The sequence below is a fragment of the Amycolatopsis sp. NPDC051373 genome (assembly GCF_040689465.1).
Lineage (GTDB): Bacteria > Actinomycetota > Actinomycetes > Mycobacteriales > Pseudonocardiaceae > Amycolatopsis.
In genome coordinates this window covers 232,358-286,882 of the sequence record NZ_JBFBAE010000002.1, presented here as the reverse complement: position 1 = coordinate 286,882, position 54,525 = coordinate 232,358, and the positions used below count along the sequence as shown (strand labels likewise).

Annotated in this window: 63 protein-coding genes and 4 pseudogenes (1 of these 67 running past the window's edge); 43 read left to right on the top strand and 24 right to left on the bottom strand. The window is 71.7% G+C overall.

Features of this window, described 5'->3' with window-relative positions; translation table 11 throughout:
* Positions 1-555 carry the 3' portion of an SDR family oxidoreductase gene (locus tag AB0383_RS04975; protein WP_366185237.1) on the top strand. 147 nt of this gene lie to the left of the window's left edge, so only the last 555 of its 702 coding nucleotides appear in the window; its start codon lies off the left edge, out of view; the stop codon is at positions 553-555.
* On the opposite strand, the gene AB0383_RS04970 is transcribed toward AB0383_RS04975, so the two are convergent.
* Positions 548-2,200 carry an ABC transporter substrate-binding protein gene (locus AB0383_RS04970; RefSeq protein ID WP_366185235.1) on the bottom strand — a complete coding sequence of 551 codons (1,653 nt, stop codon included), beginning with the start codon at positions 2,198-2,200 and terminating at the stop codon, positions 548-550. The genes AB0383_RS04975 and AB0383_RS04970 overlap by 8 nt on opposite strands.
* A 201-nt stretch (positions 2,201-2,401) precedes the next feature.
* Here AB0383_RS04970 and AB0383_RS04965 point away from each other — a divergent pair, with 201 nt between their 5' ends.
* Both AB0383_RS04965 and AB0383_RS04960 read left to right on the top strand, forming a co-directional pair.
* Positions 2,402-2,629 (top strand): hypothetical protein, encoded by a 228-nt coding sequence (locus AB0383_RS04965; RefSeq protein ID WP_364185966.1) that lies wholly within the window; start codon positions 2,402-2,404, stop codon positions 2,627-2,629.
* Positions 2,630-2,756: 127 nt separating this feature from the next.
* Positions 2,757-3,374 carry a methyltransferase domain-containing protein gene (locus AB0383_RS04960; RefSeq protein ID WP_364185965.1) on the top strand — a complete coding sequence of 206 codons (618 nt, stop codon included), beginning with the start codon at positions 2,757-2,759 and terminating at the stop codon, positions 3,372-3,374.
* A 55-nt stretch (positions 3,375-3,429) separates the two neighbouring features.
* On the opposite strand, the gene AB0383_RS04955 is transcribed toward AB0383_RS04960, so the two are convergent.
* Positions 3,430-4,854, bottom strand: coding sequence for a lamin tail domain-containing protein (locus tag AB0383_RS04955; protein ID WP_366185232.1), 1,425 nt, complete (start codon positions 4,852-4,854; stop codon positions 3,430-3,432).
* A gap of 149 nt (positions 4,855-5,003) precedes the next feature.
* Between AB0383_RS04955 and AB0383_RS04950 the strand changes: the two genes are divergently transcribed.
* Positions 5,004-5,399, top strand: coding sequence for a hypothetical protein (locus AB0383_RS04950; RefSeq protein WP_364185962.1), 396 nt, complete (start codon positions 5,004-5,006; stop codon positions 5,397-5,399).
* 98 nt (positions 5,400-5,497) lie between these two features.
* Here the strand turns inward: AB0383_RS04950 and AB0383_RS04945 are convergent, their stop codons facing one another.
* Positions 5,498-6,223: a hypothetical protein gene (locus AB0383_RS04945; RefSeq protein ID WP_366185230.1), complete on the bottom strand. Its 726-nt coding sequence runs from the start codon at positions 6,221-6,223 to the stop codon at positions 5,498-5,500.
* Between the two features lie 14 nt (positions 6,224-6,237).
* Here AB0383_RS04945 and AB0383_RS04940 point away from each other — a divergent pair, with 14 nt between their 5' ends.
* The 5 genes from AB0383_RS04940 to AB0383_RS04920 all read left to right on the top strand — a co-directional run bounded on the left by AB0383_RS04940 (position 6,238) and on the right by AB0383_RS04920 (position 8,897).
* Complete coding sequence (locus AB0383_RS04940) at positions 6,238-6,432, top strand: hypothetical protein (RefSeq protein WP_364185958.1); 195 nt, start codon at positions 6,238-6,240, stop codon at positions 6,430-6,432.
* A gap of 17 nt (positions 6,433-6,449) precedes the next feature.
* Entirely contained in the window at positions 6,450-6,659 is a 210-nt protein-coding gene (locus AB0383_RS04935; protein ID WP_366185227.1) for a hypothetical protein, read from the top strand.
* 247 nt (positions 6,660-6,906) lie between these two features.
* Complete coding sequence (locus AB0383_RS04930; RefSeq protein WP_366185225.1) at positions 6,907-7,437, top strand: hypothetical protein; 531 nt, start codon at positions 6,907-6,909, stop codon at positions 7,435-7,437.
* A 37-nt stretch (positions 7,438-7,474) separates the two neighbouring features.
* A complete protein-coding gene (locus AB0383_RS04925) occupies positions 7,475-7,954 on the top strand; it encodes a nitroreductase family deazaflavin-dependent oxidoreductase (protein ID WP_364185955.1) in 480 nt (159 codons plus the stop codon).
* 46 nt (positions 7,955-8,000) lie between these two features.
* Positions 8,001-8,897: a ferritin-like domain-containing protein gene (locus AB0383_RS04920; protein ID WP_364185954.1), complete on the top strand. Its 897-nt coding sequence runs from the start codon at positions 8,001-8,003 to the stop codon at positions 8,895-8,897.
* A 45-nt stretch (positions 8,898-8,942) separates the two neighbouring features.
* Here the strand turns inward: AB0383_RS04920 and AB0383_RS04915 are convergent, their stop codons facing one another.
* Entirely contained in the window at positions 8,943-10,271 is a 1,329-nt protein-coding gene (locus AB0383_RS04915; RefSeq protein ID WP_366185223.1) for an aspartate aminotransferase family protein, read from the bottom strand.
* Between the two features lie 97 nt (positions 10,272-10,368).
* Between AB0383_RS04915 and AB0383_RS04910 the strand changes: the two genes are divergently transcribed.
* Together AB0383_RS04910 and AB0383_RS04905 are read left to right on the top strand one after the other, a co-directional pair.
* Positions 10,369-11,286 carry a LysR substrate-binding domain-containing protein gene (locus AB0383_RS04910; RefSeq protein ID WP_354874709.1) on the top strand — a complete coding sequence of 306 codons (918 nt, stop codon included), beginning with the start codon at positions 10,369-10,371 and terminating at the stop codon, positions 11,284-11,286.
* Between the two features lie 41 nt (positions 11,287-11,327).
* Complete coding sequence (locus tag AB0383_RS04905) at positions 11,328-11,708, top strand: PASTA domain-containing protein (RefSeq protein ID WP_364185950.1); 381 nt, start codon at positions 11,328-11,330, stop codon at positions 11,706-11,708.
* Positions 11,709-11,792: 84 nt separating this feature from the next.
* Here AB0383_RS04905 and AB0383_RS04900 read toward each other — a convergent pair whose 3' ends face one another.
* From AB0383_RS04900 to AB0383_RS04880, 5 genes are all read right to left on the bottom strand, one after another.
* Complete coding sequence (locus AB0383_RS04900) at positions 11,793-11,960, bottom strand: hypothetical protein (RefSeq protein ID WP_364185948.1); 168 nt, start codon at positions 11,958-11,960, stop codon at positions 11,793-11,795.
* Between the two features lie 133 nt (positions 11,961-12,093).
* Complete coding sequence (locus tag AB0383_RS04895; RefSeq protein WP_366185220.1) at positions 12,094-12,540, bottom strand: SDR family oxidoreductase; 447 nt, start codon at positions 12,538-12,540, stop codon at positions 12,094-12,096.
* On the bottom strand, positions 12,507-12,863 hold the full coding sequence (locus AB0383_RS04890; protein WP_364185944.1) for an SDR family NAD(P)-dependent oxidoreductase: 357 nt from the start codon (positions 12,861-12,863) through the stop codon (positions 12,507-12,509). The genes AB0383_RS04895 and AB0383_RS04890 overlap by 34 nt, the downstream gene beginning before the upstream one ends.
* The gene (locus AB0383_RS04885; protein WP_364185943.1) at positions 12,860-13,045 is read right to left on the bottom strand and encodes a hypothetical protein; all 186 of its coding nucleotides are present in this window, start codon (positions 13,043-13,045) and stop codon (positions 12,860-12,862) included. Before AB0383_RS04885 ends, AB0383_RS04890 begins: the two co-directional genes overlap by 4 nt.
* Before the next feature lie 200 nt (positions 13,046-13,245).
* Positions 13,246-14,127, bottom strand: a complete 882-nt coding sequence (locus AB0383_RS04880; RefSeq protein WP_366185217.1) for a fumarylacetoacetate hydrolase family protein — start codon at positions 14,125-14,127, stop codon at positions 13,246-13,248.
* A gap of 93 nt (positions 14,128-14,220) precedes the next feature.
* On the opposite strand from AB0383_RS04880, the gene AB0383_RS04875 reads away from it, so the two are divergent.
* From AB0383_RS04875 to AB0383_RS04840, 8 genes are all read left to right on the top strand, one after another.
* Positions 14,221-15,576 carry an amidohydrolase family protein gene (locus AB0383_RS04875; protein WP_366185215.1) on the top strand — a complete coding sequence of 452 codons (1,356 nt, stop codon included), beginning with the start codon at positions 14,221-14,223 and terminating at the stop codon, positions 15,574-15,576.
* Between the two features lie 235 nt (positions 15,577-15,811).
* Positions 15,812-16,705: an FAD binding domain-containing protein gene (locus AB0383_RS04870; RefSeq protein ID WP_364185939.1), complete on the top strand. Its 894-nt coding sequence runs from the start codon at positions 15,812-15,814 to the stop codon at positions 16,703-16,705.
* Complete coding sequence (locus tag AB0383_RS04865) at positions 16,698-17,204, top strand: (2Fe-2S)-binding protein (protein ID WP_366185212.1); 507 nt, start codon at positions 16,698-16,700, stop codon at positions 17,202-17,204. Before AB0383_RS04870 ends, AB0383_RS04865 begins: the two co-directional genes overlap by 8 nt.
* Entirely contained in the window at positions 17,201-19,636 is a 2,436-nt protein-coding gene (locus AB0383_RS04860; RefSeq protein WP_366185210.1) for a xanthine dehydrogenase family protein molybdopterin-binding subunit, read from the top strand. The genes AB0383_RS04865 and AB0383_RS04860 overlap by 4 nt, the downstream gene beginning before the upstream one ends.
* Before the next feature lie 5 nt (positions 19,637-19,641).
* Positions 19,642-21,120 carry a CoA-acylating methylmalonate-semialdehyde dehydrogenase gene (locus tag AB0383_RS04855; RefSeq protein ID WP_366185528.1) on the top strand — a complete coding sequence of 493 codons (1,479 nt, stop codon included), beginning with the start codon at positions 19,642-19,644 and terminating at the stop codon, positions 21,118-21,120.
* Positions 21,121-21,129: 9 nt separating this feature from the next.
* Complete coding sequence (locus AB0383_RS04850; RefSeq protein WP_366185208.1) at positions 21,130-21,963, top strand: SRPBCC family protein; 834 nt, start codon at positions 21,130-21,132, stop codon at positions 21,961-21,963.
* 14 nt (positions 21,964-21,977) lie between these two features.
* Positions 21,978-22,754, top strand: coding sequence for an IclR family transcriptional regulator (locus AB0383_RS04845; RefSeq protein WP_366185206.1), 777 nt, complete (start codon positions 21,978-21,980; stop codon positions 22,752-22,754).
* A 156-nt stretch (positions 22,755-22,910) separates the two neighbouring features.
* Entirely contained in the window at positions 22,911-24,260 is a 1,350-nt protein-coding gene (locus tag AB0383_RS04840; protein ID WP_366185204.1) for a HEAT repeat domain-containing protein, read from the top strand.
* Between the two features lie 187 nt (positions 24,261-24,447).
* Here AB0383_RS04840 and AB0383_RS04835 read toward each other — a convergent pair whose 3' ends face one another.
* The 3 genes and pseudogenes from AB0383_RS04835 to AB0383_RS04825 all read right to left on the bottom strand — a co-directional run.
* A complete protein-coding gene (locus AB0383_RS04835) occupies positions 24,448-25,875 on the bottom strand; it encodes a UbiD family decarboxylase (protein ID WP_364185929.1) in 1,428 nt (475 codons plus the stop codon).
* A gap of 157 nt (positions 25,876-26,032) precedes the next feature.
* Positions 26,033-26,524, bottom strand: a pseudogene (locus AB0383_RS04830) (YeeE/YedE thiosulfate transporter family protein); the annotation flags it as partial.
* Positions 26,525-26,597: 73 nt separating this feature from the next.
* Positions 26,598-26,756, bottom strand: a pseudogene (locus AB0383_RS04825) (YeeE/YedE family protein); the annotation flags it as partial.
* Between AB0383_RS04825 and AB0383_RS04820 the strand changes: the two are divergent.
* Positions 26,716-26,847: a hypothetical protein gene (locus AB0383_RS04820; protein ID WP_366185537.1), complete on the top strand. Its 132-nt coding sequence runs from the start codon at positions 26,716-26,718 to the stop codon at positions 26,845-26,847. The pseudogene AB0383_RS04825 and the gene AB0383_RS04820 overlap by 41 nt on opposite strands.
* Before the next feature lie 165 nt (positions 26,848-27,012).
* Here the strand turns inward: AB0383_RS04820 and AB0383_RS04815 are convergent, their stop codons facing one another.
* The 4 genes from AB0383_RS04815 to AB0383_RS04800 all read right to left on the bottom strand — a co-directional run bounded on the left by AB0383_RS04815 (position 27,013) and on the right by AB0383_RS04800 (position 31,589).
* Complete coding sequence (locus AB0383_RS04815) at positions 27,013-28,755, bottom strand: thiamine pyrophosphate-dependent enzyme (RefSeq protein ID WP_364185927.1); 1,743 nt, start codon at positions 28,753-28,755, stop codon at positions 27,013-27,015.
* A 10-nt stretch (positions 28,756-28,765) separates the two neighbouring features.
* Positions 28,766-29,479 carry a flavodoxin family protein gene (locus AB0383_RS04810; protein ID WP_366185201.1) on the bottom strand — a complete coding sequence of 238 codons (714 nt, stop codon included), beginning with the start codon at positions 29,477-29,479 and terminating at the stop codon, positions 28,766-28,768.
* 504 nt (positions 29,480-29,983) lie between these two features.
* Entirely contained in the window at positions 29,984-30,250 is a 267-nt protein-coding gene (locus tag AB0383_RS04805; protein ID WP_364185922.1) for a hypothetical protein, read from the bottom strand.
* A 121-nt stretch (positions 30,251-30,371) separates the two neighbouring features.
* A complete protein-coding gene (locus tag AB0383_RS04800; RefSeq protein WP_364185920.1) occupies positions 30,372-31,589 on the bottom strand; it encodes a GAF domain-containing SpoIIE family protein phosphatase in 1,218 nt (405 codons plus the stop codon).
* Positions 31,590-31,689: 100 nt separating this feature from the next.
* Between AB0383_RS04800 and AB0383_RS04795 the strand changes: the two genes are divergently transcribed.
* From AB0383_RS04795 to AB0383_RS04760, 8 genes and pseudogenes are all read left to right on the top strand, one after another.
* Positions 31,690-32,142, top strand: coding sequence for an SRPBCC domain-containing protein (locus AB0383_RS04795; RefSeq protein ID WP_364185919.1), 453 nt, complete (start codon positions 31,690-31,692; stop codon positions 32,140-32,142).
* A complete protein-coding gene (locus AB0383_RS04790; protein ID WP_364185918.1) occupies positions 32,139-32,489 on the top strand; it encodes a helix-turn-helix domain-containing protein in 351 nt (116 codons plus the stop codon). Before AB0383_RS04795 ends, AB0383_RS04790 begins: the two co-directional genes overlap by 4 nt.
* On the top strand, positions 32,486-32,935 hold the full coding sequence (locus AB0383_RS04785) for an SRPBCC domain-containing protein (protein ID WP_364185916.1): 450 nt from the start codon (positions 32,486-32,488) through the stop codon (positions 32,933-32,935). Before AB0383_RS04790 ends, AB0383_RS04785 begins: the two co-directional genes overlap by 4 nt.
* Positions 32,936-33,151: 216 nt before the next feature.
* Entirely contained in the window at positions 33,152-33,292 is a 141-nt protein-coding gene (locus AB0383_RS04780; RefSeq protein ID WP_364185915.1) for a hypothetical protein, read from the top strand.
* Positions 33,289-33,721: pseudogene (locus AB0383_RS04775) on the top strand (carboxylesterase family protein). The gene AB0383_RS04780 and the pseudogene AB0383_RS04775 overlap by 4 nt, the downstream one beginning before the upstream one ends.
* A gap of 301 nt (positions 33,722-34,022) precedes the next feature.
* On the top strand, positions 34,023-34,448 hold the full coding sequence (locus AB0383_RS04770; RefSeq protein WP_366185196.1) for a hypothetical protein: 426 nt from the start codon (positions 34,023-34,025) through the stop codon (positions 34,446-34,448).
* A complete protein-coding gene (locus tag AB0383_RS04765) occupies positions 34,445-35,473 on the top strand; it encodes an MFS transporter (protein ID WP_366185194.1) in 1,029 nt (342 codons plus the stop codon). The genes AB0383_RS04770 and AB0383_RS04765 overlap by 4 nt, the downstream gene beginning before the upstream one ends.
* A gap of 141 nt (positions 35,474-35,614) precedes the next feature.
* A complete protein-coding gene (locus tag AB0383_RS04760) occupies positions 35,615-35,779 on the top strand; it encodes a hypothetical protein (RefSeq protein ID WP_366185192.1) in 165 nt (54 codons plus the stop codon).
* A 144-nt stretch (positions 35,780-35,923) separates the two neighbouring features.
* On the opposite strand, the gene AB0383_RS04755 is transcribed toward AB0383_RS04760, so the two are convergent.
* The 3 genes from AB0383_RS04755 to AB0383_RS04745 all read right to left on the bottom strand — a co-directional run bounded on the left by AB0383_RS04755 (position 35,924) and on the right by AB0383_RS04745 (position 37,245).
* On the bottom strand, positions 35,924-36,052 hold the full coding sequence (locus AB0383_RS04755) for a hypothetical protein (protein ID WP_364185912.1): 129 nt from the start codon (positions 36,050-36,052) through the stop codon (positions 35,924-35,926).
* Positions 36,046-36,348 carry a TetR/AcrR family transcriptional regulator gene (locus AB0383_RS04750; RefSeq protein ID WP_364185911.1) on the bottom strand — a complete coding sequence of 101 codons (303 nt, stop codon included), beginning with the start codon at positions 36,346-36,348 and terminating at the stop codon, positions 36,046-36,048. The genes AB0383_RS04755 and AB0383_RS04750 overlap by 7 nt, the downstream gene beginning before the upstream one ends.
* A gap of 141 nt (positions 36,349-36,489) precedes the next feature.
* Complete coding sequence (locus tag AB0383_RS04745; RefSeq protein ID WP_366185189.1) at positions 36,490-37,245, bottom strand: SDR family oxidoreductase; 756 nt, start codon at positions 37,243-37,245, stop codon at positions 36,490-36,492.
* A 79-nt stretch (positions 37,246-37,324) separates the two neighbouring features.
* On the opposite strand from AB0383_RS04745, the gene AB0383_RS04740 reads away from it, so the two are divergent.
* The 5 genes from AB0383_RS04740 to cynS all read left to right on the top strand — a co-directional run bounded on the left by AB0383_RS04740 (position 37,325) and on the right by cynS (position 39,983).
* The gene (locus tag AB0383_RS04740; RefSeq protein WP_366185187.1) at positions 37,325-38,242 is read left to right on the top strand and encodes a LysR substrate-binding domain-containing protein; all 918 of its coding nucleotides are present in this window, start codon (positions 37,325-37,327) and stop codon (positions 38,240-38,242) included.
* Positions 38,243-38,312: 70 nt separating this feature from the next.
* On the top strand, positions 38,313-38,534 hold the full coding sequence (locus tag AB0383_RS04735) for a hypothetical protein (protein WP_364185905.1): 222 nt from the start codon (positions 38,313-38,315) through the stop codon (positions 38,532-38,534).
* A 30-nt stretch (positions 38,535-38,564) separates the two neighbouring features.
* On the top strand, positions 38,565-39,263 hold the full coding sequence (locus tag AB0383_RS04730) for an alpha/beta fold hydrolase (RefSeq protein WP_364185903.1): 699 nt from the start codon (positions 38,565-38,567) through the stop codon (positions 39,261-39,263).
* Positions 39,232-39,417, top strand: a complete 186-nt coding sequence (locus AB0383_RS04725) for a hypothetical protein (protein ID WP_364185901.1) — start codon at positions 39,232-39,234, stop codon at positions 39,415-39,417. The genes AB0383_RS04730 and AB0383_RS04725 overlap by 32 nt, the downstream gene beginning before the upstream one ends.
* A 119-nt stretch (positions 39,418-39,536) precedes the next feature.
* Complete coding sequence (gene cynS / locus AB0383_RS04720) at positions 39,537-39,983, top strand: cyanase (protein WP_364185899.1); 447 nt, start codon at positions 39,537-39,539, stop codon at positions 39,981-39,983.
* A 66-nt stretch (positions 39,984-40,049) separates the two neighbouring features.
* Here cynS and AB0383_RS04715 read toward each other — a convergent pair whose 3' ends face one another.
* Positions 40,050-40,412, bottom strand: a complete 363-nt coding sequence (locus AB0383_RS04715; RefSeq protein WP_364185897.1) for a VOC family protein — start codon at positions 40,410-40,412, stop codon at positions 40,050-40,052.
* Between the two features lie 63 nt (positions 40,413-40,475).
* Positions 40,476-41,042 (bottom strand): dihydrofolate reductase family protein, encoded by a 567-nt coding sequence (locus tag AB0383_RS04710; RefSeq protein ID WP_364185895.1) that lies wholly within the window; start codon positions 41,040-41,042, stop codon positions 40,476-40,478.
* A gap of 130 nt (positions 41,043-41,172) precedes the next feature.
* On the opposite strand from AB0383_RS04710, the gene AB0383_RS04705 reads away from it, so the two are divergent.
* The gene (locus tag AB0383_RS04705) at positions 41,173-42,183 is read left to right on the top strand and encodes a sigma-70 family RNA polymerase sigma factor (protein WP_366185183.1); all 1,011 of its coding nucleotides are present in this window, start codon (positions 41,173-41,175) and stop codon (positions 42,181-42,183) included.
* 246 nt (positions 42,184-42,429) lie between these two features.
* A pseudogene (locus AB0383_RS04700) lies at positions 42,430-43,629 on the top strand (FAD-dependent oxidoreductase); the annotation flags it as partial.
* Positions 43,630-43,646: 17 nt separating this feature from the next.
* Here the strand turns inward: AB0383_RS04700 and AB0383_RS04695 are convergent.
* Positions 43,647-44,465, bottom strand: coding sequence for an ABC transporter substrate-binding protein (locus AB0383_RS04695; RefSeq protein ID WP_364185993.1), 819 nt, complete (start codon positions 44,463-44,465; stop codon positions 43,647-43,649).
* Positions 44,466-44,670: 205 nt separating this feature from the next.
* On the opposite strand from AB0383_RS04695, the gene AB0383_RS04690 reads away from it, so the two are divergent.
* Genes AB0383_RS04690 through AB0383_RS04675 form a run of 4 tightly spaced genes read left to right on the top strand, consistent with a single transcriptional unit; the run spans position 44,671 to position 49,373 of the window.
* Entirely contained in the window at positions 44,671-45,660 is a 990-nt protein-coding gene (locus AB0383_RS04690; protein WP_364185891.1) for an NAD(P)-dependent oxidoreductase, read from the top strand.
* Entirely contained in the window at positions 45,653-46,897 is a 1,245-nt protein-coding gene (locus AB0383_RS04685; RefSeq protein ID WP_364185889.1) for a M24 family metallopeptidase, read from the top strand. The genes AB0383_RS04690 and AB0383_RS04685 overlap by 8 nt, the downstream gene beginning before the upstream one ends.
* A gap of 9 nt (positions 46,898-46,906) precedes the next feature.
* Positions 46,907-48,340 carry an NAD-dependent succinate-semialdehyde dehydrogenase gene (locus AB0383_RS04680; RefSeq protein ID WP_364185887.1) on the top strand — a complete coding sequence of 478 codons (1,434 nt, stop codon included), beginning with the start codon at positions 46,907-46,909 and terminating at the stop codon, positions 48,338-48,340.
* A 25-nt stretch (positions 48,341-48,365) separates the two neighbouring features.
* The gene (locus AB0383_RS04675) at positions 48,366-49,373 is read left to right on the top strand and encodes a LacI family DNA-binding transcriptional regulator (protein ID WP_364185886.1); all 1,008 of its coding nucleotides are present in this window, start codon (positions 48,366-48,368) and stop codon (positions 49,371-49,373) included.
* 60 nt (positions 49,374-49,433) lie between these two features.
* On the opposite strand, the gene AB0383_RS04670 is transcribed toward AB0383_RS04675, so the two are convergent.
* A complete protein-coding gene (locus AB0383_RS04670) occupies positions 49,434-49,661 on the bottom strand; it encodes a hypothetical protein (RefSeq protein WP_364185884.1) in 228 nt (75 codons plus the stop codon).
* A 3-nt stretch (positions 49,662-49,664) separates the two neighbouring features.
* Between AB0383_RS04670 and AB0383_RS04665 the strand changes: the two genes are divergently transcribed.
* Positions 49,665-49,925, top strand: a complete 261-nt coding sequence (locus AB0383_RS04665; RefSeq protein WP_366185179.1) for a glycoside hydrolase domain-containing protein — start codon at positions 49,665-49,667, stop codon at positions 49,923-49,925.
* Between the two features lie 9 nt (positions 49,926-49,934).
* Here the strand turns inward: AB0383_RS04665 and AB0383_RS04660 are convergent, their stop codons facing one another.
* Complete coding sequence (locus AB0383_RS04660; protein ID WP_366185177.1) at positions 49,935-51,254, bottom strand: hypothetical protein; 1,320 nt, start codon at positions 51,252-51,254, stop codon at positions 49,935-49,937.
* A 251-nt stretch (positions 51,255-51,505) separates the two neighbouring features.
* Here AB0383_RS04660 and AB0383_RS04655 point away from each other — a divergent pair, with 251 nt between their 5' ends.
* The 3 genes from AB0383_RS04655 to AB0383_RS04645 all read left to right on the top strand — a co-directional run bounded on the left by AB0383_RS04655 (position 51,506) and on the right by AB0383_RS04645 (position 54,472).
* Complete coding sequence (locus AB0383_RS04655) at positions 51,506-51,826, top strand: hypothetical protein (protein ID WP_364185879.1); 321 nt, start codon at positions 51,506-51,508, stop codon at positions 51,824-51,826.
* Between the two features lie 315 nt (positions 51,827-52,141).
* Positions 52,142-53,119, top strand: coding sequence for a hypothetical protein (locus AB0383_RS04650; protein ID WP_364185877.1), 978 nt, complete (start codon positions 52,142-52,144; stop codon positions 53,117-53,119).
* A 441-nt stretch (positions 53,120-53,560) separates the two neighbouring features.
* Positions 53,561-54,472 carry a universal stress protein gene (locus tag AB0383_RS04645; RefSeq protein WP_364185875.1) on the top strand — a complete coding sequence of 304 codons (912 nt, stop codon included), beginning with the start codon at positions 53,561-53,563 and terminating at the stop codon, positions 54,470-54,472.
* Positions 54,473-54,525: the final 53 nt, after the last annotated feature.

Here is a 54,525-nt window from a genome sequence, read left to right as displayed (position 1 = left end):
CGGCTGCAGGAGTCGCACGGCGGGTTCGACGCGCTCGTGCACGCGGCGGGGCTGTATCCGGCCGCGCCCGTGTCGAACGGCGACGAGGAGCTGTTCGACCGGGTACTGACGGTGAACGCGCGCTCGGCGTTCGCGGCGGGTGCCCAGTTCGTGCGGGGCTGCGTGGCCGCGGGCCGCCCCGGGGCGATGGTGTTCGTCAGCAGTGGCGCGGCGACGCGGGCGCGGCCGGGCACCGCCGTGTACGCCGCGTCGAAGGCCGCTTTGGACGCGCTGGTGCGGGCTTTCGCGCTGGAACACGGGCGCGACGGCATCCGCTGCAACGCCGTCGCGCCCGGGTTCATCGACGTCGGCTCGCGGGTGAATCCCGTGCCGCGCTCCTACGTCGAGGGCGTCGAGGCGGCCAGTGTGAGCGGGCGGCTGGGCCGTCCCGGCGAGATCGCGGCGGCCGTCGCGTGGCTGCTGGGCGAGGACGCGTCGTGGGTCAACGGGCGTTCGGTGCCCGTGGACGGCGGGGACGGCATCGGGTCGGTGACCGCTCCTTCGTGGCTCAGCTGAGCCACGAAGGAGCCAGGCGGCGGTGGGTGCCGCCTTCGATGCGGTAGACGAGGTGGGGGTGGCCGCGGGTCGGGTCGCCGGTGTCGTCGGGGTAGCTGAGGCCGCGCTGGCCGCGGCCGAGGAACTGGTGCGCGCCGGTGACGCCGAACGACGCCACCGACCGCAGCTGCCGCCGCACCGCGGCGAAGTCCCACGGCCGGCTGACCTGGCTCCACACCTGGGCCAGCACGTTGACCATGTCGAAGTGCACCGCCGCGGCGCCCAGGCCGGGTTCGCCGCCGTAGGCCGCGCGGTAGCGCTGTTCGAAAGCGTGGCAGGCGGGGCTGTCGACGTTGCCGATGACCGTCGACCACAGCAGCCCGTCGGACAGCGAGCGGAACCGGTCTGTGAAGCCGGGGGAGGCGGGCGACCAGGCGACGTGGACCAGCGTGCGGTCCCGCAGGGGTTCGGCGGCGGTGAGGAACGCACGCAGCGTCGGCTCCGGGAAGCTCGACAACGAGACGGCGTCGGCTTTCGCGTGTGCCAGCTGTCGCACGACCGCGCTGAAATCGCGGGTGTGGTCGGGCACCGGCTCGGCGAACACCAGCTCCCAGCCTGCCGCGGCCGCGTGGCGCTCGACCTGCTCCGGGATCGACACGTCGAACGTGCTTTCACGCGGCAGCACGGCCAGCCGGCGGCGCCGCCCGTGGCCGAGGTGGGGGAGCGTGCGCAGAAGCCCTGGCACGTATGCGGATTCGGTGGAGCAGACCTGGAACACGGCGCCGAGGCCGCGCGGATCGGCGTGCACGTCGTCGGACAACGCGGGCCCGGTCATGCTGTGCAACACGGGAGCCCCGGCCGCGGCGGCCGTCGCGATGGCTTTGCGCGCGTAGCTCAGCGGAAAGTTGCCGAACACGACGGCGTCCACGCCGCGCGCCGTCAGCTCCTCGACGGCGTCCAGCAGGCCTTCCGGCGTCGCCCCGAGCGCGACGTGCTCCACCTGCCGCCCCGCGATGCCGCCCCGCGCGTTCAATTCGGTGACGGCCAGCTTGTCGCCGCGGCGCATCGCCACGACCTCGGGTCCGGCGCCCGCCGCGTAGACCGCGCCGATGAGCGCGGGGCGGGGTTTGGTGGTGCGTGGTCTTGCCGGGAGGCTTGTTCGCAGGAGGGACAGCAGCGTCGCCGGCAGCACCAGCTCCACCGCGGGCAACGGTGCCGCGTACGCGTCGTGCTCGGCCAGCAGCGTCGCCACGGTGACGCGGGAGTTCGTGCCGGTCTTGGTGAAGATGTGCTCGAGGTGCGTCGCCACGGTCCGCCGTGCGCACTGGAGCGCCTTGGCGATCTCCTGGTTCGCCAGCCCACCGGCGACGCCCGTGGCCACCTGCAGTTCGCGCACGGTCAGCCCGAACGGCGCGGTGGTATCGACCACGTCCAGCCGCGCCAGCCGCTCGTCGCCGTCGGTGACGTCCACGGTCACCCGGCGCACCACGTTGTCCGCGACGTCGAGGTACTGGACCACCTGCCCGCGCAACGAGCGCACGGCCCGCTCGGCCACGGTGACCAGGTCGCGCCGCCTCCGGAAGAACGCCTGGTCACTGCCCGTTCCGGTCCCGGCCTCCGGCTGCAGCCACCGCCGCGCCGTGATTTCATGCTCCCGTGTCACCACCAGCCGTCTCCCTTCACCGGGCAGAGGAGGAGTATCGCAAACGTGGGACACTTCGGCGCTGCCGTTCGCGGAGGCTGAGTCGGATGCTTCCGGACGAATCGGACGTATGTGGTGGTGGCTGCCGTGAACGCCGGGACTTCGGCGCCGAGTCGTTCCCGTCACCGCTGGTGTGGGCTGCCCGAATCGGGCAGAGTCGGCGGTATGCGTAGATTCCTGACTGTCGGCTTGCTGGCCGGCTCGCTCGCCCTGGTGGCCCTCGCCGTCCCCGCCACCGCCTCCGCGGCCGTCCCGTCTGGTTGGTGCCTCGGCCCCGGCCCGTGCACGGTGACCACTGACGGCTGGTGCCTCGGCGACACCCCCTGCAACCGCGCCCACACCCCCGACGGCTGGTGCCTCACCCCGTCCGACGACATCTGCCGGCGCTATTGACCCGGACCGTGCAATCTTCGTGGCCACCCCGCTCGGTGCCGCCTGTCGATGGTCGACATCGTGCGGGTGACGCCGTACTGAGCCAATCTGCCGCGGCCATGGGCCTGCCCGTCGCGGACCTGAGCCGATGACCGACCCCGCCTGGCTCCGGGCCCAATGGGACAAGTACGCCCCGCGGTACGACCGCAGCATCGGCTTCCTCGAACGCGTCCAGTTCGGCGGCGGCCGCGAATGGGTTTGCGCGCAGGCACGCGGCGAGGTACTGGAGGTCGCCGTCGGCACCGGACTGAACCTCGGCCGCTACCCGCCCGACGCCCGCGTGACCGGTCTCGACCTCAGCCCCGCCATGCTGGAGCTGGCGAAGCGCCGTGCCGACGGCCTCGGCCGGCCCGTCACGCTGCGGCAGGGGAACGCCGAAGCACTCCCGTTCCCCGACGAGGGCTTCGACACTGTCGTCTGCACCCTCGGTCTCTGCGGCTTCCCGGACGACCGCGCGGCTATCGCCGAGATGCACCGCGTCCTGCGCCCCGGCGGCGTGCTGTTGCTGCTCGACCACATCGGCAGCCACCACCGCCCGCTGCGCTGGGCCCAGCGCCTCCTGGAACGCGTCACCCTCCGCCAGATCGGCGACCACCAGACCCGCCGTCCCCTGCCGCTCGTCGCCGAGGCCGGCTTCGAGATCACCCGGGCCGAGCGACTCAAACTCGGAACCGTGGAACGGCTCGCGGCCCGGAAGCCGGTCTGAACACGACGGTGATCCCGGCCAACCCACGGCCGGGACCACCGATCAAGCACAAACCTCAGCAGCTGATGCTGCCCTTGCGCAACGCGTGCCCGCCGTCATTGCTGTCGTCGGACCAGTACACCGGCTTCGCGCCGCCCGAGCACTCGCTCGCGGGGGCGACGGAGAAGCCCTCGTTGTTGTAGTTCGACATCCCGCTCGGGCGCTGGTACACCGCCGTCGTCGTGAAGGAGCCCGACGACACCTGGAACGTGCGGTGCTGCCCGTCGCACGTGTCGTCGCAGACCGCCCACAGGCGGGAGGCCTGCGGTTCCCACTGGAGCTCCATCACGCCGTCCATGCCGCTGCTGAAGGACGCCACGCGGGTGAACGCGCCGGAATCCTGTAGGACGTAGCCGTAGATCATGCCCGTGCCCTCGACGCCGACGAAGAAGACGCCGCCGGTGTGGGAGCCGTAGTGGCTGGGGGAGTAGGCCGCACCCGTGGAGGAGTCCTTGAAGCCCGCCGCGGTGAGCGAGGCGTCCGGCACCCAGGTGACGCCCTCGAAGCCCGAGTTGGAATCGACGGACGGCAGGTCCGACGTCAGGTTCCACTCCTTCGCCGCGTTCAGCGAGGTCGCCGAGCCGCTGACGTCGTAGCGCAGCACCGAAAGGCGGCTGGTGCCGGACTTGTCGTCGTCGCGCTCGGTGGCCACGAACACGCCGCCCGAAGAGCCCGAGCCGGTGACCGTGACGCCCTCGTCGTCGGGTGTCCCGGAGCCGTTCGGGAAGTGCAGCTTCTTGCCCGAGGACCAGCCGGACGCGGTGTCCGGCTTCCACCCGCCCGAGCCGTTGGACACCAAGCGCCACAGCTTCCCGGAGTTCTGGGCCGCCCACAGCACGCTGCCCTCTTGGTACAGACCGGAAAGGTCTTCGCCGAAGACGTTGGACGCGTCGGCCGTGGACACTGAACCGCTGCCGGGCCAGGCGACCGGCGACGTGCCCTGGCCCGAGCCGCCGCAGGCGTTCGGCCCGCTCAGCGTCAGCGCGGACGCCTGGCGGAACGAGCCCGTGCCGTCAGGGCAGCGCGACCACGACGGGTCGGAGTGGTCGTCCCAGCTGAAGCTGTCGACGAGCGTGCTGCCGTTCGCGAGGTACAGGCGTGCCTCGTCCTCGGAGCCGAGACCGAACTCGTCGTGCACGTCGAACGCGCGGAACGCGCCCGGCGCCAGCGTCGTGCCCGAGGCGATCTTGTACTTCGAGCCGTTGTCGTCGTCCTTGAGGATCCACCCCGAGACGTCGACGGTCGCGGTGCTCTTGTTGTAGAGCTCGATCGAGTCGTTGACGTCGCCGGTCGTCACCACCTCGTTGATCCGGACATCGTCGGCGGGCGCCGCACTGGCCGCGGGCGCGGTGAGCGCACCGAGGACCAGCACGGGGCCGGCGACGGCGAGGAGGGGACGACGGAGGCTGCGGTGCCACCGGCGAACGCGTGAATCGGTCACGGAATCCGTCCTGAGGTCGGGGAACAGGGCCACCCGACAGTTCCGACCCGGGCCGAACACGCGCCCTCCCGCGGATGATCACGGTGTGAACGCTGGACGAACGCGCGAACTCGGTGGCTCGTCGTTCCACGGTGTGGTTACCTCGGCGCGTGAACGTGCTCCGTCTGGTCCGCTCGGTACGCCCGGGTGAGGTATTCCCCACCGGTGGCATTCGGACGCGCCGCGAGTACCTCGACTTCGAGATCGACGGCGCCCGGCTCGGTGAGTCGCTGCGTTCTCTCGGCGACGACGTCATCGCGGTCGCGCCCGCCGATCTCGGCGCCGACGCGCTGCCCGACGGTCGCGTGCCGCTCTTCGTCTGCCCGGAATGCGGTGATCTCGGCTGCGGCGGCGTGACGGTGGTCCTCGAACGGACCGCCGACGAGGTCGTGTGGCGCGACTTCGGCTGGCAGACGGACTACGACCCCGAGGTGTTCCGCGAGCGCTACGCCGGGCTGGGGCCGTTTCGCTTCTCGCGTGCGCAGTACGACGCGGTGCTTTCCTGACGTTTCGGGGAAACGCCGAAGGGACCCCGGGGTTCCGGGATCCCTTGGTGACGCTGTTGTCTGTCGCTGTCTGTGCTTGTGGCGGTGTGCTCGCCGCGTCAGCCGGCGAGGCGGATCGAGGCGACCTGGCGGTCGAAGCCGATCTTCTCGAGGTCGGGCGCGTCGCCCGTGATCAGCATCGACTTGCCGGTGCAGCCGGCGCCGGTCCAGATCTTGTACGTGCCGTCGGCGTCGATGGAGCGGACGAGGTCGGGGTTGCGGACCTCGTTGCAGCCCTTGTCACTGGCGACCTGGGAGCCGTCGGGCTCGGAGAAGTTCTTGCCGCTGTCGAGGAGGGCGAAAGTGGAGGTGAGGTTGGCGTTGTCGGCGCCCCCGTTGTTCCCGCCGTTGCCGCCCCCGTTGTTGTTGCCGCCGTTGTCGTCGCCGGCCAGCTTCACCGACACGGTCTTGTTGTCGAAGCCGAGCTTCGCGAGGTTGCTCACGTTGCCGGTGACCGCGATCGACTTGCCGGTGCAGTTCGCGCCGCTCCAGAGCTTCAGCGTGCCGGTCGTGGTCAGCGACGAGGTGACCTTCGGGCGGGCCAGCGTCTGGCAGCCCTTGCCGGAGATGCCCTGGGAGGCGCCGTTGTCGGAGAACGCGGCGTCGTCGAAGAGGATCGCGCTGGTCGCGGTCAGCGCGGCAGCCGGCGCGGCCGCGGCGGCACGCAGGTTGTCGGCCCCCGCCGGCGCAGTCGTCGCGCTGTCGCTGCCCGCGCCGCACGCGGACAGCACCGCGGCACCCGCCGCGACGAAAGCGGCCAGGAACATCGCCTGCTTGCGGAACATGAGAACACTCCCCGTTGTCCTTGTCACCCGGTTCGTCCGGGCGACTCGACGAGGACACGGCTGCCGGATCCCGTGCGGTTCACCGGTTCCGCAAGTTTTTTCATTGGCCCGTCACCTTCCACGGCTCGCAGGCGATCCTGTCCGCCGAGGTGTCGCAGCGCCAGATCGCCGAACTCGCCGCCGCCCTCCGCCGCGGCCTCGCCGACTGATTCCTGAAAGGAAACCCATGACCCCGATCGAACTGTTCACCTCCTTCCTGTACCTCCGCGACGACGACACCCCGGCCACGCTCACCCCGGGTACCGCGGCGACCGTCCCGTGTGGACGGTGGCACCGCCTCGAACTCGACGCCCCCGGTGACCTCCTGTCGGTCACCGTCCCGCGCGGGACGCGGATCGAACCCCGCGCCGCACAGGCCCTTCCGAGCTGGGCATGAGCTGGTTCGTCGAAGTGTTCGACGATCACGGCGAGCTGCTTGCCTGGGACACCCTCCGGCCGCGGTCGAGCGCGAAGAGACTTTCAGTGCCTTTCCCCGCCTCGAGGACATCACCATCCCGGCGGCCGGAGGGCTCACCCTCGACCAGCTGAAGAAGGCCTGGCACTGTGCGGCTGAGCCGGTGCCGGCCGACCCCGATCGGTGGGACTCAAGGCGTTTTGCGCGGCCGGGGCCGTCGCCTGGCACGATGCCCGAGCAGCGCGAAGGGGAGGACATGATGTATCCGCAGTATCCCGGGCAGCAGTTTCCGGCCGGGCCGGCCCACCACACTCCGGCCCACCACACTCCGGCCCACCAAATTCCGGCCGACGGGACCGCGGTGGCAGCCGCGGTCCTGGCGATCGTCTGCGGCATCGCGGCGTTCATCGGGGCGATGTGCGGGATCATCGCCATCGTCCACGAGGAGATCGTTTCGGGCGGGGCGACCGTCGTGCTCAATCTGGGCGTGACGGGGGTCCTGCTGGCCGGCGCGGTCGGGGCCTTGCGGAGCCGGCCGGCTGCGAGGATGTGCTTGATCGTCGGCAGCGCGCTGGCCATCGTGGAGCTGTTCGCGGCGACGGTCCTGCCGGAGGTCGACGTGTACCTGCTGCGCATGGCCGGCCCGGACACCCTGCGGGCGTTCGCCTTGCGGGGACTGCCCTGGCTGGCCGTGGCGATCGGAATCCTCGTGCTCGCCGTCTCGCAGCGCCGCGGTGTGCGGCCGGTGCCACGATGGTGACCACGGCCGGCACCAGGTCGGCCGAGAGGAGCCGGCGATGCCCGTGACCGACCGCCCGCCGACGGGGCTGCTGAGGTGGTTCCTTCGCGCGCCGATCCCGTGGCACCGCCGGGGCTTCGGGAGGATCTTCGGGCACCGGCTGCTCTACCTCGTCCACCGCGGGCGCAAGTCGGGCGCGCCCCGCGAGGTGGTGGTCGAGGTGGTGCGGCACCGGCCGGACGTGCCGGAGCTGGTGGTGATCGCAGCGTGGGGCGGGGTGCCGCAGTGGTACCGCAACCTCCGCGCCGCGCCGGCGATCGAGGTGAGGTGCGGCGCCTACCTGTGGCGGCAGCCGCGCCGGCGCTTCCTCGACGGCGACGAGCTGGACGAGGTCCTGCGCGAGTACCGGCGCGCACATCCCCGGGCGTGGGCGAAGATCGGTCCCCGGCTGGGGTTTCCGGCCCACCCGGCGGATCCCTTGTGGACGGGGGCCGTGGAACGGGTGCACGGCGTGGCGTTCCTGCCGGCGTCACACTGAGGCCGCCGTCACGGCCTTCGACGCCGCGACAGGAACTCCCGACGAGGTGATCTTCGTTCGACCGGGAGAGGCGCGTGATTTCGAGAGTGTTGCCGTCCACGGTAAGTTTCACGGAACGGGCCGGCCGGTTCTTCACCCACATCTCGACGTCGCGTCGGCCGAGGCTGGCGCGCGGCTGATCGAGTTCGCGGGCGCGCAGCCGGTGCTGCGGGCCAACGGCCGGTCGCTGCTCGGCCAGACGCTCGACGACCAGCCCGAGTCGGCCGACGCGCCGCCGCAGGCCGAGGGGTACCGGACGATCGGGCAGTTCTACGCCGCCGTGCGGGCGGGGCTGAAAGAACTGCGCGAGGAGCTGGGGGAGGAGGCCGTGTTCTCCGGCGACCGGAAGCGCCAGATCGGCGAGATGCATCTCCGCAGCGGGGGCGGCAGCGTGATTACGGTGCACGGCCTGGGTTCCGCGCTGGCCGCGCTCTCGGAGATCGTGGAGCAGGGCGAAGGTGCCGCGCGCACGCAGGTGTGGGACGGCGACCGCGACGTCTTCCACCCTGAACGCGACGAGGTCGCCCACTTCTACCGCTTCCAGGAGCTCAAGAACGGTCGCCGCTACGCCGGGGGCGACACCCCGCGCAGCGGTCCGACGGGCGAGGAGATCAAGGTCGACCTCGACGGTGTGCTGCCCATGCGCCGCAACCCCAGCACGGCCGACTTCCCCGAGGACAGCCCGATCCGCCGGGCGCAGGTGGAGTTCGACAACACCTACTGCATGTTGCTCTACCTGGTGGAAGACGCGTTCACGGGCAACCCGGGCGGGCTGGGCGCGACCGTCGGCGTGATGTTCCGGCTGAAGGCGCAGGCGCAGGCGCTCATGAAGATGCCCTCAGGCGACGGGAAAACGACGGCGGGGCCGACGTTCGAGTACGTGCCGCCGGAGCAGCGGTCGTAAGGCGGACGGCGTGAGTGCCGGCGGCGAATCGGCACTCACGCGGCCCTACAACGCCTTCCGCGCGTCGCCGATGGATTCGTCCAGAATGGACAGTCCGAGCGAGAGCTCCTCCTCGGTCGCCGTCAGCGGCGGCGCGATCCGGAAGACGCCGCCCATGCCCGGCAGCTGCACGATGTTCATGTGCAGCCCCAGTTCCAGGCAGCGCCGCGTGACAAGCGCGCCCAGCGCGTCGGAGCTTTCCTTGGTGGCGCGATCCACCACGAGCTCCAGCCCCGCCAGCAGCCCACGGCCGCGGATGTCGCCGACGACCTCGTGGCGCTCGGCGATCTCCTCGAGCCCGCTTCGGAGGAACGCGCCGAGCGTGCGGGCGCGTTCGTCGAGCCGGTCGCGCATCAGCACGTCGAGCACGGTGTTGCCGACGGCCGCCGGCAGCGGGTCCGAGACGTGCGTGGTGAAGAACAGGAACCCGCGCTCGTGGGCCTCCTGCTCGATCTCCGCGCTGGTCAGCACGGCCGCGAGCGGCAGGCCGGCGCCGAGCGTCTTGGACACCGTCAGGATGTCGGGTACCACACCGTCGCGCTCGAAGGCGTACCACGTTCCGGTGCGGCACAGGCCGGTCTGCGCCTCGTCGAGGATCAGCAGCATCCCGCGTTCGCGGCACTTTTCGCGCACCGCGGCGAAATACCCCGGCGGCGGCTCGATGATCCCGCCGGAGCTGAGGATCGGTTCCACGAGGCAGGCGGCGAGACTCCCGACGGACTGTGCGTCGACCAGGTCGAACGAGAAGTCGAGCTGCCGGCGCCAATCGAGCGTGCCGTCGGTGTGCGTGAAGTCGGGGCGGTAGGTGTTGGGTGCGGGTATGGCGAAGTTGCCGGGCGTCGCGGGGCCGTAGCCCTTGCGACCGGCGCTGTAGGTCGCGGACGCGGCGGCCTGTGTCATGCCGTGCCACGAACGCGCGAACGACACGATCTCGTGCCGGCCCGTGACGAGTTTGGCCATGCGGATCGCGGCCGCGTTGGACTCGGCGCCGGTGGTCAGCAGCAGTGCCTTCTCGAGCGGCGCCGGCAGCGTCTCGGCCAGCCGCCGGGCCAGGTCGACGACGGGGCGGCTCAGCATGCCGCTGAACAGGTGGTCGAGCGTGCCGATCTGGCGGCGCACGGTCTCGACTATCTCGGGGTGCGAGTGGCCGAGGATCGCGCTCATCTGTCCGGAGGTGAAGTCGAGGATCTTGCGGCCGTCGGCGGTGTAGAGGAAGCTCCCGACGGCGCGTTCGATGATCTCGCGGGTGAACGCGCCGCCGTAGCGCACGAGGTGGGCTTCGGCGTCGGTCCAGAACGTGTCGGCGGACAACGGGACAGTGGTCGGAGCAGCCATGTCCCCGACGGTAAGTCCGCGCCGAGCGACACGTCCAGCTCACAATTCCGGACGTTCTGTTCGGCTGAGCCGCACAACGACCGTGCACACTAAAGCAGTGCTGAACCCGTGGCGCCTGCGCTTGCTGAGCCGGCTCGACACCCTGGGCACCATCCGCGCGGTGGCGAGCGCGTCGAACCTGAGCGCGTCGAGCGTGTCGCAGCAGCTCGCCGTGCTGGAGACCGAGACCCGCACCAAGCTGCTGGAACGCACCGGCCGGCACGTCCGCCTCACCCCGGCCGGGCTGATTCTCGCGCGCCGCGCCCGGGCGATCCTCGATCACATGGACACGGTCGAGGCGGAGCTGCGCGGCCTCGGCGACGAACCCGCCGGTCTGGTGCGGCTGGGCGCGTTCCAGAGCGCCGTCCACACCCTCGCCGTGCCCGCCGTGACCCGGTTGGCCGCGGCGCACCCGGACCTGCAGGTCGAGGTGCTGCAGCTGGAACCCCACGAGAGCATGCCCGCCCTGCGCGTGGGCGACGCCGACCTCATCATCACGACCACGGACTTCGTCGAGCAGCCGCTGGACCCCGACGTGGACCTCGTGCCGCTCGCGACCGACCCGATCGTGCTGGTCATGCCCCCGGACCACCCCGCGACCCGCCGCGGCGCCGTCGACCTGGCGGCCTTCGCGGACGAAGCGTGGTCGCTGGACCTGCCGCAGTCCTACATGGCCAACCTGACGCTGCGCCTGTGCCGGCAGTCGGGCTTCGAACCGCGCGCGGTGTGCCGCTTCAGCAACTACATGCTGGCCCTGCAGCACGTCGAGGCCGGCTTGTCGATCACTCTGCTCCCCGGCCTGGCCGTCGATCCCCGCTACCGCGTGACGACGCGCGAGCTCGCATCGCCGGTGACGCGGACGATCACCGCCGCCGTCCGCCGGGGCTCACCGCAGCGCGCGGCGGTGCAGGTGGTGCTGGACGCGGTGCGGAGGACTCCGCCGGTTTCGGCGGGTGCGCCGGGTGAGGATGTGTGACGCTGGGTCAGCAGGCGCACCCACGAGGAAGGCCACGGATCGTGAACCAGCTCGGGAAAGCCGCCCTCGCGGGGGCCGTCGTTCTGCTCGCCACGGCCTGCGGCGCCCAGCCCGGCACCCGCGGCACTTCGACCACGACGTCCGAAACCGCGGCGTCCGGGACGAAGACCTCCGAATCGGCGACTTCCGAGACCACGACGTCCGCCAAGATCACCGTCCCCGACGTGTCCGGCATGAACCACCAGGACGCCCAGGACAAGATGCAGGCTGCCGGTCTCTACAACTTGCGCGAAGTGGACTCCTCCGGCCGGCACCGCGCCATGATCCTGGACCGCGACTGGTGCCAGACGGGTCAGGACCCCAAGCCCGGCACCGGGGTCTCCGCCGGCACGGTGATCACCCTCTACGCCGACAAGTGCTGAACGCGGCCGTCGGCGCGGCTGCCCGGGACCCGCGCGCCCGTTCCCTCCCCGGGCGGGCGCGCGGGAGTCGTTGCCCCGAAGGGCTCAGTGGCTCGCGTTGAACTCGAGCACCTCGTCGAGGCGGGTCGACCACGCCGGGGACGTGCGGCGGAGGCCGACGACGAACGGCGCCGGTCGCCGGGTCCGGCGCGGCGGCAAAACGCCCGATTTGGCGCGCCACCACCGGTTCACCGCGCCTCGGTGGTCGCTCATGCCGTTCAGCCCCTCTCATCCGGACATGATCCACTCTGACAGCGCGGGCGTGATGCCGCACCTGTCTCGGTGGTGGGCCGGGAGGTCCGGGAACCAGGTGTGCACGACGGTCACAATCTCGTCGACAATCTTGTCAACAGGGCGCTCGCCCGCCGTCGGTGTTGATCACCACGCCGGTCACCACGCGTGCGGCGACCGGGTCGGCGAGGTACACGAACGCCCCCGCGTGGTCTTCCGGCGCGGCGGTGGTCTTGAGCAGCGTGCCGGCCGCGATGCGTTCGGAACGGCCCGCGCGGCGCTCCACAGTGGACTCCGCGCCACCGAGTGCGGTGAGGCCCGAGAAGCGCGTGCCCGAGGTGCCGCCCGGCGCGACGCCGTTGACGCGCACGGCCGGTGCCAGGTCCACCGACAGGTGCTGCACGACCCCGCGCAGCGCCCACTTCGAGCTGCCGTAGAGCACTCCGCCGCCGACGGGGTGGAACGCGGACTTCGACAACGTCAGCGTCACGGACCCGCGCGCGTCGCGCAGCGCGGGCCAGGCCGCGTTCACGGCCACGCGCCCAGCACGTTGGTCCGCCACGTCTCCTCGGCCGCGGCGACGAGATCCGCGACCGGCAGCTCGCGAACCGACGCGTAGTGGTCGAACACGCCGACGCAGCACGTCAGCTGGTCGACGCGGCCAGCGGTGCGCACCGCCGACGCGAGCACCTCGGGTGACGTCGCGTCGCCTTCGACCACGGTCAGCGGCAGCGACCCGGCGTCGGCCCGCAGTGCGGCGGCGTGCTCGGCCGAGCGCTCAACCACGGTGACGGTGGCGCCTTCGCGCAGGTAGGCCAGGGTGGCGGCCCGGCCGATGCCGGAGCCGCCACCGCTGACGAGGATGCTCAGCCCGCGCAGGCTCACGGCGCGGGCCGCCGTTCCAGCAGCGCGGAGATCAGCTCCGGTTCCTGGAAGCTGAGGCAGTCGAGCGCCACCGCGTCCAGCTGCACCCGCGAACCCCGGCGCGGAGACCAGATGTCCAGGCGCATCCCGTTGCGTGCCTGCACTTTGCGGACCACGACGTCGACGAACTCGTTCGCGATCACGATAGGTCACCGACGACAAGTACCAGAGCTACCAGTGCAACACGGTGACCAACGCCAACTGGGCGGACGGGTTCGACACCTCGCTAATGCAGCACGACAAGATCGGCGTGACCGCGGCGCTCCCGTACCCGCGGCCGCCGGCCACGGTGTCGCGCACGAAGTGACCCCGCTGGGGCCGGGCGATCCCGGCCCCACTCGGCTCACCGGGCTTCGAGCAGCTTCGCCACCTCGTCCTTTCCGGACACCACGGTGCTCGTCAGGGTGCCGACCTCGCCGACGGTGATCGCGACCCGGTCGCCGGCGGCGAGAGTGAACGGCAGGTCCGGCACCAGCGCGGTGCCGGTGGCGAGCACCACGCCGTCGGGGAACACGTCGGCGCGGAAGAGGTACCCCACCAGCTCGTCGAACGTGCGGCGCAGCAACGAGGTGCTGGTGGCGCCGGACCACACGAGGGCGCCGGCGCGGTGGATCTCCAACTCGATCGGGAGGTTCGTCGCGTCGGTCACCTCCCAGGCGGGCCGGATTCCGGGGCCGACGGCGCAGCCGCCCAGGTAGATCTTGGCCTGGGGGAGGTAGAGCGGGTTGACGCCTTCGATGCTGCGCGAGCTCATGTCGTTGACGACTGTGTACCCGACGACCTCGGCGCGGGAGTTGACGACGAGCCCGAGCTCCGGCTCCGGCACGTCGATGCCGGAGTCGGTGCGGATGGCCACGGACTCGCCGTCGCCGGTCACGCGCCAGGCGGCGGACTTGAAGAACAGCTCGGGCCGCGGGGCCCCGTACACGAGGTCGTAGACGTCGGCGGCGCGCTCGCTTTCGGTGATCCGCGCTTCGCGCGAGCGCTGGTAGGTCACGCCCGCCGCCCAGACCTCGGTGCGCCGGTCGACGGGCGGCAGGAACCGGACGCCGGCGGCGTCGTGCGCCGGGCCGTTCGCGCCGGCGCACAGGTCCCGCAGCTCGGGCAGCGGCAGGGCGAGCAGCTCGCCGATGGACGTCACCGGCAGCTCGAGGACGGTGTCCGCGGTGCGGACGCCGACGGCCGGGTGGGTTCCGCCCGGGTAAAGAAAACGAACGATGAGCACGGCTGACCTCGATCCTCGTGGGGATTCTGCGGCCCGTTCCGGGGCCGAGGGGGAACCTAGACACGGCAGCGGGTCCGGCGCAAGATGTCCGAAGTGGACCGTGTGGTCACGGGCCGGGTCGCGGTGCTGACGCTTGACCCGCGGTGGCTGTGCCGGCCGGACGTCCGCGCCGGCCTACGCGCCGTCGCCGCCGCGGGCCTGACGTTCGACCTGCTGATCCGGCCGGTCCAGTTCGCCGCGGCGCTCGAGACCGTGCGGGCCTTGCCGGAGCTGACCTTCGTGCTCGACCACCTGGGCAAGCCGCCGATCGCGTCGGGGGAGGTGGAGCCGTGGGCTTCTCGCTTGCGTTCGCTGGCGAGTGAGCCCAACGTCGTGGCCAAACTCTCGGGTCTGGTCACGGAAGCCTCGTGGCCACAGTGGACAGTCGCGGACTTGCGTCCCTACGCCGACGTCGCACTGGCCTCGTTCGGCCCGTCGCGGCTGGTGTTCGGCTCCGAACTGGCCGGTGTGCTTGCTCGCGGGCACCTACGGCCAGGTCCATTCCGCCGCCGACGTCCTCACCGCGCACCTGACGGCGGCCGAACGCTCTTTTGTGTTCGGTGGCACGGCGGAGCGGGTCGACGGCCTGTCGCGTGTTGCACAATCACCGCCATGACCTCCCCGGACGAGGGCTACCTTCTCGACAACGCCCAACCGGAAGCGGGCTCGCGCTTCGACGCGCTCAGCTCGCTCTTCGACGCGTCGACCTTCCGGCACTTCGACGATCTCGGCGTCGCCCCGGGCTGGCGGTGCTGGGAAGTCGGCGCCGGCGGCCCCTCGGTGGTGAGCTGGCTCGCCGACCGCGTCGGCCCCGGCGGCCACGTGCTGGCCACCGACCTCGACACCTCCTGGGCCGCCACCACCGCGAGCGACGTCGTGGAGATCCGCCGCCACGACATCGGCCTCGACGCACCCCCGCCCGGCGGCTTCGACCTCGTCCACGCCCGCCTGGTCCTGGTCCACGTGCCCGACCGCGAACGCGCCCTGCGCACCCTGGTCGCCGCCCTGCGCCCCGGCGGCCGCCTGCTGCTCGAAGACGCCGACCCGGCCCTGCAACCCCTGATCTGCCTCGACGAACAGGGGCCGGACGAGGCGCTGGCCAACCGCCTCCGCCGCGCCTTCCGCGAGCTGCTCGCCTCGCGCGGCGCCGACCTCGCCTACGGCCGCACCCTCCCGCGCGTCCTGCGCGAAGCCGGCCTCACCGACGTCACCGCCGACGCGTACTTCCCGATCGCCTCCCCGGCCTGCACCGCCCTGGAAGCCGCGACGGTCCGCCAGATCCGCGACAGCCTGCTCACCGCCGGCCTGGCCACGGCCGCCGACATCGACCGCCACCTCGCCAACGTCACCTCGGGGCGCCTCGACCTGGCGACTTCCCCGATGATCTCGGCGTCAGGCCGCAGACCGTAGGTCCTCAGCCGGGGTCGCTCAACGTCGCGACCAGATCCCGCAGGGCACGGTCGTAGCCGGGGCGGGCGACGGTGCCCGATTCCGCCTGATCCGGGTTCGGCGACTCGGATCGCGGGGAGCGCCGCCGGTCGCGCTCGACTTGACATCCGCCCCGGCTCTTCAGAGACTCGTTCTGCAAATCGAACGGTGTTCAGCATTTCGAACACTGGCCAGGACGACCAAGAGGGGCGAATCGGTGAAACTGCCTGCTTTCGGCTACCACCGGGCCGAATCGCTGGGCGACGCGGTGGCGGTGCTGGCCGAGCACGGCCCCGACGCGCGGGTGCTCGGCGGTGGGCAAAGCCTCCTTCCGGTGATGGCGCTGCGCATGTCGAACCCTTCGGTGCTCGTCGACATCACCACGGCGAAAGACCTGCAGGGCCACGCCTTCCGCGACACCGACGGCCTCGTCGTGTCGGCCGCGGTCACCACGCGCGCGCTCGAGACCGACCCCGAGACGCGCCGCCGCCACCCGCTGGTCGCCGAAAGCCTCGCGCAGGTCGGGCACCCCGAGATCCGCAACCGCGGCACGGTCTGCGGCTCGCTCGCTCACGCCGACCCCGCGGCCGAGCTGCCCGCGTTGCTGCTCGCGCTCGGCGGGTCCGTGCGCGTCGCCGGCGCCGGGCGGCGGCGCAGGATCGCCGCGCGCGACTTCTTCCTCGGCCCCTACCTGACCGCGCTGGACGACGGTGAGGTCGTCGCCGGAGCCGAGCTGCCGATCGTGCCCGCGACGGCCGGCTGGTCGATCCGCGAGATCACCCGCCGCAGCGGCGACTTCGCCCTCGTCGGCGTGATCTCCGTGCTGGACACCGATTCCGCCGGGCGCTGCACCGGCGCGCGGATCGCCCTGTTCGGCATCGCCGGCACCCCGCGCCGCGCCGGCACCGCCGAGGAGATCCTGACCGGTGAGGTCCTCGACGACGCCGTGGTCGCCGAAGCCGCGGCGCGGGCGTTCGATGAGATCGACGTCGTCGGCGACATCCACGGTTCCGTGACCTACCGCCGCCGTGCGGGCACCCGGCTCGTCGCCCGCTCGCTCGCCGAAGCCGCCGCCCGCAGCCAGTCCGAAGTGGAGAGTGCCCGTGCTTGACGCCCACGAGCCAACGCAGATTTCCATCACGGTGAACGGGAAACCCGAGTCGGCGCGCACCACGCCGCGGACCACGCTCGCCGATTTCCTGCGCCACGACCTGGGTCTCACCGGCACGCACCTCGGCTGCGAGCACGGCGTCTGCGGGGCCTGCACTGTCCGGCTCGACGGCACGGCTGTGCGCAGCTGCCTCACCCTCGCCGTGCAGGCACACGGATCCACAGTGGACACCGTCGAAGGACTCGGCGAGACGGCCGGCGCCGAGGACGTGCTGCACCCGCTGCAGCAGAAGTTCTGGGAGCACCAGGCGCTGCAGTGTGGCTTCTGCACGCCGGGTTTCCTGATGGCCGCCGTCACCGCCGTCGAGGAGAACCCGGACCTCTCCCGCGACGAGATCCGCGGGCGGCTGTCCGGCAACCTGTGCCGCTGCACCGGGTACGCGCCGATCGTGACCGCGATCGCCGAATACGCCGAGCAGGTGCGGGAGGCGCGGGCGTGAGCATCACCGAAGGCTGGGTCGGCCGCCGCGTCAAGCGCGTGGAGGACCCGAAGATCCTGCTCGGCCGCGGCCGCTACGCCGACGACGTCACCCCGGCCCGCTGCCTGCACGCCGCGTTCGTCCGCGCCCCGGTCGCGCACGCGCTGATCACGGCGATCGACGTCGAGGCCGCAAAGCAGGCACCGGGCGTGGCCGCCGTCTTCACGGCGGACGACTTCAACCCGATGTGCCGCTCGTGGAAGGGCCTGCTCGACTGGCCGGGCCTGGTCGGCGGCGACCAGCGGCCCCTGGCCACCGGCAAGATGCACTACGTCGGCGAGCCAGTGGTGATGGTCGTAGCCGAAAGCCGCGCCGTCGCGGAGGACGCGCTGGAGCTGGTCACCCTCGACTACGAGGAGCTCGACCCGGTCGTCGACTCCATCGCCGCCCTCGACGCGTCGGCGGCGAAAGTGCACGACGAGCTGCCGTCCAACCTCGCCTTCGAAGGCACCTTCGGCACCGGTGACGTCGAAGCGGCCTTCGCCGAGGCCGCCGTGATCGTGGAGACCGGCATCAGCACCGCGCGCCACACGGCCGTCGCGCTGGAGCCCCGCGGTGTCGTCGCCGAGTTCGACCCGTCGGCGAAGTCGCTCACCGTGCGGCTGTCCACGCAGGCGCCGCACATGCTGCAGTCGGTGTTCGCCGAGCTGCTCGGCCTGCGCGAGAGCAACATCCGCGTGCTCACCGACGAGGTCGGCGGCGCGTTCGGCATGAAGGCGCACGTGTACTCCGACGAGGTCGCCACGTGCGCGGCCAGCATTCTGCTGCGCCGCCCGGTGAAGTGGATCCAGGACCGCGTCGAATCACTGCAGTCGGACACGCAGGCGCGCGACGAGCGGGTGTCCGCCGCGCTGGCCGTCGCGGCCGACGGCCGGATCCTCGGCCTGCGTTCGGAGGTCGTGAGCGACGGCGGCGCCTACTCCGTCTATCCGCGCAGCATGGTCACCGAAGGCATTCAGGTCGCCACGATCATGCCCGGTCCCTACCGGATCCCCGTCTACTCGGGACACTTGCGCGTCGCCATCACGAACAAGGCGCCGCTCGCGGTGTACCGCGGCGTCGGGCACCCCGTCGCCATCCTCGCGATGGAGACGCTGCTCGACGAGACCGCGCGCCGGCTCGGGCTCGACCCGGCGGAACTGCGTCGCCGCAACCTGATCGCGCCCGAGGAATTGCCTTACACCTCCGTGACCGGTCAGGTCTACGACAGCGGCTCGCACCAGGAGTCGCTGGAGAAGCTGCTCGCCATGCTCCCCTCCGGGCCGGACCTCGACAAGCGCAAGGCCGAAGCGCGCGAACGTGGGCGGCTGCTCGGTGTCGGGCTCGCCTGTTTCGTCGAGGTCACCGCGCCCGGCGTGATGTTCTACGGCAAGCGCGGCGCCCCGATCACCGCGCACGACCAGGTCGAGGTCCGCGTGGAGGCCGACGGCTCGGTCACCGTGCTCCTCGGCACGCCCGGTCAAGGGCAGGGCCTGCAGACGACGGCCGCCCAGGTCGTGGCCGACCACCTCGGGGTGTCGTTCGACCGGATCAGCGTGGTCAGCGGCGACACGGCGGTGGTGCCGCACGGCACGGGGGTGTGGGCCAGCCGTTCGGCCGTGGTCAGTAGTGGTGCCGCGGCTTCGGCCGCCCGCGAGGTGAAGGAACGGCTGCTCGCGATCGCCGGGCACCTGCTCGAGGTCGACCCGGCCGACCTCGAGATCGGCAACGGCGTGGTCCAGGTCGCGGGCGCGTCGAACGTCCACTTGGGAGTGGAAGAGCTCGCCGAGGTCGCGCACTTCCGCACTCATCGCCTTCCGCCGGAGCTGCGGATCGGGCTGTCGGTGGTGGGGGAGTACAGCGGCCCCAACGTCACCTTCAACAACGGCGCCCACGCCGCGGTCGTCGAGATCGAAGAGGACAGCGGGCTCGTGCACATCGTCGACTACGCGTGCGTCGAGGACTGCGGGGTGCTCATCAACCCCGACATCGTGGACGGGCAGATCCGCGGCGGCGTCGCGCAGGGCATCGGCGGGGCGTTGTTTGAGCGGCTGTACTACGACGAGAACGGCCAGCTGCTCACCTCGACCCTGCTCGACTACCTCATGCCGACCGGCCCGGAGCTGCCGGACGTGCGCATCACCCACCTCGAGACGCCGAGCCCGATCACCATGCTGGGCGTGAAAGGCGCCGGCGAGGCCGGGGCCGCCGGCGCGCCCGCGGCCGTGCACAACGCCGTGAACGACGCGCTGGCCCCGCTGGGCGCGCGGGTGTGGCACGAGCCGATCACCCCCGAACGCGTCGTCCGGGCCCTCGACGAAGCTGACGGCCACCACTGGCCCGAACCACCCGACACCCCACCCGTACCGGCTCTCCAGCACCTCGGCTCGCCTGTCGAGAAAGGACACTCGTGAACACCATCCAGCACTTCGTCGGCGGCGCCTTCGTCCAGGACGAACCGCCCGCGTGGTCCGACGTGCACGACCCCGCCCGGGGCAGCGTCGCGGGCCGGGTCGCGCTCGGCGACGCCGGTGCCGTGGACCAGGCCGTGAAGGTCGCGCTCGACGCGCAGGCCGCTTGGGCCGAGGAGTCCCTCGGCGTGCGCCAGCAGGTTTTGCTGGAGTTCATCCGGCTGGTCGAGCGCTCGCGTGACGACCTGGCCGAGCTCGTGACCGGCGAACACGGCAAGACGCTCGCCGACGCCCGCGCGGAGGTCAACGCGGGCCTGGATGTCGCGAAGTTCGCGGCGGGGATCCCGCACCTGCTCAAGGGCGACTTCAGCGAGAACGTCTCCCGCGGCGTCGACACGTACTCGATCCGCCAGCCGCTCGGGGTCGTCGCGGGTATCACGCCGTTCAACTTCCCCGTGATGGTTCCGATGTGGATGTTCCCGATCGCCGTCGCGTGCGGGAACGCCTTCGTGCTCAAGCCGAGCGAGAAGGACCCCTCGGCGTCGAACCGGCTGGCCGAGCTGGCGCTCGAGGCCGGGCTGCCCGCCGGCGTGCTCAACGTCGTGCACGGCGGTGCCCCGGCCGTCGACGCGCTGCTGGCTCACCCGGACGTCGCCGCGGTGAGCTTCGTCGGGTCGACGCCGGTGGCCCGGCACGTCTACGAGACCGCGGCCAAGCACGGCAAGCGGGTGCAGGCCCTCGGCGGCGCGAAGAACCACCTCGTGGTGCTGCCGGACGCCGACCTCGACGCGGCCGCCGACGCCCTCGTCTCCGCCGCCTACGGTTCGGCGGGGGAGCGGTGCATGGCGATCTCGGTCGCGGTGGCCGTCGGCGGGGTCGGCGACGCGCTGCGCGATCGCCTGGTGGAACGGATCGGCCGGCTGTCCACCGCGGACGGTCACGACGAGGGCACCGACATGGGCCCGCTCGTCACCGCCGACCACCTGCGCCGCGTGACCGGATACGTGCAGGCCGGCGCCGACGCGGGCGCGGACCTCGTGGTCGACGGCCGCGACGTGCGTGTTCCGGGGCGGGAGAACGGGTTCTTCCTCGCTCCGACGCTGCTCGACCACGTGCGCCCGGACATGACCGTGTACACCGACGAGATCTTCGGCCCGGTGCTGTCGATGCTGCGCGTCGACTCGCTGGAGGAGGCCGTCGGGCTGATCAACGGCGGCGAGTACGGCAACGGCGTCTCCCTGTTCACCCGCGACGGCGTGGCCGCGCGGAAGTTCCAGCACACCGTGCAGGCCGGCATGGTCGGGCTCAACGTGCCCATTCCCGTGCCGATCCCGTACTTCCCGTTCGGCGGCTGGAAGCACTCACTCTTCGGCGACTCGGGCCAGTACGGCGAGGACGGCATCCGGTTCTTCACGCGCCGCAAGGTCGTCACGAGCCGGTGGGCGCCTTCGGCGGGTTCCCGTGTCGACATGCGGTTCCCGGCCTAGGGGACGTTCGTGCGACTGGAGAACAGCTTCACCGTCGGCCTGCCGCCCGCGCAGGCGTGGGCCGTGCTCACCGATCCGGAACGGCTCGCGCCGTGCATGCCCGGCGTGCACCTGGAGGAGGTCGACGGCGACGACGTCCGCGGCGGCTTGCGCGTGAAGGTCGGGCCGATCGCCGCCGAGTACTCCGGCTTGGCGCAGTTCCGCGAACGCGACGAGGCGGCGGGCGTCGTGGTCGTGGCGGCCTCGGGGCGGGAGGTGCGAGGCCGGGGTTCGGCTTCGGCGACGGTGACGCTGCGGCTGGCGCCGGCCCCGGAAGGCACGCGGGTCGACCTGGCCACGGAGCTTGCGCTCACGGGACGGCTGGCGCAGTTCGGGCGTGGCGTGCTGGGTGAGGTCACGGGGCGGCTGGTCGACGAGTTCGCCCGCGCGCTGGCCGAAGAGGTGGCGGGGCAGCGGTCGGGCCCGGCTGTGGCCTCGGCAGCGGTGCGGCCCGGTGTCGAGCCGGTGGTGGTGACCGTGTCGTCCGCGGTCGAGTTTGTCGATCTGGCGGCGGAGGAGTGGCCGGACGACGAAGTGGCCCCGGCAGCGGACACCGCGACCTCGGGTGAAGCCTCGCGGTCCCGGGCCAGGGGCGCCGTGCCAAGCGGGAGCGCTTCGCCGTCGCCGAATTCGGCCACGGACGCCGTGCCGACCGGCAGCGCTTCGGCCGAACGGACCCGGGCCACTTGTAACGCGGACACCGTCGTCCTGCGGGCCATCGCCATTCCGGTCGCGAAGCGCGTGGTCCCGGCCGTGGCCGCCGTCGTCGCGGCGATCGTGCTCGCCCGCCGTTGGCGCCGATGACAGAATCTCCCGCGATGACCCGTTCCCCTTCCTCGGCGGCCCTGCCGGTTCCTTCGGTCGCCCGCGCCGCATACGTGCTCGACGCGCTCGCGGCCGCCCCCGACGGGCTGCCGCTCAGCGAACTCGCGCGGGCCATCGGCGCGCCCAAGAGCAGCTGCCTCGCCGTGTGCACGACGCTGGTCACCACCGGCCTGCTCACGCGTACTCCGGGCGGGCACTACCGGCTCGGCTGGAAGGTCGTCCCGCTCGGGCGGGCCTACCTCGCGAAGTCCGGGTTCGTGCTGGAGTTCCGGCGCGTCGACCAGGAGCTGGGCCTGCTGCCCGAGGACACGATCGTGCTGTCGCTGCTGGACGGACGCCACGTCGTCTACGTCGAGACACGGCCGGGATTGCGGACGCTCGCGATGTCCTACGAGATCGGCCTGCGCCTGCCTGCCCACTGCACGGCGAGTGGCAAGTCGCTGCTCGCATCGCTGGCCGACGACGAGATCGCCGGCCGCTACGCCGACGGCCGCTTCGAAACCTTGACCCCACACAGCATTTCGCGGATGCCGCAGCTCATGGCGGAGATCGAGAATACCCGCGCACACGGGTACGCCATCGACGACGAGGAGACCGCGCCGGGCATGATGTGTGTCGGTGCGGCTGTCGCCGGACGCGGCGGCCAGCCGGTCGGTGCGCTGTCGGTGAGCATGGTCAAGTCCACTGTGGACGAGGAGCGACTGAAGCACTCGACGTCCGCGATCCTTCGGTTGAGCACCGCCATCACCGAACGCCTCGGCGGACTGTAATGATTGCCCCGGCTCCGCCGGGGCGTGCGAGATCGCCTTTGAGCCGGCTTCTGGAGTGAGCGGTCGGATCGGCCTGGCGGCCGATCGCACCGCTCACTCCAGAAACCGGCGCGATCTCGCCCTCGGGTGGCACGATGTCGCCGGAGAGGGGGGACGATGGCGACGGAAGAAGAACTGGACGCGCTTGCCGCCGGCGACTCGCGCGAGTGGCTGGCGCTCGACGAGTCCGAGCGACGCTGGTCCGGGTACTACGGCCAGGACTACCGGCGGCCCGTGCCGTGGCGTCCGTTGAGCCGGGTCCAGCTCGTCGAGGCGGTCTGCCACGCCGTCGGGTACATCCGGGAGCCGGGCGTACGCCAGCTGCGGAGAAGCAGGGACCCGGAAGCGTTGCCCTTGCTGCTGGTGCGCTGCGTCGACTGGGTGCCCCAGGTGCGGGCGATCGCGCGCGCGGCGGTGCTCGCCCGGTTCGCGCAGGCGGATCTGGCCGCCCTGCTGCCGCTGGTCGTCGCCCTGGGCCGGCGGGCGGTGGACGACTGGGTGGACGAGCACCTGCTCCAGCCGATGCTGCGCACGCCCGAGCTCCTCGACGTCGCGCTGGCCACGCCGGACCTGCGGACCCGCCGGATGGTGCACGAATCGGCCCTGCGCGCCGGGCTGCTTTCCGACGAGCGGCTGGCTTCGATCGCAATGCGCGACCACGACGACGTGATCCGCACGCGCGTCGGTCTCCTCCTGCTCGACAGCGGCGACCCCTGCTTCGTGCTGCCCCTGCTCGACGGCGGGGCACCCAAGGTGCGGGCGCGGGCGTTGCAGCTGCGGGGCGTCGAGACGGCCCGGGAACGGCTGGCGGAGAGCTCGTCGCTGCTGCGGTCCATGGCGCAAGCCTTGGTGCTGCGCTCGGGCGGCGACCCGGCCGCGTACTACCGGGAAGCGCTGCGGTCGGGTGCCGTCACGCGAGCGACCGTGGCCGGCCTCGGCGAGACGGGCACGACCGACGACGTCGACCTGCTGCGGGCGCAGCTCGCCGACGACCGGCCCCGGGTGCGCGTCGCCGCGGTCCGTGGCTTGCGCCGGCTGCTGGCGAACCCGTCGGACCCGCGGGCGGCCCAGTACGGCCGCGAGCTGCTCGCCGACCCCTCGCCGAGCGTGGTCCGCGAAACCGCCGCGCTGCTCGACGGCCGCCTCGGCCCCGCGGACCGTCCGCTCCTGCTCGACCTGGCGGAGACCGCCCGCCCGCTGCACGTCCGCCGCGGGGCGCTCACCCTGCTGCGCGGGTCGAGCCGGTGGTCCCGGCTCGCCGCCGACCTGTGGCTGCTCAGCCTCCCGGCCGACCCCCTCGCCGCCGAGGCCCGCCGCGACCTGGACGACTGGCGCCAGGCCGGTGACAGCGCGTTCACCCTGCCTTCGCCCGAGCTGGCGACCCGGATCGGCGAGCTGCTGGCCGAGCTGGAACCCCGGCTCGGCACCGCGGTGACCGCGGACTTGCGGCGCGTCGCCCGGGTGTGACGGCTGTCCGTCCTAAGCGGACAGCCGGCACACCCGGCCGGCAGGTCGGTCACGGCCGTGATGCCAGTTCGTCCCTCGGCGCGGCGGTGGCCCGAGCCGGCGGCCTCGTTCGGCGAGCTGGGGCCCCGGCTCAGCTCCGGCGTGACCGGCGAACTTCGGCGCGTTGGCTACCCGTCACGCCCAGCCGTCAGGCCCACCCGGGCAGGTCGCTCACGGCCGTGATCGTCTCGACGGCGTCCACGTCCACCGCCTGCATCGCCTCTTCCGGCACCCGTGCGCGGGCCGGGAAGACGACCGGCGGGGCGGGTTTGGTGGCGTCGACGATCACGGCGGAGGAGCGTTGCGGGGTGCGCCCGCCCGCTTCGTCGTAGGACCAGTTGGTGGGCAGCAGGCCGCCAGGACCGTTCCAGCGGGGGATGATCTGCAGGTCCTGCGACGCGTCGAAGCGGGTGCCGATGGCCCAGGCGACTTCGCGTTCGTCGTAGACGTCGATGTCGTCGTCGACGATGACGATGGCGCGCAGGTTCTCCGGCTCGGTGTTGAGGGCGGCGAAGGCGGCGCGCGTCGGGTCGGTGTCGGAGTTCTTGCGGATCGACAGGTAGCAGTGCATGCGGGCGTGCAGCGGGATGTTGACCGCGCGCAGGCCCGGCACCTTCTGCTGCACGGCCTCGTGGATGCTGGCGATGCGCGGCAGCGCGCCCATGAGCCGGTGTTCGCGGCCGGAGGCCTGGATGTCCTGGAAGATCGCGTCGCGGCGCATGGTGATGGCGTCGACCTCGATGACGGGCTTGCGGCCGCCGCCGACGTAGTGGCCGGGCCACTCGGCGAACGGGCCTTCCTCCTCGAGTTCGTCGGGCAGGATGTGGCCCTCGATGACGATCTCGGCGTGCGCGGGCACGGGGATGCCGGACGTCACGGTGGGGACGGTCGCGACCGATTCGCCCAGGTAGGCGCCGGCGGCGTCGTACTCGCCGCCGATGCCCGGGACCCGAGACACCGCGCCCATGAGGAACGCCGGGTGGTGCCCGATCACCAGCGCGATCGGCGTGGGCTCGCCGCGTTCGGCGTAGCGGCGGTGGATGGTGCCGCCGTCGTGGGAGCCGAAGAACCACACCCCCAGCCGCCGCGGGCCGTAGATGTGGTGGCGGTAGATGCCGGCGTTGATCGCGCCCGACTCCGGGTCGCGCGTCACGCCGACTGCGGCGGTGAGGAACGGGCCGCCGTCCAGCTCGTTGTGGGTGGGGATCGGCAGGCGGGTGAGGTCGGCGTCCGCACCGCGCCACACCACCTCCTGCACCGGCGCCGCGCCCTCGAACTCCACCGGCGGGTGCGCGGCGCGGCCCTGGCCCGCGACCGACGAACGCACGAGCGTCTCGGCCTCGACCCCGAGGGCCAAGGCCATCCGCTCGTGCGTCGCGACGAGGTTGGTCAGGCACCGCAGTTCGCTGCCGGCGACGTCGCTGAACAGCAACGCGGGGTAGTCGCCGCGCTTGTCGTACCACGCTCCGTAGGCGGTGACACCGAACCGCGGGTCCACCTGCTTCGACACGTGCTTGACCTCGCCCGCACCGGTCGAGACCACCTCCGCGAGAAACGACCGCAGATCCTTCGTCACCGTGAGCCTCCCAAAAGACGTCAGACGTCTGACGCACTATAGGAAGGCAGCTCCTGCCTCGACAAGGTGTCCCACCACCTGGTCGGCAGATGCTGTCGCTCAGCCGCGGGTTGACCAGCCGGAACAACGGCCGCAGCCGCAGGCCGACCCAGGTGCCGCCGAGCGCGAACAGGCCCCACAGCCAGCCGTGCAGGCTGCCGGTGGAGATGCCGGCGAGGTACGCGCCGATGTTGCACCCGCCGGCGAGCCGCACGCCAATGCCCATCAGGATGCCGCCGAGCACGGCCGCCACCGCGGTGCGCCACGGGATCTCCGCACGGATCTTCCACGTGCCGGCGGCCGAGGCCGCGACGGCCGCACCGAGGATGGTGCCGAGGTCGGTGAGGCTGGTCTTGTCCGTCCAGACCGGGTCGGCGAGCGCCTTGGCGTTGGTGCTCGTCTGCCAGAACTCCCACGTCTCGGGGTGCAGGCCGATGAGCTGCAACAGCTTCGCGCCCCACAGCGTGAACGCGAACGTGACACCCCACGTCGAGCCCGACACGAGGACGACCGCCGCAGCGAGCACGCCGAGCACGAGGGCGCCGGCGAGCAGCGGCCACGAACCCCGCAGCACGCGCGAAGCCGTGCGCGGTCGGAACGGGTTCGACCGGGGGCGGCGTGCGCCGCGCCTGCACGAGCCGGGTCACCACCACGACCACGGCGAGCGCGCCCAGCGTGATCGCCCACGAACCGGCCCAGCCGATGTGGTCGGCGAGCAGGAACCCGGAGACCTGCGGCCAGCCGGTGAACACGGGGTAGGCCCAGCTGTCGAGCACCGAGCCCGCGATGAACCCGCCGAGCGTGAGCACGATCGTCGACTGGCCCGCGCCGACGGCGAACAGCGTGCCCGACGCGCACGCGCCGCCCAGCTGCATGCCGATCGCGAACACCGCCGCCGACGAACAGCGGCAGGCCGATCGGCCCCGCGGGTGAGCTTCGGCGTGGCGCCGAACAACCCGGCGCCGGTGCCCGTCATGAGGGCGATGAGCGTGGTGGCCGTGCCGAGCAGCAATGCGTGTGTCACCCGGTCGTGTGACTGGCACAAAACAGAAGAGGCCCGGCCGCGGAACGGCCGGGCCCCTTGGGCTGCGGAGGCGGTTACGCCTTTTCGTCGACGTCGTGCGCCGAGATCAGGGTCTCCTCGATCTTGGCGATGGCGAAGCCCCACGCCTGGCCGACGGTGGGCTTCGGCGGGATCACGATCTCTTCGGCATTGGTGACGACGTCGAGCAGCACCGGGCCGGGGTGGGCGAGCGCGTCGCGGACGCTTGCGTCGACCTGGTCGGGGTGCTCGACGCGCACGGCGTGGATGCCGCAGGCCCGGGCGACGCCGGCGAGGTCCGGGTTCTTGAGCACGGTGCCGAAGTCCGGGATGCCGCCTTGTTCCTGCTCCAGCTTGACCATGCCGAGGCGGGAGTTGTCGAACACGAAGATCTTCACCGGCAGGTCGTAGGCCGCGACCGTGAGCAGTTCGCCCATGAGCATGGTGAGGCCGCCGTCACCGCAGAACGCGATGGTCTGGCGGGCCGGGTCGAGCTGGGCGGCGCCGAGGGCGTGGGGCAGGGCGTTGGCCATGGAGCCCAGGTTGTACGACCCGAGCAGCTGCCGGTTTCCGTGCAGGGTCACGAAGCGGGCGAGCCACACCGTGGACATGCCGGTGTCGGAGGTGAACACCGCGTCGTCGGCGGCGTGGCGGTCGATCGCCGCAGCGAGCACCTCGGGGCGGATCGCGCGCTCGCGGTTGTCGAACTGCTTGCGCACGCGGCCGACGACGGTGGAGTCGTAGCCGGGGTCGGCGAGGTGGCGCTGGCGGTCGCGCCAGCTCGTGTACCGCTCGCGGGACGCGGTGAGGTGCGCGCGCGAGGGCTTCGCCTCGAGCAGCGGCAGCAGCGCGGCCAGCGTGGTGCGGGCGTCGCCGACGAGCGCGTGGTCGACGTGTACGCGGCGGCCGATACGCATCCCCTCGTGGTCGATCTGCACCACGGTCTTGCCCTTCGGGTACCAGTCTCGGTACGGGAAGTCGGTGCCGACCATCAGCAGCACGTCCCCGTGGCTCAGCGCGTGCTGCGCCGCGGGGTTGCCGATCAGGCCGGTTTGCCCGACCTGGTAGTCGTTGTCCCGTTCGAGCGCTTCCTTGCCCTTGAGCGTCAGGACCATCGGCGCGGCAAGGGTTTCCGCGGTCGCCAGCACCTCGTCGCGGGCCGGGCGGGCGCCGGAGCCGACCAGCATGGTCACGGTGTCCGCGCCGTTGAGCACGGCCGCCACCTCGCCGAGCGCCCCGGCCTCCGGAGTCACGGGCGGGTGCTGGCTCACGAACCGCGGCTCCTGCGTGCCGTGCGGCAGCTCGCGGGCCGCGACGTCGCCCGGCAGGGTCAGCACAGCCACCCCGTTGCGCGCGTACGCCGCGTTCACCGCCAGCTCCAGCAGGTACGGGAACTGGGCCGGGTCGGTGATCGTGCGGGAGAACACCGACACGTCGCGAAACACGGCGTCGTTGTCCACTTCCTGGTGGTAGTCGCTGCCCATCTCGGCACTGGGCACCTGGCCGCAGACCGCGAGCACGGGGGTGTGGGACTTCTTCGCGTCGTAGAGGCCGTTGAGCAGGTGCAGCGAGCCCGGCCCGACGGTGCCCATGCACACGCCGATCCGGCCGGTGAGCTGCGACTGGGCGCCCGCGGCGAACGCGCCCGCCTCCTCGTGCCGCACGCCGATCCACCGGATGCGGGGCTCCTGGCGCAGCGCGTCGGTGATCGGGTTCAGCGCGTCGCCGACCACACCCCACATCGCGGACACGCCGTGGTCGGCCAGGCTTTGCACGAGCATCTTCCCGACAGTGGTCATCGGTGTCCTCTCAGCGGTACTCGGGGTTGGGATGGGTGAAATCGAACCGCTCGCCCTCGTCCCAGGCCGCTCGCTGGTTTCCGTACGCGGGGATTCCGCCCGTGTCCTTCAGCATTTTCGCCAGGTGCATGAGGTTCCACGTCATGAACGTGGTGTTGCGGTTCGTGAAGTCGTTCTCCGGCCCGCCGGACCCCGGGTCCAGGTAGGACGGACCGGGGCCGATCGGCCCGAGCCAGCCGGCGTCGGCCTGCGGCGGGATCGTGTAACCGAGGTGCTGGAGGCTGTAGAGCACGTTCATGGCGCAGTGCTTCACCCCGTCCTCGTTGCCGGTGATCAGGCAGCCACCGACGCGTCCGTAGTAAGCGTACTGGCCGGCGTCGTTGAGCAGGTGCGAACACGCGTAGAGCCGTTCGATCACCTTCTTCATCTCCGACGAGTTGTCGCCGAGCCAGATCGGTCCACACAGGACCACGATGTCGGCGGCCAGCACCTTCTCGTACAGGGCGGGCCATTCGTCGCGGTCCCAGCCGCGCTCGGTCATGTCGGGGTACACGCCGACGGCGATGTCGTGGTCGATCGTCCGGATCACCTCGACCTCGACGCCATCGCGCCGCATGAGCTCCGCACTCACCCGGATGAGACCTTCGGTGTTGCTTGGCTCCGGCGAGCGCTTCAGCGTGCTGTTGAAGAACACGGCGCGCAAGCCGTCGAATCGGGGACTCACAGGCGCTCCAGGGTCGGTGGTCGGTGGACCTCACACCCTAGGGAGCATCACGCGCGGTCACCATTATCGGGACGTTACGGCGGTTCTTACGGAATTGTTGTGACCGGTTTCGCCGGCCGCGGCACTTGCTACTTTCGCCGCACCTCACGGGAAGGGGCCCCCATGGCTGCAGGACTCGACGACCTCGGAGCACTCGACGGCGAGCGCGTCCCCGCCGCGCACATGGCGGCCGCTCTGACGGCCGGTCGCCTGCGTTTCGACGACGGCTCGACCCAGATCTTCTCCGCGACGGCACCACCACCTACGTCGAGGCCGGCGCCACCACCCGCGGCGAGTGGACCGTCGAGGGGGAGGGGCGGTTCGGGTCTTTCTGGCCGCCGAGCTACCGCGCTTCGTACGATTTGCGGTGGATCGTGGAGGACGGGCGGGTTGTCGGCTTGCGGTTCACCGAACAGGGCCGCGGGTCCCGGTTCGACGGCCGTTACGGAGATTCGGGACCGGCGCCTACGACCGGCGCTGTTCGATCGTGAAGCCGAGCTTCCGCAGCACCGCGACCGCGCCCGCTTTGCCGCCTTCGAAGTCGCCCGGGGCGAGGCGCTCGCCGGTGGCGAGCTCGTACGCCGTACCGAGCAGGGCCTTGTGCGGGTACCGCTTGCCGTCCCGCACCAGTTCGTAGGTGCGCGACGGGCCGAACCCGTGCGCCGCGAAGAACGCCTCGGCCCCGAGCCGGTCGTACTCCTGCGCGGCGCGCACCACGTCCGCCTCGCTCACGCGGCTCCACGACACCATTTCTGCCGGACCTCCCGGGCTGGGCGACACGTCGCGGCCCAGCGTGGCGCCGGCGCGGGGTGCTTCGCATCGGGGAACTCCCCGGTGGGCTCCCGCCAGGCGATTACGGACGCGCCGGCCGTTTCGTCACCACCAGCAGCGCGACGTCGTCCTGGGCCGGGTTCGCGCCGACGAGCGCGGCCATCACGCGGGCGCACACGGCTTCCGGGTCGCCCGTGGTCATGGCGGCGGTCAGTTTGCGGAAGCCGTCGTCGAGGTCGGCGTCGCGGCGTTCGACGAGGCCGTCGGTGTAGAAGCCGAGCGTGCACTCCGGCGGCAGTGCGACCACGGTGTCGCGTCGGTCGGCGGGTGGCAGGCCCAGGCCCACGGGCAGGTCCGGCGGGACGTCCAGCAGGCGCGCGGGGGAGCCGGGCGTGGCCAGCACGGGCGGCGGGTGCCCGGCGAGGGACAGTACGAGGGTTTCGCGGTCCGGCGGCACGACGGCGTACGCGACGGTCGCCATGATGCCTTCCTCGAAGTGGTTCATCTTACGGCTCAGCTTGCCCAGCGCCTCCGCCGGACTCGCGGCGTCGAGCGCGTAGGCGCGCAGGGCACTGCGCAGCCGGCCCATCACCACGGCGGCGCCGAGGCCGTGGCCGGCGACGTCGCCCATGACGATGCCGAGGCGGTCTCCGGGGAGCGGGAACACGTCGTACCAGTCGCCGCCGACGGCGAAGTCCGCGCCGGGCACGTAGCGGGAGGCGAAGTCCAGGCCCGGCACCGAGGCGATGCGCGCCGGCAGGAGACTTCGCTGCAGCGCCGTCGCGGCCGCGCGGTCTTCGCTCGCGGCCTCGGCCACCATCGTCAACGCGAGGCGGGCCGCGGCGATCCGCAGGAGCTCGATGTCGTCCGCGCCGAACACACGTTCCACTGTGGACCCGATGTGCAGCACGCCCACGAGCTCGTCGCGGGCGAGCATCGGCACGCCGAGGAGCACTTTGAGACCGCGTTCCCACAGCAGCGCGTTGATCACGGTCGACTCGTCGACGTGGTCGATCAGCACTGGCTCACGCCGCGCCGCGACCCGCCCGGCGAACCCGGCTCCGACCGGCACTCGCACGCCCTGGAAGACCTCTTCCTCGATGCCCGCCGACGCTATCGCGGTGAGCTGTCCGGCGGCCTCGTCGTAGCGCAGCACGGTTGCGGTTTCGACGTCGAACAGCTCGCGGACGCGCTCCAGCAGTGTGCGCAGCAGCGGCTCCAGCTCGAGCCGGCCGAGGGCGGCGTCGGTGATCGACTCCAGCCGGTGCAGCCGGTCGCGGGCGCGGGGTTCGACGGGCATCGGACCAGGCTACTGGGTCACCGTACCTGCAACCGATGGTTGCGCGGCGAAGCGGCGTGCCCTAACCTGCAACCATCGGTTGCGAATCGGAAGGACGGCCATGGAGTACGGCACCATCGAGCGCGAGATCCGGGTGGCGGCGCCGCCCGAAGTCGTCTACGAGGTGATCACGCGGCCTGAGCACATCGCGGCGTGGTGGGGGTTCGACGCGGAGTTCGAGGGGACCGCGGGAACCCTGATCCGGCCGCGCCGGGACGGGAGCGGGACGGTCGTCGTGCCGGTGTCCGTCGTCGAGGCGGAGCCGCCGCGGCGGTTCGTGTTCCGCTGGGTGCAGCCGGAGAGGGAAACGGCGACGCCGGAGAACTCGTTCCTCGTCACGTTCGAGCTGGTGCCCACGGACGGTGGCACGCTGCTGAAACTCACCGAGGCCGGCTTCCGCGAGATCGGGTGGGAGGCGGCGCGGCTCCAGGCGTACTACCGCGACCACGCCGCGGGCTGGGACGAACACCTGCCCAACCTGGCGGCATACGCGGCCGGCCTGGTGCGCTCGTGATCGACGACGAGCTGTGGGCCGCCCTCGGCGACCCCACCCGGCGGCGCCTGCTGGACCTGCTGCTGGCCGACGGGTTCGGCACGGCGACGGGGCTGAGCGGGCACCTGCCGGTGACGCGTCAGGCGGTCGCCAAGCACCTCGTCGTGCTGGAGCGCGCGGAGCTGGTCGTGGCCCGCAAGGACGGGCGTGAGGTCCGGTACGTCGTCAACGAAGCGCAGTTCGCCCGCGCCGTCGCGCAGCTGACCTCCGTCGGCGCGGCGTGGGACGCCCGGCTGCGGCGGATCAAGACGATCGCCGAGTCGATCCAGGCTCTGCGTTCGGCCGAAGGGAAGGAACCCCCGTCATGACCCCGGACTACCAGAAGACCGTCTCGGTCAACGCGGCTCCCGACACCCTGTTCGACGCGCTCACGACTGTCGCCGGCCTCGGCGCGTGGTGGACCCGCGTCACGGGATCCGGCGACGCCGGTGGCGAGCTTCGGTTCTTCTTCTCCCATCCGGACCCGTGCGTGATGCGGGTCGACGAAGCCACGCGGCCGAGCGTGGTGCGCTGGACCGTGACCTCGTGCGACTTCCTCCCGGACTGGGTCGGCACGCGGCCGACCTTCACCATCGTCCCGGTCGACGGCGCGACGGAGCTTCACTTCCGCCACCACGGCCTCACCGCGCAGCTCGATTGCCTCGACATGTGCACCCGCGGCTGGAACCACTTCACCGAAAGCCTGCGCGCTTACGCGGAATCCGGCGTCGGCATGCCGAGCGGCAGCCCGGCCGACCTGGCCCGGCGCAGATGAGGCGGCGCGCTCGCGCGTAACGGAAATCGATGAGGTCCCGCCCGCTCGTCCCCCGTACGCTCGGCCACCTCGACGTGACCGCCGACTGCCCGAGCGGCCGCGGGAAGGACGCCGCGATGACCGCCCCCGAGATCCGCACGGAAACCGGACCGGTGCGGGGCCGCGTCGAGGACGGGCCTTTCCGTCTTCCGCGGCATCCCCTTCGCGCAGCCGCCGGTGGGGGACCTGCGGTTCGCCGCGCTGCGGCCGGTGCGGGCGTGGGACGGCGTGCGCGAGGCACTCGCGTTCGGACCGGCGCCACCGCAGTCGCTGCTGCTCGGCCCGCCGTCGAACGCGGTGCCCGGCGAAGACTGGTGACGCTCAACGTCTGGTCGCCGCGCCCCGAGGCGGGCGCTGCGGTGCCGGTGCTGGTCTGGATCCACGGCGGCGCGTTCCAGTTCGGGCACGCGACCGATCCGGCGTACGACGGCGCGCGCCCGGCTCGCGAAGCGGGCGTTGTCCTGGTGACGCTCAACTACCGCGTCGGCGTCGAAGGGTTCGGGCACCTGCGGGGCGCGCCGGACAACCGCGGCCTGCTCGACCAGATCGCCGCGCTGGAGTGGGTGCGGGCGAACATCGCCGCATTCGGGGGCGATCCGGCGCGTCACGGTGTCCGGCCAGTCGGCGGGCGGTGGCTCGGTCGCGGCGTTGCTCGCGATGCCCGGCGCGGCGGGGTTGTTCCGGCGGGCCATCGTCCAAGTGGATCCGGGACGTTCTTCACCCCGCCGCCGGCCGCTGACGTCATGACCGAGATCGCCGCCCGCACGGGGCGCGAGCCGACAGTCGAGGACCTGCGCGGTGTGTCGGCGGCCGGGCTCGTCGCCGCTGCCGACTCGGTGAGCGGCGAGATGCGGGCCCGCACCGGACGCTGGGGCGCCGCCGCGCACGCCGCGGTTGCGTTCTCGCCGGTCGTCGACGGCGAGGTGCTGCCCCGCATCCCGTTCGAGGCGCTGGCCGCAGGCGCGGGCCGCGGGATCGAGCTGGTCGCCGGCCACACCCGGGACGAGGGCTGTTCCGCAGGCCGAGCCACCGCCTGGCCGAGGCTCAGGTGGCCGGCGGCGGCCGCGCCCACGCCTACGAGCTGGTCTGGCCGGCGCCCGGCCTGGACGGCATGCTCGGCACCTGCCACAGCCTCGACGTGCCGCTGGTGCTCGGCAACCGCCACGGGAGCCTGTCCGCCCTGCTCCTGGGCGCCGAACCGCCCGCCGAAACCGAAGTCGTCGCCCGGCACTTCGTCACCGCGTGGGCCGCCTTCGCCCACACAGGCGACCCGGGCCGGCCGGCCTACGACACCCGGCGGCGTGCGGTCGCGGTCTTCGACACCGACCTCACGACCACGTCGTATCCGGAGGACGCGTCCCGCGCGCTGTGGGCCGGGCACGCCTTCGCGCCGCTGCCGCTGCCGGACTTGACCGGTGATCCACTCGCCTGCGACTCTCGCGCTCTCGGGGGAGACACGGGAACGGTGGCATGACCGGCAAATGGGGCGGCCTCACGGCTTTGCTCGCGGGGTTCTTCGTGATCCTGCTCGACACGACCATCGTGGCGGTGGCGAGCCCGGCGATCCAGGCCGAGCTGAAGCCCGGCGTGGCCGGGTTGTTCTGGGTGACGGCCGGCTACTTGCTCGCGTTTTCGGTGCCGCTGCTGGTGTTCGGGCGGCTCGGTGACCGCTTCGACCCCAAGCGCGTGTACCTGTTCGGGATGGCGGGCTTCGGGGTCGCGTCGGCCTTGTGCTCACTGTCGCCTTCGGTCGGCTGGCTGATCGCGTTCCGGATCCTGCAAGGACTGGCCGCGGCGGCGATGGCGCCGCAGCCGCTCACGTTGATCCGGCGGCTCTTCGCCGAGGACGAACGCGGGCGCGCCCTCGGCGTGTGGGGTTCGGTCGCGGCGGCGGGCACCCTGCTCGGGCCCGTTGCGGGCGGCCTGCTGACCGCGATGCTCGACTGGCGCTGGATCTTCTGGGTCAACGTGCCGCTCTGCGGTGTCGCGCTGCTGCTCGGCCTGCGCCTGATTCCCGGCAGTCCCGGGCGCGCCACGCGGTTCGACGCCCCGGGCGCGGTGGCGAGCACGGCGGGGCTGAGCCTGCTCGTGTGGGCGCTGCTGTCGTGGGCTTCGCTGTCCCTGCTCGCGCTGGCCTTGTCCGCCGTTCTGCTGGTCTTCTTCTGGCGCCGCGAACGCGGCCAAGGCGAGGAAGCCCTTGCGCCGCTGGAGCTTTACCGCTTGCCCGGGTATTCCGCGGCCAGCCTGGCGATGGCGGCGCTCGGCGCGACGGTGCTCGCGATGGCCCTGCCGACCATGCTCTACGTGCAGGACGTGCGCGGGTTCGGCCCCATCGAGGGCGCGGCGGTCCTCGCGCCGGACGCCGTCGTGGCGATGGTCCTGTCCCCGTGGACGGGCCGCTGGGTCGATCGCATCGGTCCGCGCCGGCCGGCGGTGGCGGGCATGGTGCTGCTGACAGCGAGCTTGCTCATCGTGGGCCTGGTGGTCGTGCTGCACTGAACCCGTGGTGGGTCGCGGCCGGAGCCGCAGTGCTCGGCGCGGCCAACGCCCTGGCCTGGGCGCCGCTGTCGGTCACCGCGATGGCGTCGGTCGCCCCGTCGGCGGGGGGCGCGGCTTCGGGGCTGTTCCACGGTGCGGCAGGTGGGCGCGGTCGCGGGCGTCGCGGCGACGGGTGCGATCCTCGCCGGGTTGGCCGCCCGGCCCACGCTGGCGTTCGGCGTCGTGTTCGGCTTGATCACGCTCACCGCCGCCGCGGGCACCGTCGCGGCCGTGCGGCTGCCGAAGACCCTGACCGGGGCCGAGTGAGCGTGGTCGCGGTGTGGACGACGCTGCGCACGGCGCCGTCCGCCGCGAGGCCGTGGAGGTGGGTCAGGCCGAACAGCGCCTCGGCGCTGATCACGACGGCGAGGTCGCGTTTGAGCTGGGCCAGGGCCGCGGGGGAAAGGTCCTTCAACTGCGCCGGCGGGGCGAGCGCGTGGTCGATGAGGCGAAGCGCAGACCCGGGCGGGCGGTGGCGTCGGCCGGGCGCGTGACGGTGGCCGCGATGATGGCGCGCACGGCGCCTTCGTGGGTCAGCACGTGGCGCAGGAGGTGCTCGGTCGCGGTGGCGATCCGGACGACGGGTCGGCTGAGTCGGCGACCGGCGCCAGGGCCTCGGCCGGGTCCAACAGGGTCTCCGCGACGGTTTCCCGCATCAGGCTGGCCAGGTCCGGGAAGTAGCGGTAGGCGGTGGCCTCGGAGACCTGGGCGGCTTTCGCGACGTCCGGCATGGTCACCGCGTGGCCGGCGCGGACCAGGTCGGTGGCGGCGGCGAGGATCGCGGTGCGGGTGCGCCGCTTCGGGTTCACGCGGCCGCCGGCGTCCGGGTTCAGCATCCGGCCGCGGTAGCAAGTCCGCTCTCATGACGAGAGCGGACTTGCAGGAGCCGGGTCAGCGGCGCGCGGGCACGGCGTCGGCCGTGGCGGCGTTGGCGTGCTGGGATTCGACGTCGGCCAGCCGCTGCCGCAGCGCGGTGGTCATGAGCTGCCAGGCGTCCGAACCCAGCACGAGGCGGCGCGGCGGTGCGCCGAAACCGCCGCGCGCACGACGGCGGCGATCGTGTTCTCCTGACTGTTCGTCATCTCCGACACGGGGATCGGCTCCTGGTCGGCCGGCCCGCCGCGGTACGGGGCGCTGACCGGCACGCGGTCGGCGGCGTCGAAGAAGCCCGTGCGGACCATGCCTGGCTCGATCAGCGTGGTGTCGATGCCGAACGGCGCAACCTCCTCGGCCAGCGCCTCGAAGAATCCTTCGATGGCCCATTTCGTGGTGTGGTAGAGCGAAAACGCGGGGAACGCGAGGTGTCCGCCCATGCTCGACAGCTGCAGCAGCCGGCCGCCGCCCTGGGCGCGCAGGTGCGGCACGACCGCGCGGGCGAGCTGGATCGAGCCGGTGAGGTTGGTGGCGATCATGCGGTCGATCTGCGCGTCGGTGAGGTCCTCGGCGGTGGCGAACACGCCGTAGCCGGCGTTGGAAACGACCACGTCGATGCGCCCGAACGCGGCGAACGCTTCGTCGACGACAGCGCGCAGTTGCGCGGTGTCCGTGACGTCCAGCGCGCGTACCCACAGGCGTTCGCCGTGGCGGGCGGCGAGGTCGTCGAGCTGCTCCGGGCGGCGAAGGGTGGCCGCGACGCGGTCGCCGCGTGCGAGCACCTGCTCCACGAGCTCGCGGCCCATCCCGCGCGACGCTCCGGTCACGAACCAGGTCTTGCTGTTCGGTGTGGTGTCCATGCTGGGGAGAACCCGTTGTGCGGAGCGAAAAATCCATACGGGCGATGAGAGTTCTGGATCGTAGCGATACGGTTTGTGCATGAGTGAGCTGACCGTGGCGGGATTGCGGGTCGTCCGGGAGATCGCGTTGAGCGGATCGTTCACCGCCGCCGCGCGGCTGCTGGGGTACTCGCAGCCGGCGATCTCGCGCCAGGTGGCCGCGATGGAGGCGGCGGCCGGGCAGGCGCTGTTCGTCCGCGAGGGACGCGGCGTGCGGGTCAGCGCGGCCGGCGCCGTCGTGGTCGAGCACGCGGGGCGGATCCTGGCCGGGATGCGGGCGCTGGAACAGGACCTCGCGGGCCTGGACGACCGGCTCGCCGGCCGCGTCCGGCTGGGTGCGTACCCGTCGGCGACGGCCGTGCTCGTGCCCCGGGCCGTCGCGCGGCTGCGCAGCGAGCACCCGGGCCTGGAGGTGGCGCTGACCGAAGCGGCGACGCCCACGCTGCTGCGGCACCTGCGCGCCCGGCGGCTGGACGTGGCCGTGCTCGGCGTGGGCGCCGGGCTGCCGGACTACGACCTGGCCGGGCTCGACCACGAGCTCGTGTCGGCCGGCGGTCTGTGTGTCGCGGTGCCTTCCGGTCATCGGCTGGCCGGCGTCGACGTGGTCCCCGTGGCCGAGCTCGCGGGCGAGGCCTGGATCGCCGGCCCGGGCGGCGGTGACGACCCGCAGTTCCGTGCCTGGCCGACGCTCACCGAGCCCGTGATCGGCCACGCCGTGCGCGGCTGGCTGGCGCGGCTCGGCCTGGTCGCCGCCGGGCTGGGCGTGTGCCTGATGCCCGAGGTCGCTGCCCTGTCCATCCCGGCCGGCGTGGTCACCGTCGGCGTCGACGACCCGAACTGGCCGGGCCGCCGGACGATCGCCGTGTTCCCGCCGATGCGCGGCGCGGAAGCCGAGGGTGTGGTCGCCGCCTTGCGCCAGGTAGGCGACGACCTTCGCACCGGCCGCGCGGCTTCGTGAGAGGGACTTGCACGAAGCTCAAGTGAGGGTCTGCCGTCGTCGTGAAAGTTGACTCTCACGAGGGGAGTTCATGGCCCGCGTCAAGATCGTGGGGCCGGACGAGGGCGAGGTCGCCCTCACGGTGCCGATCCAGCTGCGGATCCTGGAGGACGGCAGCACCACTGGCCACCGGCTGGGGCTCGCCGAGATCGTGGTGGCCCCGCACGTCGACGGACCGCCGCAGCACCGCCACGTGCATCACGACGAGGGGTTTTACGTCGTGCACGGGACGGTCCAGTTCACCGTGGGTTAGCAGACCCATGACGCTCCGGCCGGCAGCCTCGTGCTGGTGCCGCCGGGCGCGCCGCATGCGTTCGCGAACCCGGGCGACGAGCCCGCGGTCGTGCCAACACGTTCACCCCGGACTGTACGTTCGGTACTTCCGCGACCTGCGCGAGTTCGCCACGCGGGCGGGACGGCCGGTGACCGCCGACGAGACCGTCGAGATCATGGCGCGGTACCCGCACGGACTCGCGACCACCTACGCCGGCGACGACCCCGGCCCCCCTCGGAGACCAGGGAGGTCCGGCTCTGCGACGGCACGGTCCGGGTTGAGGACCGCGGTACCGGGTGTCCGGTCCTGCCGCTCCACGGCGGTGCCGGCCCGGCTTCCGTCTCCGGCCTCACCACCGCGCTCGCCGGGCGGGGCGCGCGGGTTCTCGCCCCGGTCCTGCCCGGGTTCGACGAGACACCGCCGGTCGACGGCGTTCACGACGTACCCGCTCTGGCGCACCTTTTCCGGCAGCTGCCGGCGAAGCTCGACCTCGAGGACGTCCTCGTCGTCGGCAACTCGCTGGGTGGCTGGATCGCCGTGCAGATGGGTGTCGACGAACAAGTGGCCGGCACGCAGCGGGTCGTGCTCCTGAACGTGGTCGGCACACCGTCGACGGGCAGCCGATCACCGACATCTCGGCGAAGCCGACCCCGAACTGCGCGCTCGGCTCGAATCGGTGCGCCTGCCGGTGGCCGTCGTCTGGGGTGAGAGCGACGGAATCGTCGACCTCGCTTACGGTCGTGCCTACGCGGCGTCGTTCGCCGGCGAAAACGACGAGGGCGCGACGTTCGCAGTCGTGCGCGAAGCCGGTCACCAGCAACCGGACCGCGTCACCGACCTGGTGCCGGGCGAACCGGCCTGAGGACGGTGCAATTCGGTTACGGGCTTGATACACCGATCCTATGGGCTCATGGAAAAAGACAGTGAGCACGAAACAAGAACTGATGGCTCCCGCGCGATCGGGCCCTTACGCTCGATCGCATGACCACCAAGAAGCAGGCCGCTGACGCGGTGCTCGAGGCCAAGGTCCGGCTGGGGCTCACCTGGGCCGAAATCGCCGACGCCCTCGACGCCCCCTTGGCGTGGACGACGTCGGCGCTGCTCGGGCAGCACCCGGTTCCCGCGGACAAAGCCGGGAAGGCCGTCGCGATCCTGGAGCTGGGCGAGGACGTCGCGCAGGCGCTGCAGCTCCAGCCGACGCGCGGCGCGCTCGAGGAGGCCGTGCCGACCGACCCGACCATCTACCGCTTCTACGAGGTCCTGCAGGTGTACGGCCCCACCATCAAGGAACTGATCCACGAGCAGTTCGGCGACGGCATCATGAGCGCGATCAACTTCAAGATCGACGTCGGCCGCCGCGAGGACCCGGGTGGCGAGCGCGTGGTCGTGACGCTCGACGGGAAGTTCCTCAAGTACCAGTGGGGCTGAGCGCCGCGCGGGCGTGACCGGACCCGCCTTGCCCCGGCACGGGCAAGGCGATCCGGCGCCGTGAAGCTACGAAGCCGACCACACGGCGAGCACGTTGCCTTCCGGATCCCGGAAGTGGAACCGCCGCCCGCCCGGGAAGTCGTAGGCCGGTTCGACGATCGTGCCGCCCGCCGCGACGACGGATGTTTCGCTCGCACCCAGGTCGTCCGAATACAGGATGCACAGCGGCCCGCCCGGGGCGATCGCGTCGTCGACGCGGAAGCCGCCGACCTCCGGGTACGCCTCGCCCGGATCGGCCCGGATGCCGGCGTACCCGGGCCCGTAGGCGTTGAAGCCCCAGCCGAACGCGTCGCGGTAGAACGCCGTCGCGCGGTCGAGGTCGGTCACGCCGAACTCCGTGTAGTCCAGGCGATGGTGCGTGGAAGCCATGACGATCCTCCCGGTCGGCTCAAGTGGCTTCGCCCATTCTGTTCGCTACCACCGACAAAAACGTCAGGCCGGCCGGTAGGTGAGGTGAACGAGGCTTTCACCGACGGTCCTCGTGGCCACGAGCCGCATCGGTTTCACCCCGCTCGTCTCGCCGAAGAGCCGTTCGCCCGCGCCGATCACGACCGGGTAGGTCATCAGGCGCAGCTCGTCGACGAGGTCATGCCCGGCCAGTGCGTGCGCCAGCAGGCCGCTGCCGTAGACGACGACGTCTCCGTCCACCTCCTGTTTGAGATTCGGGACTTCCTCGGCCTTCAGGACCGTGGAGTTGGTCCACTCCGGACCGTCGAGGGCCGAGGACGAGACGACGTACTTCGGCAGCTCGCGCAACCGGTCGGCCCAGGCGCCGTCGCGGGACCCCCAGCCCCGCGCGACGAACCACGCGTAGGTGCGTCGCCCCATCAGCAGGGCGGCGGCGCTCACCGCCTCTTCGAACTCGACCTTCGCCCACGCTTCCCGGTCCGCGTCCCCGACGCACTTGAACCAGCTGCCGCGCCCGAGGCCGTCTTCGCCGGTCGGATCCTGGATGACTCCGTCGAGCGAGACGTTCTCACTGATGACGATCTTTCCCATGGCCGTTCTCCCTTGTTCTCGGCTGTCGGGGATACCGACGCCGCGGGATCCGGAAAAGAGGCGCACCGCCCCCTTCACGCCCCGGCCGGCGTCGAGACAGGATGAGAACGCCGACCGGAGAGAGGTGGCCATGGAACGGGCGAGGACCGACCTGATCAGCCGGGCGCGGGGCGGCGACGGCGAGGCTTTCCGGGCGCTGACCGAACCGCACCGCCGCGAGCTGCAGGTGCACTGTTACCGGATGCTCGGCTCGTTCCAGGACGCCGAGGACGCGCTGCAGGACACGCTGCTGTCCGCCTGGCGGGGCCTGAGCGGGTTCGACGGCCGCGCCTCGATCCGCACCTGGCTCTACCGGATCGCCACCAACCGGTGCCTCAGCGCCCTGCGCGCGGCCAAGCGCCGCCCGGCCAAGGAATGGGACATCCCCGGCGTCGAACCGCCGGAACCCACGCGGCTCGGCGAGGTCGTGTGGCTCGAGCCGTACCCCGACGCCCTCCTCGAAGGCGCGATCGCCGTGCCGCTCGGCCCGGAAGCCCGCTACGACCAGACCGAGTCGATCTCCCTGGCCTTCGTGACCGCCCTGCAGGCATTGCCGCCGCGCCAGCTGGCCGTCCTGATCCTGCGTGACGTGCTCGGGTTCCCCGCCGCCGAGGTGGCCGGCATGCTGGACACGACCGTCGACTCGGTCAAGAGCGCCCTGAAACGAGCGCGCGCCGGCCTGCCTCGCCGGCGGCCGGCCGTCACCGAACCCGCTCCCGCCGCCGGCTCGCCCGCCGAGGACGCGCTCGTGGCGAGGTTCGTCAGCGCGTACGAGGCCGCCGACATCGACGCGCTGGTGACGCTGCTGACCGACGACGCGTTCATGTCGATGCCGCCGCTGCCTTTCGAGTACGAAGGCCGCGACGTCGTGGCACACTTCTGTGCGAGCCTGTTCGGCGCGGGCCGCCGCTTCGACCTTGTGCCGACGCGCGCCAACGGCCAGCCCGCGTTCGGCGCGTACCTGCGCACCCCGGACGGCGTCCGCCACGGCACCGGCCTCTACGTCCTGACTCTGAGAGGTGACCGGATCTGCGCGATGAGCCGCTTCGAGAACAGCGTGTTCCCGGCGTTCGGGCTCCCGCGTTCGCTCCCGGGCCGGTAGGCCGGGGCGGCCCTGAGCGGACGGTCACCGTCACCGGCACAGTCATCTGTCTGGCGCTGTGCCGGTCCCGGTCCGGCGACGATGGTCCCCGTCAACCAGGGCGGGCCCGGAAGCCGGGCCGCCGAACGAACGGAGACCACCCATGCCGACGATCACCACCGCCGACGGCACCGAGATCTTCTACAAGGACTGGGGCACGGCGAAAATTGATCTTTTCATGCGTAGTCGAGCCTCTTCGGGAGGCGAATGCTGGACCGTATGGACGACATGCACTTCGACCTGGTGGTCATCGGCTTCGGCAAGGGCGGCAAGACGCTGGCCGCGGCGCTGGGGAAGCTCGGCAAGCGCGTCGCGATGATCGAGCAGTCCGCGGCGATGTACGGCGGCACCTGCATCAACATCGGCTGCGTGCCCACCAAGTCGCTCGTCCACCACGCCGAGCACCCCGGCACCGGCACCCCGCCCGAGCGCCACCGCAGGGCGGTCGAGGCCACGCGCGCGCTCACCACTGCGATGCGGGGCAAGAACTTCGCCATGCTCGACACGATCGACACCGTCACCGTGATCACCGGCAAGGCGACGTTTCTCGACCCCAAGACCATGCGGGTCGCCGCGGGGGAGGACGTCCTGCGCGTGACGGCGGAGACGATCGTGATCAACACCGGCGCCGTGCCGACGGTCCCGGCCATCCCGGGCCTGCGCGAGAGCACCCGGCTGCTGACCAGCACCGACCTGATCGACCTCGACCACCTGCCCCAGCGCCTCGCGATCCTCGGCGGCGGGTACGTGGGCGTGGAGTTCGCCTCGACCTACGCCCAGTTCGGCAGCGCTGTCACGGTGCTCGACGCCGCGCCGCGGATCATGCCCCGCGAGGACGAGGACATCGCCGCGGCGGCCACCGGCATCCTGCGCGGGGCCGGGGTCGAGTTCGTCTCCGACGCCCACGTGACCGGCGTACGCGACATCGACAACGGGGTGGAGATCACCTACGAGATCGACGGCGAGCCGCACACGCTCGCGGCCGACGACGTGCTGGCCGCGACCGGGCGCACGCCCGCCACCGAGGGCCTGAGCCTCGCCCGCGCCGGCGTGCGCACCACCGCGACCGGTGCCGTCGAGGTCGACGAGCACCTGCGCACCAGCCAGCCGCACATCTTCGCGATCGGCGACGTCAACGGCGGCCCGCAGTTCACCTACATCTGGCTCGACGACTACCGCATCGTGGCCGACCAGCTCCTCGGTGGCGGCAAGCGGTCCACAAAGGACCGGAAGTACATTCCGTACACGGTGTTCATGAGCCCGGCGCTCTCGCGCGTGGGCCTCACCGAACGCGAGGCCGTGGAGCGCGGGCTGCCGGTGAAGGTCGTGGAGAAGGCCGTGGTCGACATCGCCGCCATGCCGCGGTCGAAGATCGTCGGCGAGACGCGCGGCGTGATGAAGTTCGTCCTCGACCGCGATCGCAGTCATTCGCCGGATCGGGGAAGCAGTGAGGAGTCGACGAGGCCGCTCCGCAGTGCCTCCTCCGCGGTGACCGGCGTCCCGGCGCGGGAGTGCCGGTTGCGCAGGGAGACGACGGTGTCGAGCTCGGCGCGGGTCAGGCGGGCGTCGGGGACCAGGCCCACCGCGGGATCGATGAGGATCGCCAGGTGGCGCTCGGCGCTCGTGCCGGTGAGGCCGAGGCGGTCGGTCACCGCGGCCAGTGCGACTTCCTGGTGCCGGCCCGCCGCGAGCTCCCGTGCCACGGCCGAGGTGACCGTGAGCAGGGCGGCGAGTGCGTCGCGGTGCGCGGCGATCCCGTCGGCGGTGGCGCACAGGACAGTCCCGGCGTACGGGCCGATCTCGGTGACCGACGCGACGCGCCGGGCACCCTGGGCTTCGGCGACGAGGTCGTTGCCGGCGTTGAGCACGGTGGTGTCCACGGCGCCCTCGACCAGGGCCCGCGCGCGTTTCGGGGTGGAGCCGAGGCTGACGACCTCGTAGTCGGTGTCGCGGACCAGGCCGGCGCGCGCCAGGAGCTCGAACGCGATGAACGCGAAGCCCGAACCGGGCACGTCGACGCCGAGCCGGCTGCCACGCTCGGGTACGGCGAGGCCGGTTGCGGTGAACAGGCCCAGCCCGAGGCCGCGGTCGACCGCTCCGAGGACGCGCACGTCGCCGGTCCGGCCGAGCGGGTTGCCGGGGGCGCAGCGGTAGGCCAGCACGTTGTCCGGGTTGGTGAACGCGGCGTCGAGGCGGCCTTCGAACAGGTCCTCGAACTGGTGGGCCGACGTCTTCGCCGGCACCTCCGTGACCTCGAGCCCGGCCTCGGAGAGCGCGCCGGTGGCGGCGGCGACCGACAGGAGGACCGACGGGCTGAACGTGCCCAGCTGGATCGAACGCACCCCGGTGCCGCCTTTCGTAGTCTCACAGCCGTTTCGGCGCTGCCGGCTGCGGACGTTCGCAGCTCGGCTTTCTTTTCACTACTTGACGGATTCTAACTGGCGTCGCATGATGATTGCAAACGATTGCAAACACTCGGAGGTATCTACCATGGTGACCCTGACCGACCGACCCACGATCGGCTGGATCGGTGCCGGCCGCATGGGTGCGGCGCTCGTGCGCCGGCTGCTCGCGGCCGGCTACGACGTCGCCGTCTACAACCGCACGCGGGCCAAGGCCGAAGAGCTGGTCGCTGCCGGCGCGACCGTCGCGGACCAGCCGGTGGACCTCGCCGGGCGGGACGTGGTGTTCACCATGGTCTCTGCCTCGGCCGACCTGCAGACCGTGACCTCGGGTGAGGGCGGCCTGTTCACGGACCCGGCGAAGGCGCCGAAGGTCGTGATCGACTCCTCCACGGTCTCCGCCGAGGCCTCGGCCACCGTGCGCGTGGAGGCGGCCAAGCGCGGCACCGAGCTGCTGGCGGCGCCCGTGAGCGGCAACCCGAAGGTCGTGAGCTCGGGCAAGCTGACGCTCGCCGTCTCGGGGCCGCGCGCGGTGTTCGACGAGGTGCGCCCGATGCTCGACACCCTCGGCCGCGGCGTGACCTACGTCGGCGAGGACGAGGTGGCGCGGCTGGTGAAGATCTGCCACAACGTCTTCCTCGGCGTGGTGATCCAGTCGCTGGCCGAGATCACGGTGCTGGCGGAGAAGGGCGGCGTGACGCGCGAGGCGTTCATGACCTTCCTCAACGACTCCGTCATGGGTTCGGTCTTCTCCCGCTACAAGACGCCGGCGCTGGTCAACCTGGACTTCACGCCGACGTTCACGATGCCGTTGCTGCGCAAGGACTTTGACCTCGGCCTCGCCGCCGCGCGCGAGCTGGACGCGCCGATGCCGGTGGCTTCGGCGACCGCGCAGATCGTGGCCGGTGCGATCGGCGCCGGACTGGTGGAGCAGGACTTCGCCGTGCTGATCGAGGAGCAGGCGCGCCGGTCCGGTATCACGCTGGTGTCCGAGAACGCCGAGGTCTCCGACGGTCTGGAGCCCACCGATGTCTGACGGGCGGCCGATCCCGGCCCCGGGCCACAACGCCGTCGACTTCGAGGAGCGCGTGGATTTCGCGCGGCTGCGCGACTACCGCCTCGCCCGGGCACGGGCCTCGCTCGACGCGGGCGAGTGCGGTGCGTTCCTGCTGTTCGACTTCTACAACATCCGCTACACCACGCAGACGTGGATCGGCGGCGCGCTCGGCGACAAGATGACCCGCTACGCGCTGCTGACCCGCGACGGCGAGCCGATGCTGTGGGACTTCGGTTCCGCCGCGAAGCACCACCAGCTGTACTCGCCGTGGCTCGAGCCGGAGAACTGCCGCGCCGGCATGCTCGGCCTGCGCGGCGCGATCTCGCCCGAGGCGGGCCTGATGCGTGACGCCGTCACGCAGATCAAGGACCTGCTCACGCAGGCCGGCGTCGCGGATTCGCCGGTGGGCGTGGACATCGTGGAGCCGCCGTTCCTGTTCGAGATGCAGCGCCAAGGCCTCACGGTGGTCGACGCGCAGCAGGCGATGCTCGACGCGCGGGAGATCAAGTCGTCCGACGAGATCACGTTGCTCTCGCAGGCGGCGGCGATGGTCGACGGCGTGTACCAGGACATCGTCGAGGCGCTCAAGCCCGGCGCGCGCGAGAACGAAATCGTCGCGCTGGCCAACAAACGGCTCTACGAAATGGGTTCCGACCCGGTCGAGGCGATCAACGCGGTGTCGGGGGAGCGGTGCAACCCGCACCCGCACAACTTCTCCGACCGGCTCATCCGGCCCGGCGATCAGGCGTTCCTCGACATCATCCAGTCCTACAACGGCTATCGGACGTGTTACTACCGCACGTTCAGCGTCGGCAGTGCCACCGATGTGCAGCGCGGCGCCTACCGGCAGGCGCGCGAATGGATGGACGCGGCGATCGAAGCCGTGAAGCCGGGGATCGGGACCGACGACGTCGCCCGCGTGTGGCCCGCCGCGACCGAGTTCGGCTTCGCGAGCGAGATGGCCGCGTTCGGCCTGCAGTTCGGCCACGGCCTCGGGCTTGGCCTGCACGAACGGCCGATCATCTCCCGGCTCAACAGCCTCGGCAACCCGGTCGAGATCCGCCCCGGGATGGTGTTCGCGCTCGAGACCTACTGCCCGGCCACCGACGGGTTCTCCGCCGCGCGCATCGAAGAGGAAGTCGTGGTCACCGAGACCGGCGTCGAGGTGCTGACGAAGTTCCCGGCGCAGGACCTGTTCGTCGCCAACCCGTACTGAGGAGTCACCGTGAAGGTCCCCGAAGAGTTGTTCATCGGCGGTGAGTGGCGGCCCTCGTCCGACGGGTCCCGCATCACCGTGATCGACCCGGCCACGGCCGAGCCCATCACCACGGTCGCGAACGGCAGCGTCGAGGACGGCCTGGCCGCCGTCGCGGCCGCCGCCGCGGCGTTGCCCGCGTGGGGCGCGACCGCGCCCCGAGCCCGGGCCGACGTGCTGCACCGCGCGTTCACGCTCATGCACGACCGCGCCGAGGAGCTCGCCGAGCTGATTGTGCGTGAGAACGGCAAGGCGCTGCCCGACGCGCGCGGCGAGGTGAACTACGCCGCCGAGTTCTTTCGGTGGTACGCCGAGGAAACCGTGCGCGTGGCGGGCACCGTGCAGACCGCGCCGGGCGGCGCCAACCGCATCCTGGTGTTGCGGCAGCCGATCGGCGTGAGCGTGCTGGTGACGCCATGGAACTTCCCGGCCGCGATGGCCACGCGCAAGATCGCGCCCGCGCTCGGCGCCGGCTGCACCGTGATCCTGAAGCCGGCGTCGGAGACCCCGCTCACCGCGCTCGCGATCGCCGCGATCCTCGAAGAGGCCGGCGCGCCGGCGGGCACGGTGAACGTGGTGCCGTCCACGCGGTCCGGCAAGGTCGTCGGGGCCATGGTCCACGACGCGCGCGTGCGGAAGCTGTCGTTCACCGGGTCGACGGAGGTCGGCCGCGCGCTGCTGCACGAGGCGGCCGACACCGTGGTGAGCACGTCGATGGAGCTGGGCGGCAACGCGCCGTTCCTGGTCTTCGACGACGCCGACCTCGACGCGGCGGTGGACGGCGCGATGGTCGCCAAGATGCGCAACGGCGGCCAGGCCTGCACGGCCGCCAACCGGTTCTTCGTGCAGCGCGGCGTGGCCGCCGAGTTCGGCCGGCGGCTGGCCGAGCGGATGGGCGCGCTGCGCGTCGGGGCCGGCACTGACACCGGGGTCGAGCTCGGCCCGCTCGTGAACGAGGCCGCCGTGGACAAGGTGACCGAACTGGTCGACGGCACGGTCGGCGCCGGCGCCCGCGTGCTGGTCGGCGGGAAACGGCCGGAGGGCACGGGGTTCTACTACCCGGCGACCGTCCTGGCCGACGTCCCGGCGGGCGCGCCCGTGCTCGCGGAGGAGATCTTCGGCCCGGTGGCGCCGATCGTCACGTTCGACAGCGAGGACGAGGTCGTCCGGCTGGCCAACGACACCGAGCACGGCCTGGTGTCCTACGTGTACACCGGTGATCTCGCCCGCGGCCTGCGGCTTTCGGAGGCACTGGAGTCGGGCATGGTCGGGCTCAACCGCGGCCTGGTCTCCGAGCCGGCCGCTCCGTTCGGCGGCGTGAAGCAGAGCGGGCTCGGCCGCGAGGGCGGGCACGAAGGGCTGCTGGAGTACACCGAGTCCAAGTACGTCGCGGTCTCTTGGTGACGCCCGGTCACTCTATGCTGGCACGATGAACAGGCCGCCGACGATCAAGGACGTCGCCGAGCGGGCGGGGGTGCACGCCGCGACCGCGAGCCGGGCGCTCAACCCCGCCACGCGCGGGATGGTCAACGCGCGGACGGCGAACCGGGTCGCCGAGGCCGCCCGGGCACTGGGCTACGCGCCCAACTCCGCCGCGCGCAGTCTGCGCACCCGCACGTCGTCGGTCGCCGGGGTCATCATCCCGGACCTGCGCAACCCGGTGTTCCCGCCGATCGTCCGCGGCATCGAGGACGGTCTGCGGGACGCCGGGTACATGGCGCTCGTCGGCAACACCGACGGCGACCCGGACCGCGAACGCGAATTGGTCTCCGCCATGCGCGGCCGCCAGATCGACGGGTTCATCCTGGCCACCAGCCGCCGCTCCGACGAGCTGAAGTCCTCGGTGCCCACGGTGCTGGTCAACCGCCGCACCGACAACGGCGGCATCCCTTCGGTCACCGCCGACAACGCCGCGGGCATCCACCTGCTCGTGCGGCACCTCGCCGGCCTCGGCCACACGCGCATCGGCCACGTCGCCGGTCCGCGCGACCTGTCCACGGGCTGGGAGCGCTACCGCGGCTACCTCGACGCCGCCACGTCCGCCGGCCTCGCCGCGGCAGCCGAGGCGGTCGAGTTCGCCGACGCGTTCACCGAAACCGCGGGCCACGCCGCGACCCTGCGCCTGCTCGCCGCGCACCCCTCGCTGACGGCGGTGCTGGCCGGCAACGACCTCATCGCCCTCGGCTGCTACTCCGCCCTCGACGAGCTCGGCCGCACCGTCCCCGGCGACGTGTCGGTGACGGGCTTCAACGACATGCCGTTCGTCGACCGCCAGCGCCCGTCGCTGACCACCGTGCGCATCCCGCACTACGACATCGGCCGCGAAGCCGCCCGCTTGCTGCTGGAACACATCGCTTCTCCGACGGCGCCGGCCAAACGCGTGGTGCTGCCGGTCGACTTGGTTCGCCGTGGCTCGACGGCCGCGGCGAAGAGCTGAAGCCCGCTTCGGCTGCGGCGCAACGAAAGCCCGGTAGCACCGGGAGTTCGGCGCCGAAGGTCAGGCTTCGAGCTCGATCCGGCCGACCACCTCGCCCTCGTGCAGTTGCCCGGTCGGCCGGAAGCCCAGCCGACGGTGGAAAGGTTCGGGGCTGGTCGCCAGAGCACCGTCGCCCCCCGGCCACGCGACGTCGGGCTGGATGTCGGTCTCCGCGAGAGAGCGGGCGACCGGTGCGACGTAATCGCGCCACGACGAGGTGATTCGGGGCGGCGAACTGGTACTCCACATTGCGTGTACATCCTCGGCAGCCCCGTCTTCGACCGCGCGCGCTTCACGACAGGCCGCGGCCGGACGTTCACCGTGCGCGCGATCGGCAACTCGCCGTCGAACGTCTACATCACGTCGGCGACGCTGAACGGAAAGCCGTTGCACCGCGCCTGGATCACCCACGACGAGGTGATTCGGGGCGGCGAACTGGTACTCCACATGAGCGCGACGCCGAACCAGTCCTGGGGTGCGGCCGCGTTGCCGCCTTCGCTCACGCCGACGTGAGGGCCCCTGCTAGTGGTCCTCGCCCGTTTCTTGTTGTGCTTCGAGCGTTTCCACGACGCGGTCCGTGGCTTCCTCGCCGTGGACGTGCACCAGCGACAGGTAGAACAACACCGGTGCCGCGGGAGCCCACGAGTCGCGGCGGTCGGGTCGGAGCAGGTACTCGATCGTCGTCTGCGGCTCGAACTCCACGTACTCGAATCCCCGGTGCTCCCAGGCGTCCTGGACGCCTCGGCCGAGGTTGTTCTCGAACTGCCGCCGGGTCATCGTGCGGAGGTTCGCCAGGAACAGGCAGCACCACTGGGAGTTCGAGGTGACGACGGCGAACGCGAGGAGCTTGAGGTCGTAGTGATCGGGCCTGAGGCGCAGCTCTTCCTTGAGCCCGCGCTCGGCGGCGCGAAAGAGATTGGGCGGCCCGTGTCGCTCGTCGAGTTCCCGTTGCAGCCCTTCGTTGGCCGAGGAGTTCCACTCGCCTTTCCCCACGCCGACCCGCCCGCTGCGCCGCGCGACGACGAGCCACCCGTCGGCCGTGACGACGGCGACGTTGAGGCCGAAGCTGGAGCGCATGAAGTCCGGGGTGTCCTGGGGGTCGCGGCCGTCGAGGTAGAGGCTGCGGAGGGTGTCGCCGCCGGGGAGGGGTTCGTCGAGTTGCTGGGTGGCAAGGAAAGTGAGGTAGTCGGAGTAAGTGAAGTGGATCGTGACCTCGGGGAGTTCTTCGTGGCCGCGGCGGTTCACCACGAAATCGTGGACTGCGTAGCGTGGTGAGGGCGAGTTGTACTGGCGCCAGGTTTCGTTGCGGCCTTCGTATTCTTTGGCGAGCTTGATTCTCATGTGTTCGACAATCGGCGGAACCGACACCGCTCGGGGCGTGACGAGAACGTGGACATCACTTTCCGCGATCTCCCGTTCCCCGTTGCCTTCCAGCAGCTGAACACCCGTGCTGAGCGGCCCGATCGAGAACCCGGGAAACACCGCCTTCTCCCGCGATCGCCGCCGGGCGTGGTGATAACTCTCGCGCCACAGCACCACCTGCCGTTCGAGCGCCTCCGCCGACGGATGCGCCTTCCTGAGCAACGCCCGGATGACGTCGATGAGCAACGCCTCGTTGTACCGCTTGGGCTCGTCGCGGAAAATCTCCCGCGCGGTCCCGTACGCACATCTGACCGCTTCGGCCGGCACCCCACGCGCCGCCATTTCCTTTTCGACCAGAGCCGGCAACGCGCGCAGCCGCACACTCGACCACTCCCGCAAAGCCTGCAAGCGGACCGCGAACTCAGGCAGCGACCCGGGCTTCCCGGGCGCAGGCGGCTCCCCGAACGGCGCACTCGTCACAGCCGGCCCCTCCTCACCCCGGGCGCGGCGCCCGCCGTTGTGCCATGATGCCCGACACCCGGGTCCAAGCCGAGATCGTGCCGCTGAGCAGCGCTGATCGGACTTGGTCGGAAACTTTGCGACCCCGGTGCGTTCAAGGCCATCCTGGTCAGGCAAGCCGGAACGGGCCACCGCATCGGCACCACCGACGCGTTTCAGCCCCTTCTGTCGACCATTCTTCGCCCACCACGCGAATCCGATCGGGGTGAACCATGAACACCCTCACGCCCACCCAAATCCTCGTTGCCGGCGCCCTTCTGTTCGTACTCTCCTGGGCTTGGTGGTCCGGCGCCCGCCGTGCCAGGGCCGCCGCCGAGGCCTCCTGGACCCGCACCCGCCTGGTCTCCCTGACCGGCCGCGTCCTGCTCAACGCCGGCCTCCTCGTCACGGTCCAGTGGGCCGTCATCGCCAACGCCACCAGCACCTGGCTCCTGCTAGCCGTACTCGGCCTGCCCGCGCTCTTCGCCGCCTACGCCCTGACCCGCGCCACCACGATCACCACCGTCGCCCCACCCGCCCGCGACGGCCATTGACCCGGTGCCGCCTCCTCGGCGGTGTGTCGAGGAGGCGTTCGCGGTCGACGGGCCAGGGTTCCTGCACCGCGGCGAAATCGAGCCGGCTCGGCGGTAGCTCGCGATCTACGAGCCGAACGGGCAGCTTCGGCTGCAGTTGCCGGTGGAGCGGGTGTCCATTTACGGGGACGACGGCGACGAGCCGTCCCGGATCCTCGTGGTGCTGGGGGATCCGAGCGAGCCGCTCGGGTGAACCGCACGGCAAGCCCCCGGGCGCCGTAACGATGTCCGCGGATCGTCGATGAGGAGGCGACGACGTTTTCTGGGGGCAAGCACGTGGAAGAGGAAGACCTGCTCGACTCCCACCCGGATCTGGTGGATCCGGAGTGGCGCAAGCGGGCGGAGGCCGGCGCGCGGGCGGGGGCGAGGAAGGACCGCCGGAAGGTGCGCAAGCAGCGGCGCGCACCACTGCGGCGGCCGCGGGGGCGGTGGTGGGGCGCGACGCTCGTCCTCCTCATCCTCGGAGTGACGGCGGCGGCGATCGTGCTCGTCGGGAGCCGGCCCGAGGCCGAGGAGGCGGCGCCCAACCCGACGGCGGTGCCGGTTCTCGCGCGCGTCGATCTGGCGCGGCCGTACGACCGGACGCCCGCCGAGAAGTGGGCCAAGGGGTTCGGCGGGATCGCCACCACCGCGACCGCGGCGGTCAAGGCCGAAGTGGCCGCGGACGCCTACGCGCAGGTCAAGCGGGCGATCTTCGCCGCGCGGCTCGAACCCGCCGTCGTGGCGGGGCGCGACCCCAGGGCCTTCCTGGCGCAGCTGGCGCCGGACGCGCGGCCGTGGATCGCATCGAAGGTGGCAGAGCACGACAAGGGCCTGCTGCCGTACGTGACCGAGATCGCCGACGGATACCGCCTGCTCGACGCGGGCCCGCGGATGTTCGGCACCTTGACCGCGCACCCCGGGACGAAGCCGGGGGAGCTGGCCGTGGACGCCAAATACGTGGTCGCCTACGCCTTCGACGATCCCCACCCCGGCGGCTTGACCGGGCCGGCGCAGATCGTCAGCTTCGTGCGCGTGGACGAGAACTACGTGTTCCGCAGCGGCACGAGCTTCAGCGAAACCAGTCAGGGGCTCTGGATCGACGGCGAGCACAGCGCGTTCTCCTCCGTCGGCTGCGCCGCTGCGAAGACAGGCTTTCTTGCACCCGGCTACGCCAACCCGCCCGTCGGCCCGGCGCCCGCGGGCGATCAGGACGCGCCCGGCTACTACGACCCGAAGTACCCGGTACCCACCCTCGACGGCTGCCCGGACTGATCGCCGCAACTCATCACGGCCGCGCGCACGAATCCGGCCCCGCAGGCGTCCGGGTTGATTGTCTGCTGGGCCGGTATGAACGTCGCACGGCCGTCGCACGGCTGTCGCCGTTGTTGTCGAAAGTCCTTCGCCGGAGATCGGGTGCTGCGGAAGATCGAGTGCTGCCAACGCATCTCGCTGCTGCGGCGACAATCAGCAGTATGCGGATGAAAATCGCACCCGCCGAGGCCCGTTGTCAAGCACAGGACTGAGCGGACGTGCCGGGGGAGTGCTCATCCGGACCGCATGGTCGTCCGTATGCAGATCAACTGGATACCGGCTCGAAGGGGTGGGCACCGCTGGACGAAAGTCACCCGGTCGGGGGTCTGTTGGCCGTCTCGCGTGCAGGTCCGCTGCGATTACAGTCCGAGGTGCCGGCAGACCGACGAAGGCGGGGAACCCATGGCAAGCGCGTCCACCGATCTGGTCGTCGGGGTCGACGGGAGCGAGTCGTCGCTGATGGCGGCGCGCTGGGCCGCGAGGATGGCCCGCGAGCGCCGCGTGGGCCTGCGGCTCGTGCACGCCGTGGACGAGATCCCCGTGACGTACCCGCACGCCGCGCCGACCTACGAGGACGCGCAACGGGTCGTCGGCGAACGCGGCGAGCGGGTGCTCAGCCGGGCGCAGGCCGCCGTCGCGGAGGTGGCGCCGGAGCTGGCCGCCGAGGCTGTGCTGCGGCCGGAACAGCCGGCGTCGGCCCTGCGCGCCGAGTCCGCGTCGGCCGGGATGCTGATCCTCGGGTCGACGGGGCTGCACCGGCTCGGCCGGTTCGTGCTGGGCTCGGTGTCGGTCTCGCTCGCTTCGCACGCGGAGTGCCCGGTCGCGTTCGTGCGTCCCCACGTCGCCGAGGACGCGCCGCCGGTGGACGGCCCGGTCGTGGTCGGTGTGGACGCGACGCCGATCGGGGAGGACGCGATCGGCGTCGCCTTCGAGGAGGCGTCGTGGCGCCGGACTCCGCTCGTCGCCGTGCACTGCTGGAAGGAAGGCTTCCTCGCGTCGGTGTTCGAGGAGTCCGGCTCGTCCGCCGACGCCGACGCGATCGAGGCCCACGAGCGGGAACTGCTCGCGCAGCGGCTCGCCGGGTGGCAGGCGAAGTACCCCGATGTGCAGGTCGAGCGCTTGGCCGTGAAGGAGAAGCCGGCCGACGGCCTGCTCGACTGGGCCGATCGCGCGCAGCTGCTGGTCGTCGGCAGCCGCGGGCGCGGCGGGCTCGCCGGCCTGGCGCTCGGGTCCACCAGCCAGAGCCTCATCTCCTACGCGCTGTGCCCCGTTCTGGTCGTGCGCGGGAACCGTCCGGCGTCGCAGGACGAATAACGGATCCTCCGAAGTCGGCCCGGCGGGCCCACTGCCGTCGCCACGATCGACGC

What these genes read in the sequence shown, in the direction of transcription:
- AB0383_RS04710 (WP_364185895.1), bottom strand. Translation starts at nt 41,042, where the DNA reads ATGGGAAAGATCGTCATCAGTGAGAACGTCTCGCTCGACGGAGTCATC.
- AB0383_RS04935 (WP_366185227.1), top strand. Translation starts at nt 6,450, where the DNA reads ATGACCCCGATCGAACTGTTCACCTCCTTCCTGTACCTCCGCGACGAC.
- AB0383_RS04645 (WP_364185875.1), top strand. Translation starts at nt 53,561, where the DNA reads ATGGCAAGCGCGTCCACCGATCTGGTCGTCGGGGTCGACGGGAGCGAG.
- AB0383_RS04675 (WP_364185886.1), top strand. Translation starts at nt 48,366, where the DNA reads ATGAACAGGCCGCCGACGATCAAGGACGTCGCCGAGCGGGCGGGGGTG.
- AB0383_RS04705 (WP_366185183.1), top strand. Translation starts at nt 41,173, where the DNA reads ATGGAACGGGCGAGGACCGACCTGATCAGCCGGGCGCGGGGCGGCGAC.
- AB0383_RS04740 (WP_366185187.1), top strand. Translation starts at nt 37,325, where the DNA reads ATGAGTGAGCTGACCGTGGCGGGATTGCGGGTCGTCCGGGAGATCGCG.
- AB0383_RS04750 (WP_364185911.1), bottom strand. Translation starts at nt 36,348, where the DNA reads ATGCTGAACCCGGACGCCGGCGGCCGCGTGAACCCGAAGCGGCGCACC.
- AB0383_RS04930 (WP_366185225.1), top strand. Translation starts at nt 6,907, where the DNA reads ATGCCCGAGCAGCGCGAAGGGGAGGACATGATGTATCCGCAGTATCCC.
- AB0383_RS04735 (WP_364185905.1), top strand. Translation starts at nt 38,313, where the DNA reads ATGGCCCGCGTCAAGATCGTGGGGCCGGACGAGGGCGAGGTCGCCCTC.
- AB0383_RS04800 (WP_364185920.1), bottom strand. Translation starts at nt 31,589, where the DNA reads ATGCCCGTCGAACCCCGCGCCCGCGACCGGCTGCACCGGCTGGAGTCG.
- AB0383_RS04965 (WP_364185966.1), top strand. Translation starts at nt 2,402, where the DNA reads ATGCGTAGATTCCTGACTGTCGGCTTGCTGGCCGGCTCGCTCGCCCTG.
- AB0383_RS04670 (WP_364185884.1), bottom strand. Translation starts at nt 49,661, where the DNA reads ATGTGGAGTACCAGTTCGCCGCCCCGAATCACCTCGTCGTGGCGCGAT.
- AB0383_RS04945 (WP_366185230.1), bottom strand. Translation starts at nt 6,223, where the DNA reads ATGTTCCGCAAGCAGGCGATGTTCCTGGCCGCTTTCGTCGCGGCGGGT.
- AB0383_RS04845 (WP_366185206.1), top strand. Translation starts at nt 21,978, where the DNA reads ATGACCCGTTCCCCTTCCTCGGCGGCCCTGCCGGTTCCTTCGGTCGCC.
- AB0383_RS04960 (WP_364185965.1), top strand. Translation starts at nt 2,757, where the DNA reads ATGACCGACCCCGCCTGGCTCCGGGCCCAATGGGACAAGTACGCCCCG.
- AB0383_RS04655 (WP_364185879.1), top strand. Translation starts at nt 51,506, where the DNA reads ATGAACACCCTCACGCCCACCCAAATCCTCGTTGCCGGCGCCCTTCTG.
- AB0383_RS04925 (WP_364185955.1), top strand. Translation starts at nt 7,475, where the DNA reads ATGCCCGTGACCGACCGCCCGCCGACGGGGCTGCTGAGGTGGTTCCTT.
- AB0383_RS04840 (WP_366185204.1), top strand. Translation starts at nt 22,911, where the DNA reads ATGGCGACGGAAGAAGAACTGGACGCGCTTGCCGCCGGCGACTCGCGC.
- AB0383_RS04915 (WP_366185223.1), bottom strand. Translation starts at nt 10,271, where the DNA reads ATGGCTGCTCCGACCACTGTCCCGTTGTCCGCCGACACGTTCTGGACC.
- AB0383_RS04815 (WP_364185927.1), bottom strand. Translation starts at nt 28,755, where the DNA reads ATGACCACTGTCGGGAAGATGCTCGTGCAAAGCCTGGCCGACCACGGC.
- AB0383_RS04795 (WP_364185919.1), top strand. Translation starts at nt 31,690, where the DNA reads ATGGAGTACGGCACCATCGAGCGCGAGATCCGGGTGGCGGCGCCGCCC.
- AB0383_RS04690 (WP_364185891.1), top strand. Translation starts at nt 44,671, where the DNA reads ATGATGATTGCAAACGATTGCAAACACTCGGAGGTATCTACCATGGTG.
- AB0383_RS04765 (WP_366185194.1), top strand. Translation starts at nt 34,445, where the DNA reads ATGACCGGCAAATGGGGCGGCCTCACGGCTTTGCTCGCGGGGTTCTTC.
- AB0383_RS04785 (WP_364185916.1), top strand. Translation starts at nt 32,486, where the DNA reads ATGACCCCGGACTACCAGAAGACCGTCTCGGTCAACGCGGCTCCCGAC.
- AB0383_RS04900 (WP_364185948.1), bottom strand. Translation starts at nt 11,960, where the DNA reads ATGAGCGACCACCGAGGCGCGGTGAACCGGTGGTGGCGCGCCAAATCG.
- AB0383_RS04685 (WP_364185889.1), top strand. Translation starts at nt 45,653, where the DNA reads ATGTCTGACGGGCGGCCGATCCCGGCCCCGGGCCACAACGCCGTCGAC.
- AB0383_RS04745 (WP_366185189.1), bottom strand. Translation starts at nt 37,245, where the DNA reads ATGGACACCACACCGAACAGCAAGACCTGGTTCGTGACCGGAGCGTCG.
- AB0383_RS04715 (WP_364185897.1), bottom strand. Translation starts at nt 40,412, where the DNA reads ATGGCTTCCACGCACCATCGCCTGGACTACACGGAGTTCGGCGTGACC.
- cynS (WP_364185899.1), top strand. Translation starts at nt 39,537, where the DNA reads ATGACCACCAAGAAGCAGGCCGCTGACGCGGTGCTCGAGGCCAAGGTC.